Genomic DNA, 57,671 nt, shown 5'->3' on the forward strand with positions numbered 1-57,671 from the left:
ATTCTAAATTCTAAATTCTAAATTCTAAATTCTAAATTCTAAATTCTAAATTCTAAATTCTAAATTCTAAATTCTAAATTCTAAATTCTAAATTCTAAATTCTAAATTCTAAATTCTACTATTTTCTCAACTTACCCTTCTTCCTTTTAACCTCCACAGGTTTTTCAGCAGTGCGTTTTCCTGTTACACGCCTGTACACTAGCGTAAAAAAAAGAACTGTAGAAATCATCACTGCCCAATAACCATTGGCAAAACCAAAGCTCATGATCTGGTGTAGGCCCATAATAAAGAAAGCCACCGAAGCGGACAAGAGAATTGCATCAACTAATTTCATAAGCTCTTTTTAATCCTCTTTTACTTCAATTACTCCGGTAACACGCTTGATTTCAAAATCAGAAAGATCCTGATTAGCCTTCATACCTTCTCCATAAATTACGTTTCCCTGCTCGCGAATGGTCACAAACTTATCGGTGAATATTTTTTCATCAGCAGGTGTCCAGAACAACTCCTCTGTGTTTAGTTGCTCATGCTTTATTACATTCTTAACCACTACATCCCCCCTGCCACGCCATTTATTTTCAGCTTTAAAATAAAAGGCATGATTAGCCGTAAGAGTCGATTCAAGATTACCCATTACATCGTAAAACTCCAGATAAAGTCCTTTTGGAAATTCTTTATCATCATTTTTAAACTCATGTACCAAGGGGGTTTTCATTTTCACCTTTACTGAACTGTTCTGGCTATAAAACAATTCCATGTCCTCGATCTCGCGCAAAGGGCCTTCGTAAATAATTGGCTCCTTTACCTCTGTTTTTCCACAGGCTAAGAGTAAGAAAGAAAATAAAAGTATTGTTATTCGTTTCATTGGTGAAAATAAAAAAGCCATCCTGTTGTTGATCCAGGATGGCTCTTATCGTTTATGCGAAATTAATCACGTGTTCTTACTGTAGTATTCTCATTAATCCAGCAATCAACGCGAATGCTTTGTCCTTGAGAATAGTTTTTCAAGAAGATATCTTCTTTAGAGGGGAAGTTTGATTTGGCAGCACCCATTTTTTGTGAAGCACCAGCCTTTGCGTAATAATCGTAAGCGAGTAAGTAAACAGCACGGTCATCTGCCTGGCTATCCATTTTCTTACAATCGTTGAAGCTGTTAATGTATAAGTCTCCAATTTTTTCGTAAGCATCTTTATTAGATGGATCTGCTGCCGCAGCTTGTCTGAACAACTCTCTTGCTTCGCCTTTAGCGCCTTTCTTAGACGCTAACGATCCTTGAAGTATTAAGATTTCTGCCTTTGAAACGTTATCAGTTGCAAGTGTAAGTGCCTCATTGAAATAGAATTCCGCCTTTTCAAAATTGTCCATGGTGAAGTAACGCAGGCCAAGATTTTTTGCAAGACCAAAATCTTTCTGACCATCCGCTGCATTGTGGATAGCTTCTCCTGCTTCTAACCAAAGCGGATCATCAGTACACTTACCTTGTAACATGAATCCGAAGATTTTCTTTGCAAGGTTAATATCAGCAGGGTTCTGCTTGAACTTAGGCGCCAACGTTGATTTTACACGCTCACAGTCAAACTTAACTAAGGTCAATAATATCGCATCTATATCATCTTTAATTTTTTTCAGTTTGTCGATAGGTTTTGCTTCGCTCTGTGCTTTTTTAATTTTTGCATCTACTACAGCGCTTACCATATCATATTTTTCCAAAATCTGATCTTCAGTAAGGGCTTTAAATTTAACAGCCGAAACACGTACCGCCTGCATGTAAGGTAATAGTAAGCCATCCATAATGTTGTTTCCATTTAATTGGAAAGCCTTATCCATTACTGGCAACACCTCTGCTCCCTTTGTACCGTTGATATTGAATTTATAATAAGACAATGCTTTCCGTGCCATTACCGCAGCCTCTTCTCCACAGTTTTGTATACGCATGTCGTACACAATCATAAGTGAATCTACATATTTCTGTTTCTTTATCGGATCCTTCTCTGCATCGGCTAATTCATCAAATATCTCAGCTCCCAAAATGTAGATGCTGGTATTCAATTTTGGAACGTTTGTTAGCAGATACTGATGGGGAGCAATGGCTTGCTTGTAATGCTTATTTTTTACAGCATCACTGTATAGTACATTTTTTTCCTCTTCTGTAGCCTTGTCCGGTCCCCATGTCCAGTCTTTGCATTGTGCAAAGCCGCTCAGGCTACCAGCAGATAGAGTTACTACCAGAATCGCTTTAAGAACATTCATTTTCATCTTCTTTATATTAACTAGTCAAACTTCCTTTTAACAAACCATCTGTCATTGAGCGTGACTCCCAAATAAACTTTAAGATAATTTTCCTTAAGTCCATTTTCCCGAACACTACCTCTTTGACCTGCTTTAAAGGCCAAATCAATGCTTGATTGCCCCGTTGGTAAAGAGAGGCCAAAATTAATGCCAAAATCATTAACCTTCTTACCGTTCGCGAAAAAAGGCGCCTGGCTTATCCCAGCTCGGTAGGTTACACGCTTAAAATAGTTCAAAGCGCTATAATCAGGGGTGAATTCACCTCCTAATGACCAACGCCAGGTTTTGCCCAAATCATCATCCGAAACATTTAAAGAGCGAAAGGTGCTCCAATCCTGATAGTAATAATCGAAACCAAAGGACCATTTTGAGTCTTTTGCGAAAGAAATGCCTCCTCCAAATCCAGAAGGTAGCTCAAGCTTACCGGTACGGGTGGCCAGCACTTCGCTATCTAATGTGTCAAGGGTGCTTCCATTGAGACGGAAATACTCAACGTCTCTTTCAGCACCAATACGCCCATTTAAGTCATAGACGGCACCGAAATTTAGTCTGTAATCACTATTGAAAAGCGAATCAATGCTATAAGAAATTCCTCCTCCAACTAAAAAACCCTTTGAATAGGTGGATTCATCTACTCCTGCTATAAAGGGAACAGGTTGGTTTTCGAGTTGCAATTCGTTTAGGGTGAGGGTGTTTACCGAACCAAAAATATAGCTGGCTTTAACGCCCACAGAAAGACCTTTATAAATTCTGAAACCATTCGACCAATACAACTGTGTGAGTCCACCAGATCCTTGTTCTATAACCGTTGTTGTATCTATTAGTTGATTGTTATTGTCGAAAACCTGCAAATCATACTGAAGGCTATAATCAACATTGGTATAAGGCATTAAGCCAATGGAAGTAGTTATTTTTCTAAAAAGAACCGGAAAAGCGATAGCCAGGTAGTTTAAATTACCTGAACGCAAGCTTTGGTTATTTACACCATCTGTCAGATCGAGTTGCTCCGCTAACATACCAACCTGAAACACGGTTAAGGTGTTATAGACCAACAATGCTGGATTCTGGTTGTTCAGGTGCAGGAATTGCGGTTGGCTAAAGCCTAGACCACCCATCCCTTGATTTGGCGCCAGGGAATTTCCATAGCTTTCGCCAATACCAAAAGTGGAATATGGGCTCTTTGCTGCTTGCCCCAAAACATTACTGCCCGTCAATAAAACCAACGAAAAACAGAAAAAAACACTTCTACTGACTGACATTGTGTAATAAAATGCTGTTTAAACCCTTCAAAACAAGATTTTGGACCGCAAATATGGTCCCTTTCAAGCTGTTTTCAAAAAAATGCGTGTCTCCTCCGCATAATATCACCCTCATTTCAGGATAATGTTGCTTATAACGCTCAATTGTGCCCTCTATTTCAGAGAGCATGCCATTAAAAGCACCACTTTGCATACAGGATTGTGTGCTATTCCCAATCAAGGGGATATCTCCATCAATTGTAACCAAAGGAAGTCGGGCTGTAAATTCATGCATGGCGCGTAATCGCATGTGCAAGCCGGGTGAAATGGCGCCCCCCAGGTATTCAGCCTTTTCATTAATAAAATCGTATGTAATACAGGTTCCGCTATCAATCACCAGACAGGGTTGATCAGGAAACATTTGGTTGGCGCCACAAACACCCGCCAAACGATCAACGCCTAGTGTTTCAGGCGTGGCATATAAGTTTACAATGGGCAAAGGCAATGTATGTGTTAACAAGAGAACATGCGGAATATGCGCAGTGCTGGGTAAAATAGAGTCGTAGGTTTTGCTGACAGAGGCAATAATGGCTGCTTGCGTCTTTACACTGGCAACATATTCATTTAAAGTGGCAAGGTCTGCAAACACTCTTTCTTCCACTAAATTGTGCTGTTTGAAAATACCTACCTTGCTGCTTGTATTCCCAATATCCACCACCAGATTATCCATATCATATGAGCAATATCAAAAGTAAAGATTCTGTTGCCAAGTATAAAGTAATTGGACTTATGTCGGGCACCTCTTTAGATGGTCTGGACATTGCTCTTTGTACTTTTAGTAAGGACGAAACAGGTAAATGGTACTTCTCAATTGAAAAAGCAGAGACCATCCAATATTCAAAGAGTTGGCAAAAATTATTAGCTAGTGCCCATCAGGTGAAAGCGGAAGAGCTTTTGATTTTGAATACAGCGTATGGAAGGCTCTTGGGTGAAGAGGTCGCCAAGTTTATTCAAAAAAATAGCATCAGAGGCGTAGACTTTATTGCTTCACATGGTCACACCATTTTTCATCAGCCCCAAAAAGGATTCACTTTTCAATTAGGTAATGGAAATGCTTTGCATCAGGCCGCTAACCTGCCAACCGTATGGGATTTCAGAACACTGGATGTGGCCTTGGGCGGAGAAGGTGCACCATTGGTACCCATAGGGGATCAGTTACTTTTTGCTGATTTTGATGTATGCCTGAACCTTGGCGGTATTGCCAACCTCTCAACTGAGCTTAAAAACAAGCGCATCGCTTACGATATTTGCTATGCCAACATGGGGCTTAATTATCTGGCTCAAAAAAATAAAAAATCTTTTGATAAAGATGGGGGCATGGCTTCCGATGGTCAGGTACATGCAGGGCTGCTGAAGTCATTAACAAAAGTCTATACTATTTTAAGAAAGACAAGACCATCACTCAGTCGTGAGATTTTTGAAAAGCAAATCAAACCGCTGCTCGACAATGAGAAGATTTCTTTGAAGGACAGACTTCGCACCCTGACAGAAAGCATGGCCACAGAAATAGTTACTGCTATTGGTACAGAGAAAGAAAAAAGTGTTTTAATAACCGGAGGCGGTGCACACAATAGCTTTTTGCTTTACCGATTGGTTGAATTGGGTGGTGATCAACTGCGCATCATTAAACCTGATGATGAAATTGTGAATTTTAAGGAGGCACTTGTTTTTGCTTTTTTAGGCGTATTAAAAGTAAGAGGAGAAGAAAACGTACTGAAGTCTGTAACGAATGCTTTAAAAAATAGCAGCAGTGGTGTAATGACGGGTTTCTGAACAATCACCCATTTTATTATATCATAAAAAAACTTAAAAAACGTTTCGGGTTGTGAGGACACAGCCCGAGGAAAGTGGTGTGATGACAGGTTTTTAATAGCTTTGTGCTTTACTTTTTACTTCATGAAAGATTTACTTCAAAAATTTGAAAACAAAAGACCTGAAATAGTTTTCGAATGGAAAGATCCTGAAACCGAAGCTGTGGGCTGGGTTGTGATTAACTCCTTACGAGGTGGTGCTGCCGGTGGTGGTACACGCATGCGTGCCGGTTTGGATAAACGTGAGGTAGAATCGCTGGCCAAAACCATGGAAGTAAAATTTACGGTATCGGGCCCTCCTATTGGTGGTGCCAAATCAGGTATAAACTTCGATCCAGCAGATCCGCGCAAGCTAGGTGTATTGCAACGTTGGTATGCAGCGGTGATGCCTTTGTTAAAATATTATTACGGCACTGGTGGTGATTTAAATGTTGATGAAATTCATGAAGTAATTCCCATCACAGAAGACTCTGGTATCTGGCATCCACAAGAAGGTGTGTTTACAGGACACTACAAACCGAGTGAAGCACAAAAAGTAAATCGCATCGGACAACTACGTCAGGGTGTTGTTAAAGTTATTGAAGACGATGCTTTCGTACCCGATTTGGGGAAAAAATATACAATTGCCGATATGTGTACTGGCTATGGAGTGGCCGAAGCTGTGAAACATTACTATGAACTTTGGGGTGGCAAGGTGGAAGGCAAACGTGCCGTTGTACAAGGTTGGGGAAATGTTGGCGCAGCCGCAGGATTTTATTTAGCAAAGATGGGCGTAAAGGTTGTTGGCATTATCAGTCGCGAAGGTGGATTGATCAATAAAAATGGTTTTACCCAGGAAGAAATAAATAAACTCGTACTAGACAGACAAGGCAACAGAATTGTTTCTGATAAGCTTCTGCCATTTGACGAGATTAATTCAAAAATCTGGGATGAGGCATTTGAAATTTTTATTCCGGCAGCAGCTTCGCGTTTGGTTACACGCGATCAGATAGACCGCATGATTGCCTCTAAACTAGAAGTAATTTCTTCCGGAGCGAATGTGCCCTTTGCAGATCCGGAAATATTTTTTGGCTCAACCGGTTTACATGCCGATCAGCAAGTATCTGTTATCCCAGACTTTATTGCTAACTGTGGCATGGCGCGTGTCTTTGCTTATTTTATGGAGCGCGAAGTGAGTATGACCGATACGGCCATCTTCAACGATATATCTGCCACGATTAAAAAAGGCTTAGAGAAAACTTATAAAAAGAGCAACGCTAAAACTAACATTGCGCAACATTCATTTGAGATTGCGTTGAGGCAGTTGATTTAGTAGTGAGGGGACATTTTATTTAAGTTTGCGGATCTTGTGTCGGACCTATAAATAGATTACTGAGGAATTCGAGAATTTACAATTGCATGATCAGTTTACAAAATCAGGAAAATAATTTAATAAAGATTTTTCTTGTGCTCTTTTTGCTAAGCTGCCCTGAAGCTTTTGCTCAAAAATATGCTGAAAAATTGCATTTGAAAGCTGGAGAAATTTTTCAACTTAAGGGTAATAGTTTTGAAATTGATAGTTTAATACTTGAAGATGGTGCAGAACTACTTTTAGAAAAGAAGCATAAAGTGACTGAGATAATTGTAAACCATTTATATCTAGGGGTTGATTGCCTTATCACGGGAAATGGTGCAGATGGGGAACACGCAGGCACTATTTCCTTTGATCAAACTGTGAATCATTTTGGTACTGTCCGAAATTACAAAGCCGGCTACAATAATGGTTTACCTGGTCTTTCAGCCTGTGATCTAACTTTATTTGTTAAAAATTTAACTGTCAAGGGTCGGTTCGCAGTTAATCTGAAAGGTGGTGATGGAGGTAATGGGAATCGTAAAGCAGGTGTAGGGGGTGATGGAGGTAATTTTATCTTTAGCTTTCCAAGAAGTAGCAGGGGTATTATACTCGCTAATGCTGCTATATTTACGCAAGGAGGTCATGGTGGTGAAATTCTTGTCAATAGAAAAAATCTAACAAGTAATTTTGCACATGATGGCCGTCAAGGAACAATAGAATATATTGATCTGGCAGACCAATAGAAAAACGTAAGTGTTAACATATTAAATAATCACCTGATCCAGTATCCATCCTGTTAAACTTAAGCGCTGTCGTGTGGCTGGTAACACTTCATGTTCCAGCAAATCACTGCGAAAGCACACCAACCTCCCGGCTACTGGCAATACATCTAAAGATTCGTTCTCCGTATAAATTCTGAGTTGGCCCCCTTCATCTTCCCTCCAGTTCTTGTTTAAATAACAAATAACAGAAAGTTTACGATGATCATCTTTTTTAAACTGATCTAAATGTCTTTTATAATAGGTGCCCACCGGGTAAACGGTCATGTGCACTTCATGATCTTTCATGCTTAAAAATAAACTTCTGTTAAGGTGCTGCACCAATTCATGAAGTCGGTTTAAATAAACCATTGCTGCAGGCGGTGCTGTGTTTTTATCTAACCATAAAATATAATCTCCTCTTATTGCTTCATTTATCTGAAGGTCAGCGTTCTTACCAATACCTGCTTTTTTAAACATTTGTTCATGCTGACTAAAATGAGGCAAGGTCAGAATCTGGTCTACTTCGGCTGGTGTCAGGAAATTGTCGATAATTGCATAGCTTTTGTCGGCCAAACCATCAGCCACCAAATCAAAAAGTTCGTTCATGTAACAAAGTTACGCGATGTCTGTCTATACTAAAGCACTTCACTTAAAAACGATGAAAAACAGCACTAAACTTATTCTTTTCTTTTGTCTTGCATCCATTCTTACGGCTTGTGGAGATTACCAGGCAGTAGAGCTTCGTCATATTAAAAACGTGATCGCTGATGTAAGCGATGATCCAATGCTAAAAACGGAGGCCGTTTTCTATAACCCCAATGATAAAAATGGGAAACTAAAGGCAATCAATGTTGACGTTTTTGTGGAGGGGAAAAAAGCAGCCATTGTCAAACAAAAACTAAAGATTAAAGTGCCAGCTAAAGGAGAATTTACTGTGCCGTTAATGGTCAAAATAAATCTGAAAGAACAAGGCCTGATGAATACCCTCCTGGGTGTGCTTGGTGCAAAACGATTAAAAGTGCGTTACAAAGGACATGTACGTATTAGCTATCATGGACTGCCTATTATCGTACCCATCGATCATGAAGAAGAAATCAAAATCAGATTTTAAGGAATGCTTATAGAAACTTAAACCATCTCAAAGCCATTCATCATTGATTTGTTGCTCCTGATAAGATCACTGCTTATCTTCAACAATAAACCAATACTTATGAAAAGGCTTTTCTGCCTGTTTACGTTGAGTACTTTATTGCTTAGCTGTAACCTGGAACAAAAAAATAAAACAACTTTCAGTATAACATTTACTGACTCACTTAGTAAAGAAGCACAAGACGGTCGCCTGCTGTTATTACTTGCCAAAGATGATAAAACAGAGCCGCGTTTTCAAATAGGTGATGGCCTTACAACACAACTCGTTTTTGGTGTAGATGTAGAAGGTATGAAGCCTGGAGATGAGATTGTTATTGATGAAAATGCTTTCGGATTTCCCATTCGAAATATCAATGATTTACCTGCTGGCGATTATGTTGTTCAGGCACTCATAAACCGATACGAAACTTTCAATTTAAAAACAGGCCACACTGTAAAGCTACCACCCGATCAGGGCGAGGGTCAGCAATGGAACAGGAAGCCCGGTAATTTCTACAGTAAACCTATTAAGATCACACTGGGCGATACTAAAACACAACATGCCACAGTAACGCTCGATCAGATCATTCCGCCTGTTGAAGAACCTAAGGACACCAAATACATCAAGCATATAAAAATTCAAAGTAAACTCTTAACGGAGTTTTGGGGTCGCCCTATGTTTTTAGGTGCACACGTTTTACTTCCTGAAGATTTCGATGAACATCCCGAAGCACATTATCCTTTAATGGTATTTCATGGACACTTTCCTGATGACTTCGGAGGATTTAGTGAAACGCCTCCACCGGCAGATATGGATACGACTGATTTCAGCGAACGTTTTGGTATCTACGGTTATAAAAAATTTCAAGCGCAGGAGTCCTATAATTTTTACAAACAGTGGACGAGCAAAAATTTTCCTCGCTTCTTAATTATAGAAATTCAGCACGCCAATCCTTACTATGATGATTCTTACGCTGTAAACTCTGCAAACCTGGGCCCTTACGGTGATGCTATCATGCAGGAATTAATTCCTGAAATTGAAAAACAATTCCGTGGCATAGGGGAAGGCTGGGCCCGCTTTACCTATGGTGGTTCTACCGGTGGATGGGAAGCACTTGCGGTTCAAATGTTTTATCCAGATCAGTTTAATGGTTGCTTTGCTGCTTGCCCTGACCCTGTGGACTTTCGTGCCTATTGCTTAGTAGACATTTACAAAGATAAAAATGCATACTGGTACGAAAGTGATTTTAAGAAAGTAGCCATTCCGTCTCATCGCAACTATTTAGGGCAGATACAATCCACTATGCAGGAGAGTAACTATTATGAATTAGCGCTTGGCACTAAATCAAGGAGCGGACAGCAATGGGATATCTGGGAGGCTGTTTATTCACCACAAGGAGAAGATGGTTACCCGAAAAGAATTTTCGATAAGGAGAGCGGTGAGATTGATAAGGAAGTTGCCTCTTACTGGAAAGAGCATTACGACCTACGCCACATTTTAGAAAGAGATTGGGCAACACTTGGCCCTAAACTTCAGGGAAAGATTCATATCTATTGTGGTGATATGGACAATTACTATTTAAATAATGCCGTCTATTTGATGGAGGATTTCTTAAAGAAAACCAATAATCCGTTTTATGATGGCGAAGTAGCCTATGGCGATAGGGCTGAACATTGCTGGAATGGTGATGCTGTCAACCCCAACTATGTTTCAAGATTGCGTTATAACAGCATGTACCTGCCTAAAATTTTAAAACGTATACAGGAGAGTGCACCAAAAGGAGCGGATACAAAAAGCTGGAAGTATTAAAACAAAAAGCTGTTTCAACATACAGATGGTCGTTTAAAACATATGGCGATTTCTTAATTTTTCAATCAAGAATCACTTTATGTTTATTGGTGACTTAATCTGATTTTGAAACAGCTTTTAAAATTCTACTGACTATTTTTTTAGAAGTAGAACAATAAGTTGATTGAACCGCTCAGGTTATCTAAGCCAATGCCAACAGATGTTAAGCCGTTGCTGCCCAATTGGTCATTCTTGGTTGTTACTACTGAATCTGTATTGCCATCCCACTGTTCGGTTGTGAAATTAACCCTGCCTGTATTTCTGAAAGCAAGCATGTAACCAAACTCACCACCTACTGACATTTTTGGTGCAAAGAAATATTCTACACCAATAAAGCCACGAGCGCCTACTAAAAAGCTTGGTGCATTTTGTTGTTCAGTTTTGCGAACATCTGCTAAAAAGTTGTTGCTTCCAATAAAAGTTCCTGCCAGAACATTGTCACCAAAATTGGCTGTCTGAGGCCTGTTAAAATCCAGGTTTACAGAGTTACCGTATTGGTAAGTTTGCTTAGTCGATGAGTAACCAACAACCAACTCTCCACCATAAACACCTTGAAGTTTGGTAGTTCCTCTGCGCTTTTCGTATCCTGCAGCAAGCACAACAGTATTGAAGTTGGTTTTTCTCCAATCTTCAGTAAAGTTAGGATAGAGTGGATCCGGGGTCAGCTCATCCTGGCGAACAACACTCTTGTCAATACTTGTTCCGATGTTAATGTTGAAACGAACACGGTATTGTGTGTTGGCATCTACAACATATTTACCAAATAAGGCCACGTTGTTAGATGGATTTGTTGAATAAGTAAAAGCAGGTTCAGTATTAAATGTATTCCCATTCAATACATTTCCTAAGTAGCGAAAGAATGGGTTGGCAGAAACACCAAGGCCCCACTCACCTGCTTCAGGAAGAATGTTGTACCCTCTTTTTGATTTAAGCACAGCAGGCTGATCTGTATCTTGTGCTTGTGTTATACTTAGCGCCAAAGCGAAAGCAAATACACTTGCTAATATTTTTTTCATGTTATATTTCAGAATTTAGTGAGCTTATTAATCGAAACTGATTACTTCCGGTTGACTAATTTGAATGTTTTGAATGTAAGTAGCATCTTTTACCGCTCCGAAGATGTAAGCATTTTGTCTATCGTTATAAACTGCTGCTTTGCTTACATAATCATCTTCAATGAAATCATAAACATTGATTTGTGTTTCGAAGTCACCAACCGTGATACGGATATCACGTGAGCGGACACCAATCGCCAATTCGATTGTGTAAACACCTGAAGCATTCGTTGTAGTCTGGCCTAATAATGCATCTGTATCGTAGTTGTAGAAATAAACAGGAACGTTAGCCGGAGCTGCTTCGTAAACAAGATCACCAGCATCTTCTTCTTCATCAAAGTCAGCGAAAATGGTGCCTGTAATAGTTACATTTCCAATTGGCTGGGGGTTAACTGAATTTTCATTGTCACAGCTTACAAAAAGTAATGCTGCGGCTGCAAGAGTTAAAAAAGTTGTTTTCATTGTTTTGGTTGGTTAAAAATTTATATGCGAAGAAAATCTCTTTTCTGTAATTCATTTAAAGCATATAACCAACCAGAATTTTGTTTATCAATTCCTTGTAAGAATAAATAGATCACTAATTTCTACTAAACAATATTTTATTCTTACTTTCGGAAGGAGAACAAGGAAAACTTCCTCTCTTAAAAAATTCACGATTTCTTTTCTTCTAAATTGCAACCAAACACAATGAACACTCGTAGGGATTGCCCCGATAAACCTGAGTATGTATGAATATAAAATTGGAGAAAATTTACCTGGCTTTGGAAGCACAGAAGTCAGCCTTAATCACGTCATTACAAACTTATACAACCCAGCAGCTCCAAGCTAAACCCTCCGCTTCAGGCTGGTCGGTCATTCAGATACTTACCCATCTTTATACCTCAGAAAAATTATCATTTAGCTATATCAAAAAGAAATCCTTAGGCATTCAGGGGGTAGAAAATGCAGGGCTTCAGCAAGCTTTGCTCATGCCTGTTCTTAAAATATCGCAACGCCTGCCTTTTCGCTTTAAGGCACCGAAGGTAGTGGTAGAGAATACCCCAGAAGCGCTGCCGCTGGAGCAACTCATTGACCAATGGAATTTATTACGCCTTGAGCTTAAAACACACCTGGAGAATGTGCCTGACGGCCACATCAACAAACTTGTGTATAAGCACCCTATTGTGGGCCGCTTAAGTTTACCGCAAGCCATGCAGTTCTTTGCCGAACACATCAACCATCATAAGCCTCAAATAAAAAAGGCATTAAAATCCTGAAACAAATTGTAGTATTCAACTTTACAACCATCAACCAGTTATGAAAAAAATACTGATACTCTTATTCACCATTATAACAGGATTCACCCATGCACAATCATTAAAAAGCCCGGATGAGTTTTTAGGTTACACCCTGGGTGATCGCTACACACGACATCACGAGATGATTGACTATTTCCGTTATGTGGACGCACAACTTTCCAATGTACAAATCACACAATACGGTAAAACCTATGAGGACAGGCCACTTATTTACACGGTGATTACCTCTCAGGAAAATTTTACAAAATTGGAAGAGATCCGATTGGATAATCTGAAACGAACAGGTTTGGTTAGTGGTACCCCATCTGCCAATAAAATTGCCATTGTCTGGATGAGCTACAACGTGCATGGTAACGAGGCCAGTGGCATGGAGGCAGCCCTTAGAACTTTGCATGAACTAGTCAGTACAGCACGGGGTCAGGAATACTTAAAAAATACTGTGGTGATTATGGATCCTTGCATCAACCCCGATGGCAGAGATCGCTTCACCAATTTCAATAATCAATACATCAATGTTATTCCCAATTCAAATGGCGATGCAGCGGAAAACAACGAACCCTGGCCCAGGGGAAGGGCTAATCATTATCTTTTCGATTTAAACAGAGACTGGGCCTGGTTGCAGCAGACAGAATCTCAAGCGCGATTAAAAGCATACAATCAGTGGATGCCACACATTCATGTTGATTTTCATGAGCAGGGTTTTAACAGCCCCTACTACTTTGCCCCTGCTGCAGAACCCTTTCATGCAGTGATTACAAACTGGCAACGTGAGTTTCAAACTACCATCGGAAAAAATAATGCTAAGTACTTTGACGAAAAGGGCTGGTTGTTCTTTACAAAAGAAAACTTCGATTTGCTCTACCCAAGCTATGGTGATACTTACCCGACTTATAATGGTGCCATTGGTATGACGTACGAGCAAGGCGGACAACGGGGTGTGAGTATCATGACCAGAGAAGGTGTGCCGCTTACTTTAGAGCAACGCTTACTTCATCACCACACTACAGGCATGAGTACAGTAGAAGTGGCCTCAAAGAATGTTACCAAACTAGTGGATGAATTCGAAAAATACTTTAGGGAAAACCTAAGCAACCCATTTGGCACTTATAAAAGTTATGTAATCAAAGCAGATAATAATACCGACAAGATTGAAGAGCTAACCAGCTGGATGGATAAGCATGCCATCAGTTACGGAGTGGTGGGTAGTGCTAAGGCAGGTAAAGGCTTCGATTATCAAACACAAACACAAGGAACATTTACACTCAATGCTGAAGACATTGTTGTTAATACTTTTCAACCGAAGTCGCGTTTTATCACCACTGTATTCGAACCACAATCAAAATTGTCTGATTCAGTTACCTATGACATCACTGCCTGGAATCTGTTTTATGCCTACAATTTAAAGGGCTATGCGCTAACAGAACGTGTTAATACTGGAAAAGCTTACGAAAAGAAAAAATTAGAAGTGCCAGCTATCAACAATGCTTATGCCTATATTTTTAAATATGAATCTGTTAAAGATGCCGAGTTTTTGAGCGAACTGCTTAAGCGCAATTTCAGGGTGCGTATAGCACAACAAGCTTTTACTGTCAATGGCAACTCCTTCAATGCCGGAACAATCATTGTTACCAAGACTAACAATGAAGGCATTATCGATTTCGATAAAGTAGTACAAACACTTGCTGCCAACTACAAAAGAACACTGTACACAAGCACTACGGGTTTCGTTGATAAAGGAAAAGATTTTGGTTCATCAGAAGTTGCCTACCTGGAGGCCCCAAAAGTAGCCATGCTCATGGGTGATGGTAGTTCATCTTTATCTGCCGGAGAAGTATGGCACTATTTTGAACAACAACTGCACTACCCGCTTACGCAAATCAGAACAAACCAACTGAAAAGAACCGACCTGAATCAATACAATGTTTTGATAGTGCCAGAAGGTTATTATGACATTTTTGACGATGGCCAGCTTGACCGCATCAACACCTGGGTGAGTGCAGGCGGTAAACTTATTGTGATTGGCGATGCACTTGAATCATTCTCCGATAAAAAAGGATTTAGTCTGAAGCATTATAAAAATGATGATGCAAAGAAAGCAATTGAAAAACTGGACGAAGAGTGGAAGAAAAAAGATGGTTTAGTTCGTTATGAAGATGCTGAAAGAAAAAATATTTCCGAAAATATTTCAGGCGCTATTTACAAGACAGCGGTAGACAATTCTCATCCACTGGCTTTTGGACTAGGCAGCCATTACTTTACTTTAAAGACGAACACCATTCGTTACGACTTTATGGAAGATGCGTGGAACGTAGGCGTGTTAAAGGGTGCTGCCAAACCAGTTCAGGGTTTTGCAGGGTATAAGGCCAATAAAAAAATGGATAACACACTCTCCTTCGGTGTGCAACAAAAAGGCCGAGGTAATATTGTTTATTTCGTTGATAACCCGCTTTTCCGCTGCTTCTGGGAGCAGGGCAAGTTTGTATTCGGTAATGCGGTGTTTATGGTTCCTTGATTTTTAACTGACCTAGTTAAGACCCGTGAGTGACCTACTGACGGGTCTTTCTTTTTATAACTAATCCAAGGCTGCGCTGTTTTATTAGTATGGATCGTCTGCCCATACAAGTAGTTTGGTTTAAAAGAGATTTGCGCCTGGAGGATCACGCTCCTTTAGCATATGCTACACAATCCAATTTACCCACATTACTACTCTATTGCTTCGAGCCTTCACAAATGGTAGCTGCCGAAAGTGATGTTCGTCACTTGCGTTTTATTTACGGATCCATTGATGATCTCAACAGACAGCTACTTCCTTTTCAAACCAGTATTTATGTTTCAACAAAGGAGGTAAAGGATACCTTCATGGATCTTTTACAGAATTTCAATGTCATTCAAGTATTGAGTTATTGTGAAACAGGCCTACAGTTAAGTTATCAAAGAGATAAAACCATAAAACAATTTTTTAATCATGAAAAAATTAAGTGGCTTGAATTTCAATATGCAGGTGTAAAGCGAGGCCGTCAAAACAGAGGGAAATGGATTGAGCAATGGTATGAAAATATGGAGAGTACATGCGACAAAGCTGATCTCTCCAGGATACAGTTCATTACTCTTGAAACGAATAAGCTGCAGTTAGATCAAGGCATAACCACGCAAAACAAAAATTTTCAACCTGGTGGTGAGTTCTACGCAAAACACTATCTCCAAAGCTTTTTAAACGAACGATCAAAGCAATACAATAAGTCCATTTCAAAACCCCTGGCGAGCAGAACAGGATGCAGTCGCTTGTCGCCTTACTTGGCCTGGGGTAATATTTCCTTACGTCAGGTGTATCAACAGACACAGGCCGCCATACTTATTCAGGATCACCGCTGGCAGTTAAGTAGTTTTGCGGCACGTCTTCGATGGCATGATCACTTCATTCAAAAATTTGAAATGGAAGATCGCATGGAGTTTGAAAATATTAACAGAGGCTATGATGCTATTCGCACCGACTGGAACGAAACATACTTTCAGGCATGGTCATCCGGGCGTACAGGCTATCCCTTGGTTGATGCCTGCATGCGCTGTTTACACGCCACGGGTTATATCAACTTCAGAATGCGGTCTATGCTCATTTCCTTTCTTACGCATCACTTGTGGCTGGACTGGAAGCGTGGAGCTGTTCATTTAGCAAAGCTCTTCCTCGACTTTGAACCAGGTATTCACTATCCTCAAATTCAAATGCAAGCTGGCGTTACAGGCATCAATACCATTCGCATCTACAATCCTGTAAAGCAAAGTATAGAGAACGACATAGAAGGTTTATTTATCAAGCAGTGGATTCCTGAATTAAGCAGTCTGCCGCTATCCCTTTTGCATGAGCCCTGGAAAATGACTTCAATTGATCAACATTTCTATGGGTGCAAAATGGGGCTCGATTATCCCTTACCCCTTGTTGACGTTGCTAAAACTTACAAACATGCCTCCTCGGTTTTACATTGTTTTCGAAAAGACAAAATAGTAATACAAGAAGCAAAACGGATTATTTTAAAACACACTCATGAAGAGCGTATGGAATGATTGGCGGGAACCAAAAATGCTGTCAGAATTGCTGACTACAAGCTTCAGCTTTTTAATACTTATTTAACGCAAACGTTTAGAAACCTTATTAGTCGAAATAGCTCTCTGTCTCGTGCATTTAAAACGATCAATTTCTTCAATTCTTTGTGCAACATGTTTTGTTTTACGACCCTGAACGCGTTCACGCCAACGCTCCCAACTCTTGCGCTGCAAGTTATTCCGCATCAATTCAATCACTTCGCGTTCGCTTAAACCGAATTGAGCTTTAATCGCATCAAAAGGTGTACGATCTTCCCAGGCCATTTCTATAATACGATCTGTCTCCTCTGCTGAAAGCATAAGTTAAAAACAGCGAATTGAAAAATAAGTTTTGTCTTGTAAAACGATCTATTGCCCTTCGAGCGGATCTTTATTAAGTCTGAACAGATAACTTATACCAAAAACAATACCTCCCGGACGAAGTAGTTTTAGGACTTCAATACTTACAGGATCGAGTTGTGACCCATCCTTAACGGTGTAGAAAGTTGCACCACTTACATTGGCTGAGTATCCGAATTCCAAATTGAAAGCATCTCCGTTTTTAAATGTAAATTCTCTGATCGCTGTAAAATTAAACATGCCTTGTCTGTGAAGATCCATAAGCACGGTCTGCGAATTACCTCCGTTTACTTCAAACTCAGTTTCAAAATCCCGTATACCCGAAGCGGAACAATAGCCGAAACCAAATCGCCAATCCCCTGCCGGTCGTGGCTTAAATAAAAAACCAAGTCCAACTTTTGTCCCCCAACTGCCGATACCGGCACCTACACGCAAACCATATTGGTCATTAAATTTAAAATCACCGCTAAGTCCTATAAGGCCATTGTGTTGGTTAAGGCCTCCTCCAATTCCTAAATAATATTTCTGCGCAAAGCTTGTCGTAAACAAACATAAGAGGCACAACAAGACAATTAATTTTTTCATACCTAAGGATTCTACCCGTAAAAGTTAAGCATAAGTTATAAAAACAAAAAGCCCACCGATTTGGTGGGCTTTCAAATACTTGTTCTACTATAAATTAAGCAGACTTTAGTGCCTCAGCACCAGCCACAATTTCTAAAATCTCTTTGGTAATGGCTGCCTGACGTGTGCGGTTGTAAGTCAGTTTTAGTTCTTTTAATAATTCACCAGCATTCTCAGTTGCTTTATCCATCGCTGTCATACGGGCACCATTTTCAGAAGCGTTAGAATCTAACAGGCCTTTGAATAATTGTACCTTTAAAGACTTGGGAATTAAACCTGTAATAATTTCCTCGCGATCTGGTTGATAAATGTAATCTACCTCAGTCGTTTTCTTTCCCTCTTGTGCCGGAGGCATAACAGGTAAAAACTGCTCCGTGCGTAAAATTTGTGTAGCTACGTTTTTAAATTCGTTGTACACGATTTCAATTTTATCGTAACGGCCAGCCTGGAACTCTGTCATTAAGAAGTCAGCTACCTTAGCAGCCTGTTCGAAAGTAAGGTTAGAAAACAAAGTAGAGTACTCACCTATCAGATTTACTTTTCGTTTTCCGAAAAATTCAAAAGCTTTTCTACCAATCGGTAGGATAGTAACATTGCCTTTGTCGTATTGAGCCTGATACTTTTCGGCAATCAATCTTGCCACACCTTTAAAGATGTTACTGTTAAATGATCCGCAAAGACCGCGATCAGAGCTTATCGCCACAATCAAAATCTTTTTCTCTTCACGTACCTGACCGTACCAGGCATCGTTTGAGTTATCTCCTTGCGCGGAAGAAAGATTCTGAAGTATAGAAGAAAGCTTTTGAGCAAAAGGGCGCATTTGAGTAATGCGATCCTGTGATCTGCGCAACTTTGCTGCCGCAACCATTTTCATGGCCTTGGTAATCTGTTGCGTAGAAATCACAGAGATGATTCGTCCTTTTACTTCCTTTAAATTCGGCATATCTTCAATGAGTTGATTTGAAAATTTGACGACTTAAAGATGAACTCACCTTTAAATCGTCAAACTGAAATACATTCAAATTAATATTTAGACGCTAAGTCTGTAGCTACCTGCTTAATGATGGCCACGTCTGCATCTTCAAATTTACCAGCGCGTAAATTGTCAAGCACGTTACGGTGACTTGCATTCATCAGCTCAGCAAATTCTTTTTCAAACTGTCTTACTTTATTTACAGGTACTCTGTCAATAAATCCACGTGTTGAAGCGGTGATGATAGCAACCTGTTGCTCTACAGAAACTGGTGCGTATTGATCTTGCTTTAAGATCTCCTGGTTTCTTCTACCACGCTCGATTGTCAATTTAGTGGCCGCATCAAGGTCAGAACCGAACTTGGCAAAAGCTTCCAATTCGCGGAACTGCGCCTGGTCAAGTTTCAAGGTACCGGCTACTTTCTTCATGGATTTAATCTGAGCCGAACCACCCACACGTGATACTGAAATACCTACGTTAATCGCAGGACGAATACCTGAGTTGAATAAGTTCGTTTCCAAGAAGATCTGACCATCTGTAATTGAAATTACGTTAGTCGGAATGTACGCTGATACGTCACCAGCCTGTGTCTCAATAATTGGAAGGGCAGTTAATGATCCACCACCTTTAACCAAATGCTTGATAGAAGCAGGCAGGTCATTCATGTTCTTAGCGATCTCATCATTGTTAATGATCTTGGCAGCTCTTTCCAATAAACGAGAGTGTAGGTAGAACACATCACCTGGATAAGCTTCACGTCCCGGAGGTCTTCTTAATAACAAAGAAACTTCGCGGTAAGAAACAGCCTGCTTAGACAAGTCATCATAAATAACCAAGGCAGGACGTCCGGTGTCGCGGAAGAACTCACCAATGGCTGCACCTGTAAAAGGAGCAAAGAATTGCATAGGCGCAGGATCTGAAGCCGTTGCTGATACAATAACAGTATAAGGAAGGGCACCAGCCTTTTCAAGTTCTGCAGCAACAGAAGCTACAGTAGAACCTTTCTGACCTACGGCTACGTAGATACAGAATACTGGCTTGCCTTGTTCGTAAAATTCTTTCTGGTTGATGATCGTGTCAATCGCTACAGCAGTCTTACCTGTCTGGCGGTCACCAATGATCAATTCACGTTGACCACGACCGATCGGAATCATCGCATCAATTGCCTTGATACCTGTTTGAAGTGGCTCATTCACCGGCTGACGGAAAATTACGCCTGGTGCCTTACGCTCCAGTGGCATATCATATAAGTCGCCTGCAAGAGGACCTTTACCGTCAATAGGATTACCCAAAGTATCCACCACACGACCCAACATGCCATCGCCAACTTTTACAGAAGCGATTTGTTTAGTACGTTTTACAGTATCGCCTTCGTGGATGTCCTGAGAATCACCCAACAATACTGCACCTACGTTGTCTTCTTCAAGGTTCAATACTAGGGCTTTCAAGCCATTGTCGAATACTAAAAGTTCACCAGCCTGTGCTTGGGTTAAGCCGTAAATACGAGCCACACCATCACCCACTGTTAGTACAGTACCAACTTCTTCAAGTTGTGCCTCAGTGCGTGAGTTCGAGAGTTGCTCGCGCAATATTGCTGATACTTCTTCTGGTCTAATCTCTGCCATATGTCTTAATTCAAAATTTCAAGTTCAAAATTGTTTAGCTCTCCAAATCTCTTCCAAGAGGAAGGTTGAGGAGATGCCTAAAGTTCTTTTATGTATGGGTTGTAGCTAAATTTCACTTTCAAGGCTTTCAGTTTGTTTTTCATGCTGGCATCAATCTGACGATCACCAACATTTAATACAAAACCTCCTATCATTTCAGCGTCTACTTTCTCAATCAGCTCAATTTCTTTTTTGTCGCTGATTTTTTTCACTATTTCACCAAACTCAGCACGCAATGATGCATCAATAGGCACTGCAGTTGTAAGTGTAGCCTTACCAATACCTTTATAAACGTTATAAGCATTATGGAACTGCTTAGATATATCAATCAATATACCTTCACGGTTTTTACGCGTAATGATATCGAAAATGGCAAGAGTTAACGGATGCACCTTTCCTTTGAAAAGTTTATCAAGGATGTCGCGCTTCTTCTCGTGCCTGATAATTGGATTCTTAAGCATCAGTGCAAATGCACGGTTCTCGTCAGCTACTTTGGCGAACAACAACATATCGTTGTGCACAGCATCAACAGCTTTCTGCTCCACTGCTAATCCAAGCAGTGACTTTACATATCTGGAGGCAACACGGGTTTCGGCCATGTGCTTAGTTTAGTTTTAGTTCTTTAATATAACCGTCAACAAGATCCTTCTGCGCCTTATCACCGGCAAGGTTCTTCTTCATCAACTTCTCGGCAACTTCTAACGAGAACATCGCTACTTGTGTGCGAACGTCTTTCATAGCTGCCTGCTTCTCAATGTTAATGGCCTGACGTGCATCTTCAATGATTCTGTCAGCTGCCTTTTTAGCATCAGCGGCTGCTTCATCTTTCATGCGGTTGGCAGCATCTCTTGCATCTTTTAACATTTTATCACGCTCTTCACGTGCCAGTTTTAAAAGCTTTTCGTTGTCAGACTTTAGCGTAGCAATCTCTAAACGAGCTTGCTCTGCTGTATTCAATGCTTCAGTTATTGATGTTTCACGTTCTTTTAATGAAGCAAGAATAGGTTTCCAGGCTAAGAAGTATAGCAATACAACTAGTGGGAAGAATATAATGGCTTGCCAAATAATGAGGCCTGAGCCGGGGGTTAGTAATTCCATACGATTAGATCGTTACGTTGTTAAAGAAAACGAGTTCCGCCAAGTGCGGAACTCTGTTTTTTTCTTACTTCAAGAATGAGATAAGCAGGCAAATAACCAATCCGAAAAGGGCGGCTACTTCAATAAGCGCTGCAATAACAAGCATTGCTCCCTGAATTTTACCAGAAGCTTCTGGCTGACGAGCCATACCTTCCATGGCAGCTGCACCGATTTTACCAATGCCAAGGCCTGCGCCAATTGCTACAAGACCGGCACCGATTCCAGCGCCCATAATTGCAAGACTCATGTCTGCTAAAAGTGCTAACAACATAAACTATTTATTTAAAGTGAAACAAAAACAATTTTAATGGTGGTCATCGTGAGCATGCTCAGCGATGGCCATTCCTATATACAATGACGAGAATAACGTAAATACATACGCCTGAATACCCGCCACCAATAATTCAATTAAGTTAATGAACATCACAATAAGCGATGAACCAATGCCCACATAAGCACTACCAAATACGAATGCTAAACAAATCAAGCTTAACAACACGATGTGACCCGCAGTAATCGCAACAAACAAACGTATTGTTAATGAAATGGGCTTAGTGATAATACCCAAAATTTCTACTGGTAGGATAACCAATCTTAAAGGAAGTGGTACACCAGGGGTCCAGAAAATATGTCCCCAGTATCCTTTGTTTCCGCTTACGTTGGTGATAACGAAGGTACCGATTGCCAACACCGCTGTTACAGCGATATTTCCTGTAAGGTTAGCTGCACCAGGCAGCAGACCCAATAGGTTACCAAATAAGATAAAGAAGAAAAGTGTTAACAAATAAGGAAGGTACTTCTCGTACTTAGGACCAATGTTTGGTTTCACCACTTCATCGCGCACAAATACAATGATGGGCTCAATAAATGCCTGAATACCTTTAGGTGCCTTGCCTGCATTTTTCTTATAGCCACGGGCCACTGCAGTTAGGATTAAGATCATGAGTGTAGCGTTGATGAACAACATGGCCACGTTCTTGGTGATAGACAGGTCTAAAACAGCTTTTCCTGAATCTGACAAATAAATATGATTGTGGTCAAGCTTGTAGCCATTGTATTCTACAATGTTATGGTGCTCATCATAAAAGTTGTGTGATGAAAAAGATTCCAGGCCACGCTCCGCTGAGTAAACAATGACAGGCAAATAAAGCGTACCATAATGGCCATCAAAGAAGTGCCAGATATGGTCGTCCAAAACGTGGTGTAAAATAACCTCGCTGGCATTAAAAGCCTTGGTAGAATCGTTCGATTCAGCAGCAAAAGAAGCCTGCGATACGCCTACGAAAAGCACCACCAGCAAAAGCTTCGAAAACACCTTTATTTTATCGAAAAAAACGCTCATTTTGGCCTAAAGGGGGTTAAAAACGACCGCAAAGGTATGAATTAAAGCATGCTGAAAAAATGTTTTAAAAAATATTTGGGTGCCGGCTTATCGACCCCTTTTAAGGAAGAGAAATGAAACCTGTATGGTTATGAAAATCAGGCAGTTAATAAGGAAATAAACCGCATTTGCCTTGATCCCCTCCTGGTCTGCATAGAATACAAAAGCCAGATAGCCTAACCACACCAAAAGCTGCAGTATTATGCTCACTAAATAGATGGTGGTAAATGTGTCAGGCGCTTGTATGGCCAAGAGCTTTCTAACCGATACCCATATACTGATGGACAGCAATAAAGTTGTTTGTAAATAATAGGAAGGTCTCCAGTCATCTGGAATAACAAAGGTGCTAACCGCTAGAATAAGGCCAGTGACAAAAACCAGCAAGAGGATAAATCTAAGCACTTCAGTCCTTATTTAGGGATCGGTAAATTTGGTAAAGCATGCCACCAAAGGCCAAAAAACCAAAGGTGAGCATGAATGCCGGAAAAGTGATGGATAAGTATTGATCTAATTTGTGCCCTAACCAGCCTGCAAGGCCAATACCCAGCAATAGCTGTAAGGCCAGGTTACTGTATTTTAAGTAATTAGATGGATTTGGCTTGTTGGCTGAACCCATTATCGGCCGTTATCTTAATTTCCTTAATGGTGGCGCCCATTTTACATGTGCCATTAAACACTGCTCCTGGCTCAACTATTAATTTGCCAGTGCTGATGTCGCCATGAACTACGGCAGTGGCTTTAAGCACTAAAACTTCTGAAATCTCTAACCTGCCTTTTACCTCTCCCTCTATATCTGCGTTTTGTGCTACAATATTGCCTTCTACATGCGAAAGATTGCCCAATGCTACTTTCGATTTTGACTTCACATCACCTTTTATCTTACCCTCAATACGGATGTTTCCGTAAGTCTCAATATTACCTTCCAGGTAAGTACCCTTACCAATAGTGTTGCTGGAACTGCTTAGTTCTTCAGCTGCGCGTTTTTGTTCTTTTGTGTTTAGCATGGCTTTGCAAATAGGGTTTGTTAGTTTAAAAAGTAACGAAATCCTCCGGGTTAAGGGAGTTTCCATTGTACCATAATTCAAAGTGCAGGTGCGGACCGTTTGTCAGTTCACCGCTGTTGCCAACGATAGCGATGATTTCACCAGCATTAACAAATGTACCAACTTTTTTATATAGATGAGAATTGTGCTTATAAACCGAGATCAGGTTGCCTTTATGCTGGAGCATAATTACATGCCCGCTGTCTTGTGTCCATGACGAAAAGATTACCATGCCATCAGCCACATTTTTAACAGGTTCGTTCACTTTGGCTACTATATCCACACCCAAATGTCCTTTTTTAGCATCGTATTTATCTGATATAAATCCGGTAATGGGGGTGAAAAAAAACATCGATTGAAGCTCCTCATTTTTAACCGATGTATTTGTGATCAGCGACAGTTCTGACTGCTCAAAGTTTCTTCTAAAACTCGAATCCGTTGCATTTATTGCCAGCGTAGAGGGTCTTTCCAATGGTTTATTTTCGTTTCTGAGAGCTTCAGCCGGATCATTAAAAGTACTGGTGTCTCCGCTTAGTACACGCTGAAAATTAGCGATGAATTGATCTTTTCTATCCACCTCAAGTGCAAGCGAATCTACCTTCATGGCAAGAGAAACCAGCTCCCTGTTGGCTTGTGCCTGTGCAAACTCCGGATCAAACCACTTGGCCAAAATGGTTTTGCTTAGAAAAAGGCAAAGTGCCAGTAATAGCACAAAAAGTATGACTGAAAAAAGAATAACTTTAGAGCCCGTTATCCCAATGGCATGGCGCTCAGCAAAGTTTTCCTCATTGCGAAGAATTAGCTGATAACGTGTTGCCAGTCGGCTGGATAAGGTTTTACGTGCTTTCACTATGCTCAATTTTTTGACAAAATTAGTTATTCCTGCTTATTAACATACTCATCTCTTCGTCCAATGCGTTTTGTACCCAATAAACGACTTCTTGTGAAGATAAATATAGCCTCCCTTTTCATCGCTATTGGTATGCTTTTATCAGGCTGTTCTGCGGAGAAAAATACCCTAACCAGCAAAGCCTTTCACAACCTGGCTTCGCACTACAATGGTTATTTCTACGCGGAAGAAGAAATGACAAAAGTGGAGCAAGCTTATGCCAAGAGCATGACTGACGACTACAACCGAATTTTACGTTTATATCCCAAGCTAGACTCTACTCAATCTGCATCTTACGAGAAAGAATTAAAAGAAGTTGTGAAGATGGCCTCACTGGCTATTCAACATCATAAAAACAGCAAATGGGTTGATGATAGTTATATACTGGTGGGCAAAGCAAGGCTTTACGCATTGGATTGGGGTAATGCTATACAGACTTTTAAATTTGTAAACACCAATAGCAAGAATAAAGATGCTCGTCATCAGGCCATCATAAATCTGATAAGGGCCTTTACAGAACATGGTGAATATAATAATGCTAAAGCTGCATCTGATTTTTTGCAGAAGGAGTTGCTTAACCCTGAAAATCAAAAGCAATTATTTTTAGAACGCGCTTACCTCGCACAAACCCAAAATGATTTAGACAAAATGGTGTTTAACCTCACACTGGCAGCTCCCTTGCTTAGAAAGAAAGCTGACCGTCCGGGGAGAATCTATTTTATTATAGGCCAGGTCTATCAGAAACTTGGCTTTGAAGCCCAAGCCTACAACTACTATAGAAAGTGTTTGAGCACACATCCTGAATATGAAGTAGATTTTTATGCTCGCCTTTATTCAGCGCAGGTAACAGAAATTTCCAGAAGCAGAGACATCAATACAGCCAGAAAATCTTTTAAGCGCTTGTTGAAGGATAGTAAAAACAGAGACTTCAAAGACAAGATATATTACGAAATGGGGCTCTTCGAGCGAAAGCAAGGCAACATAGATCAGGGTGTACTATATTTAAATCAGGCTATCAGAATTGGCAACAATAAAAGAGTAGACGGGGAAGCCTACCTGCGTTTAGGCGAAATGAATTATGACAAAAAGAAATATGAATTATCGCAAGCTTATTATGACAGTGCCGTTAAAACCCTGCCAACAGATTATGAAGGTATTGCCGGCATCAAGAAGCGGCAGGAGATTCTGAATGAGTTTGTTCAGCACCTCACCACCATTCGTTGGCAGGACAGCTTGCTGGTAATGTCGCAAATGGATACAGCTGCCCTTCGCTTACATATCGAAACATCTGTAAAGGCCAGCTTAAAACCTGAGATACAGGGCAAGAAAAAGAAGAAGACTAACAGAATTAATATTGAACAAGCATCAACATCCATTTTTGCTTCAGATCCCAACGATCCGGCAAATGAGGGCAGCGCCTGGTATTTCGCTAATGCAAGCGCTGTAGCACTAGGGCAAACTGAATTTACACGAGTTTGGGGCAACATAGCACTGGAAGATAATTGGAGGATTTCACAACGTGCTACTAGCCGACCACAAGCCGCTGCCAATGATGCAGAAGCAGCTGATGTGAATGATGATGCAAATGAATCCGGCAATAGTCTCGCCAATACAGTAGCCGCAACACTCTCAAAAATTAAAGAACAGCTCTTGGACACAGATGAAAAAAGAGCTGAGTCTCTCAAAAAAATTGAAGATGCTTACTATATGTTGGGCGATATCTATTCACTTAAACTGGAAGAGCCTCGCAATGCCATTGAAACATATAATGTTTTGTTGAAACGATTCCCCGATACAGATTACAGAGCAGAGGTGCTTTATCGATTGTATATCCTTAACAAAGAAAGCAGTCCGGAAGAAGCGAATGTCTTTGCCAGCATACTTAAAAAAGATTTTCCTGAGTCATCATGGACTAAGATATTGCTCAATCCTGATTACCTGACTGAAGCAGGGAAAGTGGCTGTACGACAAAAAGCACTCTATGCACAGGCTTATGAATTCTACACACGCAATAATTACGACTCTGCCAACGCCACACTACAACATGCCATCGGACTTGGGTTGAGTAGCTTTACCCCTAACCTTGAGTTGCTTGAAGCGCTACTTACCGCTAAAACAGCAGGTACAACAGTCTTTAAACAAAAACTGCAAACTTTTATTGAAACCTATCCTGAGCACGAGCTGAATGCTTATGCTAAAAAACTTTTAGAAGCTGCCGAAAGAAAATCGATTGCTGAAACCCCGGCTACTGCTACTGCCTTTGATAATACGTTACAAGGTCAACATGTTTTTATAGTTACTTACAATCCACAAGAAGGGCTTGAGAATGCGCTGCAAAATGCCTTGCAAGCTTTTAATAAAAAGCATTATCCTCAGCAGAACTTCAGTACGAGCAACACCAAACTTACAGAAGACAAATTTATGTTCATCATATCCGGTATTTCTGACCATTTGGCGGCAAAAGCGTATATCAGCTTGTTTAATGAGAAGTTAGCCGCCATGAATGCACTTAAAAGTTATAATTTCAATAATTTTGTAATCTCTGAAGAAAATCTTCAAGAACTAAAGCGAACCCAGGCACTGCATGAGTACCTCATCTTCTATAAGCAATACTATCAAACAGAAAATCAATAGTTTTTTACTTATTGAAAAAAGCTGGCTGAAGAAACTCTTTCTATGGTTCTGGATATTATTTCTGGCCGTGTTGATAGGGTTTCCAATCTACATCTATTCTGTAAGCATAGATCTGTTCGGGCTTTTTGGAGGGATGCCTAGTCTTAAGGCCATTGAGAATCCTGAAAATGATCTTTCATCAGAGATCATCTCTGCAGATGGCACTTCTTTAGGAAGATACTTCCGTTACAACAGAAGTCAGGTTAGTTATTATGATTTGTCACCAGAGTTGGTAAACACATTGATTTTATCAGAAGATCACCGTTTTTACCAGCACAGCGGTATGGACTTCGTGGCCTACTTGCGTGTTATGTCAGGTATTCTTACACTTAATCCTAAAGGTGGAGGAAGTACAATAACACAGCAGCTTGCTAAAAATTTATATACTCAGAATCCAGATATGGGTCTGGATGGCACTTTCTCTAAATTGGGTAAGTACCCGCGAAGAGTTATTCAAAAAACAAAGGAGTGGATTATCTCCGTTTATCTGGAACGCAATTTTACCAAGGAAGAAATTCTTGCCATGTATTTAAACACAACCACTTTTGGCAACAATACCTACGGCATTAAGGTGGCAGCAGAGACTTATTTTAATAAGGCACCTGATAGTTTAAACATTCAGGAATCTGCTGTGCTTGTTGGTATGTTGCAGGCTGTAACGCGTTTTAATCCTGTTTCAAACCCTGAGAATTCATTTAAGAAGAGGAATGAAGTATTGGGCAAGCTTTTCAGGTATGGTTATATTAAAACAAGAGAAGAATACGATTCTATTAAAGCATTGCCGATTGAACTGAACTACAAAGTTCAAAATCAAAACGAAGGCTTAGCACCTTACTTCCGCACTGTTATACAAAACGATTTAATGAAGTGGTGTAAAGAAAACGGATATGATCTATGGGATTCGGGGTTAAAAATTTACACTACTATCGATAGTCGTATGCAGCGTTACGCAGAAGAATCTTTGCGTGAACACATGACGGCTTTGCAAAAAGATTTTGCGCAAAGCTGGGAAGGCAGAGACCCATGGATAGACGATAATTATCAACCCATTAAAGGATTTCTGGATTCCCGCATTAAACAAACTGACACTTACAAAAATCTGGTGGCACGCTATGGCGAAAATTCAGACTCAGTAAAAATTATGCTGAAGCTGAAAAAACCGATGCGTGTTTTTTCATGGAACGGTGAACGAGACACCTTGTTCAGCTCCATGGATTCGCTCAATCATTATAAAAGGTTTTTACAAGCTGGTTTTATGTCAATGGATGCGCACACCGGTGCCATCAAAGCATGGGTAGGTGGGATCGATCACAAATACTTTAAGTATGACCACGTAAAACAAGGTAAGCGTCAACCTGGCTCAACTTTTAAAGCTTTCGTTTATGGTACAGCCATTGAAACTGGTTATACACCTTGCCAACGCCTTCCCGATATTTCTCCAAGCTTTGATTTGCCCAGCGGCACATGGAGACCACTGAATGCTGAAGGTGGCTATGGCGATGGAACACGCTATACCTTGCGCCAGGCGATGGCTCGTTCTATTAACTCAATCTCTGCACAGCTTATTCAAAAAGTAGACCCTGCCAATGTGGTTGACTTTGCCAAGCGCACCGGTATTACGAGTCCATTAGAGGCAGTGCCTTCGCTATGCCTCGGTGTTAATGATGTTTCTCTTTATGAATTGGTAGGTGCCTACTCGGCATTTGTTAACCAAGGCATTTATACAATACCCTACTACATCACACGAATTGAAGACAAGCATGGCAATGTTATTGAAGCATTTACGCCAAAAACACGCCAGGCTATGAATGAGCAAACCGCTTATAAAATGGTGTACATGTTACAAGGAGGTGTACAAGAAGAAGGAGGTACTTCACGCGGATTACCAAAAGAGCTGAGAATCGACAACGAAATTGGCGGCAAGACTGGCACTACAGATAATGCATCTGACGGTTGGTACATGGGCATTACAAAAGACCTGGTGTCTGGAGCCTGGGTGGGTGGTGATGAGCGCAGTATTCACTATCGCTCATGGGCCAGTGGTCAGGGTGGTAAAACAGCAAGGCCGATCTGGTCTAACTTCATGACTAAGGTTTACGCTGACGAATCGCTTCCCTATAAAAAAGGAAAGTTCAAAACACCTGATTCAGGCATAGATATTACGTTGGATTGTGAACAATATGAAGTAGTTGAAGATCCTGAGAATACAGAGAGCTGGTCTCAAGATGATATTCGTTAACAATGAATGAAGAAAGTGCAAAAGCGCTGATCAGTATATTGCCTGAATCACCAGGCGTATACAGATATTATAATGATGCAGATACACTTATCTATGTTGGTAAGGCAAAAAATATTCGCAAGCGGGTAAGCAGCTATTTTTCCAAAACAGCAGGCATCAGCAGAAAAACACTAAAACTGGTTTCTGAGATTGAGCGCATTGAGTATACTGTTTCAAATAATGAGTTTGATGCTCTCTTGCTGGAGAATAATCTCATCAAACAAAACCAACCGAAGTATAACATATTATTAAAAGACGATAAGACCTTTCCTTATCTCTGCATACTTAAAGAACGCTTCCCAAGAATTATTTATACCCGAAAGTACATACCACAACAAGGAGAGTATTTTGGCCCCTTCTCCAGTGTTGTGGCCATGAAGAGTGTGCTGGAATTAGTTCAGAAACTTTACGCTATCCGCACCTGTTCACTTTTACTCAGTGAACAAAATATTAAGGCTGATAAATTTAAAGTATGCCTTGAATTTCATTTGGGTAATTGTAGAGGCCCTTGTGTCGGAAATCAGCAGGAGCAAGAATACCTGGAAGACATTGCACAAGCCAGACATATTTTAAAGGGCAATCTGAGCATTGTTGCAAACTATTTCCAGGAACAAATGGAAGCCTTTGCTGCTTCTATGAATTTTGAACGGGCACAATTTTTCAAAGAGAAGATTTTATTACTTGAAAAATACCAAAGTAAATCATTGGTAGTTAACCGATCCATTACAGATGTAGACGTTATCACACTCTTATCCAACGAGAATACGCTATACATTAACTACCTCTTATTAAAAGAAGGCGCTATCATATTTTCCAAAACTGTATTTGCACAAAAGCGTGTTGATGAGGCTGATGAAGAAGTATTAAGTACTGTGGCGCAAGAGCTGAGAGAGCAGGCGAATAGTCAGAGTAAAGTTATTCTCAGCAATATTCCCTTAAGCTTTGTAGAAGAGGGTGTTGAGAATACTATTCCACAAATCGGAGATAAAAAGAAACTGATTACCCTATCGCTAAAAAATGCTTTAGAGCTAAAGCGTGAAAAAGAAATTTCGAAAGAGGGACGAAAGAGCAAAAACAGAGAGGTGCTCGAGATTTTACAAAGTGATTTACAACTCAGAACGCTGCCAATCGTAATAGAGTGTTTTGATAACTCAAACTTTCAGGGAACATCACCAGTAGCCTCAATGGTTCGTTTTGTAGATGGCAAACCAGACAAAAAAGGATACAGGCATTTTAATATTAAAACAGTAGAAGGCCCCAACGATTTTGCATCGATGAAAGAAATTGTGGGCAGACGATATAAGCGGTTAATTGAAGAGCAAACACCACTTCCTGATTTAATTATTGTTGATGGTGGTAAAGGCCAACTCAGCAGTGCTGTTGAAGCACTTAAGGAGCTAAGTGTTTATGGTCGTGTACCGATTGCGGGTATCGCCAAAAGACTGGAGGAAATCTATTTACCCGAAGACACATTGCCTTTGCTGATCAATAAGAAATCACCCGGGCTTAGGCTCATTCAGCAAATGCGCGATGAAGCACACAGGTTTGCCATTACTTTTCATCGATTAAAAAGATCTAAAGTAAATAGCAGCTCATCGTTGGAGGAAATTGAAGGTCTTGGTAAAAAGACTGCTGAAAAACTACTGAAGCATTTTAAATCACTTAAGAAAGTGAAGGCTGCAAGCCTGGAAGAACTTAGTGCCTTGGTTGGAAATAGTCTGGCAGAAAAAATAAAACAAGCACAATAAAAAAGGGAGTGAAATCACTCCCTTTTTCTTTATGCCTGTTTGGAGATTAATACTCCCACAGATTATGTTCTTTTTCCATCAGAAGGTGTTCCTGACGATATACTTCATATACACCTTCAAATCTGTTTCCACCACTTGCCTGAATCATACCGATAATATCAATATCATCAGGGTTTTCAACTTTAGTAATGTAGCCATGGAATAATCTTAATAAGATAGCATCAGCGAAATTCTTATTCTGAGCAGTGTTTTGACGGTTAAACCAAACTGCCTTCTCAGGATATTGACGGAACTTCGCTTCCAGGTCTTTGTAACGGATAATTCCCACTTGCTTGTAGAATCCTGCTACGTCATCAAACACCTGCATAGCGATACACTGTATATCAAAGTATAATCTTGATCTTCTTTTATCGAAAATTAAATCTTCGTTTACAACCAAGCGTGTTACGTCTCTGGCTTCAAAAGTCAAGGCCATACCTTGTTGTGTAACAGCCCACTCACCATTTGGTGACTCTTCAGGATTTACACCTGTGTTATCTACCTGTGCTTCGTAGTTCTTGCCGTTAAACTTTCTGATATCACCCTGATAAGTTGCTTCAGAAGGATTCCATTCCGGGTAATCTACTGCCTGATTTCTTACCAGATTGGCAACTGCCTCCTCTTTTGTAAACTTAGTCTTGAGAGAATCATCTTTATAAAGCTCTAATTCCCCACTCTTTACTAAGTCAAGCATTAGTTTGGTTACTTCACCATTTCTGGCGAAAAAACCCTTGTTCTGCTTTTCTAATAGGTCAACCTGTCTCCACACCTTTACCTTGTAATGTTGCTCATAAAGCGCAATCGGGTCAAGGGAATTAGGATTATACTGTACTTCCTCAGGCTGCGCTAAAGCAGCACCCGAAGTAAGGGCTAACACAGCGACAGCAAGAATTCTCTTATTCATAATTAATTATTTAACCAATATCTGCACCATGTCAGACGTATTTGTAGGAACTGTTTCGTCACCACCCTTGAAAGTTTTGCGTACAATAGTTTTAGGTTCTATTGAGATAACATCACCAGGACGTAGTGCGCCAAGACCTTTCAAGTCAATGATTTCACTTGTATAATTAGAGAGTGTTCCTACTGCAGTACCACCTCTTACCAAGTAAACATTCATCTGACGGATTCTGAAGTTAGCATCCTTAGGAACTTCTTCCTTAAAGTTTGCCTCAGCTTCAGCATTTACTTTAATCTGTGGTGAGTTAGCGCGGATACCTTGCTTAGGATCAATATCACGGCCGGATGCATCTTTTGCAATAACGCGTGGACGTGGAATTGGCTTCGCTTCAAAGTTAACTGCTCCTAAACCAGCACCACCGTTAGCCACATTTACCGCGAACTTACGTTGTGAAGGGATGATGGTTACCACACCTGGCTTATCACCTTTCTGAATTTCAGAACCTGTACTGTTAAAAGTAGGGTTGAAGGCAGGGCCAAGGCCGCTCACTTCAAACGTTACAGCATTACCACAGTTCATGTAAAGACGAGGTGCGTTACCAGTAGTTACTTTAATAATAGGTTCTGCCACAAAGTATTCGATTGTACTAGAGAACGTTGTGTCAGCCAATTTAATATCAGCTTTAAAAGATTTCTTAGCCAAGCCTGTTGCTTTATCATAAGCACCACCGCTTGCTACGAATTCTACTTTACCAATAGGAATACCTGAAGTAGAAGTAGCATTCACTAACTTCTGACCATCGCGGTAAAACTCTGGTGTCACTGCTGAAGCCGCACCCGTAATAAACATTTCTGCTTCGTACTTAGTACCTGCTACAACTGTAGAAGACTTAGGCAACACCATGGGTACGAACTTATCGAAACGGATAGTACCTACGTTAGCATCTTCCGCCAATTTGGCTAATGCCTTGCTTTCATACTCCAGCAATTCAGTTTGTATCTGCGTTACAGAAGCTAGTGCTGCAATAGGAGGAGTGTTTTCGAACATGAAAGTTCTGAAGTCCTTGTTCGCATGTTTTTCATTGTCCTTAAACATGTCAATTTCTTCAGGGGACTTTGTTAATTTTTCAAACTTTTCTGTAGGGCACAAGGCACTTATTTGCGCCACATAGTCGTTGAGAAGCTTTTCAAAACCAATACCGTGCGGAGAACGAGGGTCAATCATCATGGTGGCTACTTTCGAGCCGTGGTCATTGATGAATTTGTCATCGATCTTATCTGTTCCTGAAGCTTTCAGCATTTCTGCTTTTAGGTTATCAATGCCGGCAAGTGTTGTTTTTGTCAACTCTCTCACCTTACCTGCATTTTCCTTCGCTTTTAGAACTTTAGGATTTTGATTTTTTCCTGCCTCCTCAATAATATGATCAAGCGTAGCTTGATTCTTAATATTACCATCAGCAATGAGTTCGTCAAGTGTTGCGTGGATGATGGCAAATTTCTCTAAGATGGCACTACTAACCTGGAGAGCCAAAAGGGCTGTCAGTACCAGGTACATCATACCAATTAGTTTTTGCCTCGGGGTTTCCTTACCACCTGCCATAATTAATTGAGTTTAAATCTTGTTACTAAAAATATAAGACAATGAGCAATGAAATATTACTGGCCACTACCTTTCATGGCAGTAAGCATGCTGCCGTACACTTTGTTAAGTGAAGTCAGGTTGTCAGTTAATTTTCCTAATTCGTTGGTGAACTTGGCGGTGTTATCACCCACTTTAGAAAGACCATTCATAGCACCTGTTAAGCTTTCATAGAACTTATTCATGTTCTTAACATGGCTATCTGCATCTTTCAGCTCCATCTCATATACTGAGTTAAGTGCCGCAAGATTTTTAGTTACTTTCTGAACCTGAGCGTGGTATTCGCCAGTGTCTTTTGAAGCATCCGCCATGGCAGAAACTGCTTTCATCGCTGTTCCGTATGACGTGTTCATATCTGCTAATGACTTAGAAGCTGATTGTACGTTTTTAGCGTAATCGTTAGTCGCAACAGCGGCATTAGCAAGGTTTGACATCTGCGAAGCAGAAGTAGCCAAGTTTGTCAAACCTTTTCCAAGGTTATCCAACAGGTTTTGGTCAACTTTTGCATTCTTCAGCATATCATCTATTCTTAATAGAGCAGAATCACCAGCTGCAGGAGCACCTGCTTTACGCACGGTTGGTGTTGCAGGGGCACCCTCGAAGTCCTCAGACAATTCAGGGTAAACTTTTGACCAATCTGGTTCTTTGTGAGGCGGTTCAAAGGCACTCAGGAAGAAGATCGCAGCTTCAACAAGTAGACCAACCATTAACATTTGGTCAGCACCTGTTAGGTGAAGAATTTTAAATAAAGCTCCGACAATTACCACGGCTGCACCAATACCGTAAACTTTGGGCATAATGGTTTTAAAGAGAAGCTCAACAAATCCGCCTTTTTTCTTGCTCATTGTAGTATGGGTTTAAATCTGATGTTTAACGTTTTTTAAATATAGAGAGACTTTTTAAATATTAAAATTCTTGTCCGGAAGAGCGGCCCAGGTGAGTCATTGCGCAACGGAATCCTATGTACGCACGGGTAGAATCTTTGAATTCATACGTACGTGTACCTGTTTCAAGGTAGTAAGCCACATCCTTCCACGAACCTCCACGAATAACCTTTTTAGGAGCAATTTTCTCGTTGTATTTTTTGCTGTTCGGATTGGTCCGCTCATCAATGTACTGAGGGTTCAAATCCCACACAGTAGGCACTGAAGCTGCATAGAAATCATCCAGACACCATTCGGAGGCATTACCAGCCATGTCGAATAATCCGTAATCATTAGGGAAGTAAGCCGCAACCGGTGCTGAGTAGGCAAAACCATCATCGAAGAAGTTACCACGGCCTGGCTTGAAGTTGGCTAACATACAGCCTTTTGAGTTACGGATATAAGGGTTACCCCAAGGATATTTCGCTAAATCACGACCACCTCTGGCCGCATATTCCCACTCTGCTTCTGAAGGCAGGCGGAAAGCAGGCATTGGAGGCTCACCGTTTGTTTTACGGAATTCATTCCAATAAGCCGTTCTCCATTCGCTGAAGTAAGTTGCTGACTCCCAATCGATACCCACTACCGGATAATCATCGTACGCAGGATGCCAGAAATAATAATCCTGAATTGGATCACCCATGTGGTGTGCAAAATCCTTCACCCATACGGTTGTGTCAGGATAGAAATTTTGTCTGAAGTCTTCTGTAGAAGGTGATTCAAAGCCTTCAATAGCTCCATTTTCGTATAAATGCCAATTTACAAACTGACGGTACTCATTATTAGTGATCTCGGTATCATCCATAAAGAAAGGACCGATGGTTACTTGCTTGTTGTAGTTGATCTGAGTTGAAGCGGGATCTTCGTCAGCCTGACCCATGTGGAAAGTACCGGCAGGGATTGGTACCATACCCAATGGTATGACCATTGCCCAACCTTCTCGGCCAGCCACGCCAATTACCTGGCCTTCATCTCCTCCACTTTGCCCCAAGCCCAGCAGGCCGCAAGCTCCTGCCACGAATCCAGCAAGAATTAAAAAAATCCTTCCGAGGGTTGTCTTATTCATAGTACGCAATTTGATAGTCGAAATAAGTTGTTTCTAAATAGGTTCACAAATTCTACAAAATTGAACGAAATCCAAAATTAAAAAAAAGCACTTAGTGCCTATACCTTGGCGTTCGAACGATTTTTTTACTTGTACCGGGGCTTACAGGTAAGTCGTAGCTAAGCATAACTTCGTGAGATGTAGGCTGTTTAGCAGCCTGATCTTTAACCACATAGTCCATTGAGTAGCCTAATCTTAATGATTTATCTTTTAATAAACTGTACCCCAATAAAATGGATACTGCCTCTGATTGCCTGAACGACAGACCGCCCCACATCGTATTTTTATAGTATGCCAATCCCGATAAATCAACAGATGTCTCGTTAAGATCTGTTTTTACCCAGGTGGTAAACAGAAAGGTCAAGTCGAAACTCATGTCGTAGTAATAGCCTCCGGTAAAGTTTACATGGTTCTCTAAAGCGGCTCTGGTTGCGTCTGCTCCAAAATCAAATTCAGATTTAAGCAGGTGGTTAAAACCTACGCCAGCATAATATTTTTCAGATCTATAGAATAAACCAAAGCCCAAATCTGGCTTTATCTGCGATTCTTTGCCTTCAGTTATGTTCGGGTCTCCACCATCTACATAGCGATATATTCTGCCATTAACTGTTTGCGAAAACATTCCGACCTTAATACCGATACTTAATTTATTGTCTTTAATCCCCAAATGGTAGGCATAATTAACCTGAGCTTCGAGGCTATTAAGTGGCCCGGTAATATCATTCATGATATAGGTACCAAAGCCGCTGTGTAATTTAAATATAGGTGTGTTGAAGCTAACCAATTGAGATACAGGGGCGTTTCCTTCGCCAAAGCTGGGTTGATATCCAAGCCACTGACTTCTGTGCACAGCAGAAAAACGCGTAACACCATCAACCCCTGCAAAAGCAGGCGTTAAGTACATGTTGTTAAACATGTAGTGCGTAAACAGTGCGTCTTGCTGAGCTTGAACACTGAAAGCCGCAAAAAATGTTATCGCGAGAGCGGTATAAAACGACTTCTTTGACATGTATTACTAAAAGAGATGCTAAAGTAAATGTTTTTTATCGATACAATCAACACCGGGGTATTAAAGTATTTTAAAAAACAACTAAATCTAAAACACCGATAATGAATGAGTTATCGAATTCCGTTTGCCTTCTTTATATACAATTCCAAGGCTCCTGTCATGCTTGGGGCATTCGGAAGCGGGGCTTCAATATCTAAAATCAGACCTGCATCACGTGCTGCCTGAGCCGTTGTAGGACCAAACGCTGCAATTCGTGTGTTATTTTGTTTAAAATCAGGGAAGTTCTGAAATAATGAAGTAATGCCTGAAGGGCTGAAAAAAGCCACTATGTCATAAAAAACTTCTTTGAGATCCGACAAGTCAGCTGCCACCGTGTTATAAATGATTGCCTCTGTAAAAGTATAGCCGTTTTGCCTTAAAAAATCAGGAATATCATTTTTACGAATATCAGAGCAGGGGAAGAGGTACTTCTCATTTTTATGCTTTTTCAGCAATTCGAGCAAATCCAACGCGGTTTTAAGGCCTGTGAAAATTTTGCGCTTTCTGATAACGATGTATTTCTGCAGGTAGTTGGAGGTTTGGTCCGATACACAGAAATACTTCATATCGGCAGGCATTTCGATCTTTAACTCACCACAGATAGTAAAAAAGTGATCTACCGCATTTCTGCTTGTAAAAATGATCGCTGTATGCTGTAGTATGTCTATTTTCTGTTTCCTAAATTCTTTAACAGGAACCGGTTCAACCTGAATGAAGGGTCGAAAATCTATTTTAAGATTAAATTTTTCAGCTAACTTAAGGTAAGGAGAATTTGTATCTGCTGGAGCCTCTTGTGTAACCAAAATGCTTTTCACTTTTCGCATTCTGTCCGTAGCAATTTCACTCATATCAACACCTGGGTAGTACTAGTAATACAGAATTTTTAAAATAATCAGAGAAGGTATTATTTCTGTGGCACAAAGGTACGAAAATAAATGGAATGGACTGATGCGGGCTTTGGCTGCGATTTTGAAAAAAGCCAAAACGATCCACATAACGAGGATAGTGCCTGCCGCCATGTAAAAGAAATTTATCCAGCCTGCCCCTGCACTGCGGGTAAGTATGCTAATTGCCAGCAGGGATACTGAAAAGCCTACAAACAAGAAAAATAATCGTGTCCAGTTAAAAAACTGCATCCCTGCCACATCGCGCAATTGGAAAAGTGTTGCAAACAGGTAGATGGTCAGCATTTTAAGACTAAAAACTAAAATTACCAGCAAGCTTAGCAGCAACCACTCCCGCATAAGATCAGACAAGGAGTCAGGTTTTATTAAAAGTTTATCTGGAAGATGTACAAATAGAAGCAGTAAAAAGAAGGCAATGGTGAGACTGCTGAATCCGTAGAACAAAAAATTACCACTGCTGGTAATTCTTGTGTAGACGATGCTGTCTTCACTTTCACGCATGGAAAATATTTTGCTAACAGAAAAATAATCTGATGCCAGCTTAGGATTTAGCTTAATAATGAGAATCAGCAGCATTAAAATGATGCCTGCGCCAATAAGCACGAAATTGGTAAGAAAAGCCGATGGCCGCTTTTCATAAATAGATTTTGATTCTACCAGTTGGTGCCTGACTAATTGGGTAAGCAATGAACCGGTCTCTATGTTATCCTTGCTGTATATGCTAATGGTGAAGTCCGTTTTTGCCAGGCGCTGGCGCAAACTGTCCACCGGAATCAGCAGGTTTTTTTGATCCGTCCAGAGCAGTTGTTGGTCGATAAATACAGAAAAAGGCTTGATTGACCTCAACTTCAGGTAGTCTCCATGCCCTAAGGAGCCTTTTATTTGAAAATGGATGGCTTTTGTTTGCTGCGCTGCATCAAATTTTTTGTAGCCTGCATCGGTATACGTAAACCAATCTTGTTGCAAGTCGCGGCTAACCTGTTCGTTTTGGGCAAACAGGTTTACTGACAGAAGAAGTGTTAAAAACAATAAGGGTTGCTTCATGGAATGACCGCAAAAATAGGACACTTTCGGCAGCCACAAAATGCATGTAGCTTTGTTGCATGGCAGGCGTTTACTTTCACATTCCTTTTTGCAGGCAAGCATGCCACTATTGCGACTTCCATTTCTCTACCAATCATGAGCTTAAGGCTGATATGGTTGAGGGTTTACTTAGGGAAATGGCACTCAGGTATGATTACCTGGCCGGAGAAAGCATTGACACGATCTATTTTGGCGGGGGCACACCCTCGCTGCTTGCTGCAGACGAAATTAAAAAACTGTTAACGGGACTTGAAAAACAATTTACAGTATTACCCACTGCTGAAATTACCCTGGAGGCAAACCCTGATGATTTAGATTTTCAAACGCTCGTAGCTTTAAGAAGTGCCGGTATCAGCAGACTAAGTATTGGCATACAGTCTTTTCACAACCACCATTTACAGTTTTTGCATCGTGTGCATAATGCAGATCAAGCTAAAGTTTGTATTGAAGATGCGCGAAAGGCGGGCTTCAATAATATCAGCATTGATCTGATTTATGCACTTACGCAGGAAACCGATGAAGAGTGGCGTGAAGATATACGGCAGGCCTTGCTTTTAAAACCAGAACACATTTCAAGTTATTCGCTCACCATAGAACCTCAAACTGTTTTCGGGAAGTGGGCCAAGACAGGGAAACTGCATGTTACGGATGATGATGTGGCCGCACGACACCTGGAAATACTGGTTGATCAGCTGGAGGCTAGTGGTTATGAACATTACGAGGTTTCTAATTTTGCTAAACCCGGCTTTCAATCGAAGCACAACAGCAGTTATTGGAAAGGTGCACAATACCTGGGGCTTGGCCCGAGTGCGCATTCCTATAATAAAGGGAGTCGTCAGTTTAACGTTGCCAACAATCACGTCTACTTGCGTTCGATAAAAAATGGAGAGGTGCCTTTTGAAAAAGAAATTTTAAGTCGAGCCGATAAGGTGAACGAATATATACTGACCAGTCTGCGCACCAGTTGGGGTTGTGATAATCTCTATCTTAAGAATGAACTAGGTTATGATTTACTTAATGAGCAATCTGCTTATCTTCAGGATATAATTAAAAGTGAATACGCCCGACTTGATAATACAGTATTGTTATTGACGAAGAAGGGAAAATTACTGGCTGATAAAATTGCTTCCGACCTGTTTATAAGTTTATGATCATTTCGTTTTCATTTAACAACAAAAACTATCGTGCTGACTTGCAACAGGGGATTGATATCTCCATTCCATTAAAAAACGGAAATGAAAACCCGAGTTGCTATTATGCGGAAGCACCCAACTTTGAGGTAATCAAAGCAGGAAGTTTTATCGGTAGCGTAAAGGAAGGTGGTGTAGTTAACCACCGAAAAATAACTTTTACACCGCATGGCAACGGTACCCATACTGAATGCTATGGTCATATTGCTGCTGACGAAACAGCAACAATTAATAAAAGACTTAAAAATTCTCATGCATTGGCTGCTGTAATTAGTCTAATGCCAGAGGCATTAACCAACGGTGATCGCCTGATCACCCTGGATAGTTATAAAGAAAAGGCAAGGCATGAGGATGTGTCGGCCATCATTATCCGGAGTTTGCCTAACGAGGTAACAAAACAAACAAGGCAATACTCTGGCACAAACCCACCATTTATGGAGGCAGCACTTGCTGCTTACTTTGCCGAAAAAGGTGTTGAGCACTTATTGCTGGATTTACCAAGTGTAGATAAAGAAGTGGATGAAGGCAGGCTGGCTGCTCACAAGGCTTTCTGGAAAGCTGGAGATGAGAGCCGTAAGCATTGCACCATCACTGAAATGGTGTACGTGCCCAACCATGTACAGGATGGACTGTACTTTTTGAATTTGCAGATTGCCCCTTTCGAAAATGATGCAAGTCCGAGCAGACCAGTTTTGTATAAAGTAACAGAATTTCTACCTTGAGGATTACTGAGTGCCCTATGGAAAAATCATCAGAAGAGAAGCGAGTTTATTTATTATTGAAGGCTGTTATTTTTCATTATCACGGGCTTGATGAGACTGAAAAGCATGACCTTGATAGAACTGCTGAAGATTTACAGGCACCGGAAGAATATAAGTGGGCCCTGGATTTTGTGGCCGAAGATTACATTACGGCTTTCGATCGCGCACGTGATTATTTGAATTTAATTATCAGCGATTACACCAAGGATAAACGCGTTGAACTTATCAACATGGTATGGCAGGCCAATAATTTAAAAGGCTATGTAACCGAAATGGAAGCAACCGCTATGCTGAAGCTTGCCAAGGATTGGAATGTGCAGAAAGAGTTGGTTGATCTTGTGTTGAAATAATACTTACAAACTCATCATATCCTTAAACTTGGCTGCTTGTCTACGGCTCACTTCGACTTTATCGCCACCACGCAAACGCACCATCAGGCCTCCGTTGAACCAGGGCTCTATGCCTTCTACCCAACTTAAGTTTACAATGTGCTTGCGGCTGGCGCGGAAGAATGCTCTCTCATCCAGTTTTTCATCCAAAGCATTCAGCGATTTATGGATCATGGGTTTATTTGTATCAAAATAAACCTTGATGTAGTTGCCATCCGACTCGAACATGCGCACATTAGATAAGCTCACAAACCAGCAACGATCGCCATCTTTCACAAATACCTGATCGTTAAGGCCCAGTTTTTTATCACCATTGGCAATGATCTCCTTCTTCTCTTTTTCTTTCTGCAATATCTTTTGAATGGTCTCTGATAAACGTTCCGGCTGGATCGGTTTCAGCAAATAATCTAATGCACTGACATCAAAAGCTTTTAGGGCATATTCATCATAAGCAGTTGTAAACACTACTAATGGCACTGAGTCCAGCATTTCCAGTAATTGAAAGCCGGTTTTGCCAGGCATTTGTATATCCAGAAAAAGAAGATCCGGATTTAGGGTTTCGATCATTTCGAATGCCTCATCAGCATTTTGCGCCTCTCCTACTACCTCAATGGCCGAGTGGTCCTCCAGCAATTTCATCAACTCTTTGCGGGCTAGGCGTTCATCATCTACGATCAGGGCTCTCATGCGAATGCGGGATTATAATTTCAGTAAGTACAAAAGTATCGTTTTCGTTCTCTATTTTAAAAGATGCATTTTCACCATAGAGCAATTTAAGGCGTTGAGCGGTATTTTTAAGGCCTAAGCCCCCTTTTCTCTTGATACCGTTTACATGATATTCGTGATATTGGCCACTGTTGCGAATCTGTACATGAAGTTTATCTTTCTCCACAAAGGTTTTCACAGCAACAATTCCACCTTCAGTAAGTTTGGAAATACCGTGTTTGATTCCATTTTCCACCAGGGTTTGGATCATGAGCGGTGGCACCAAAAAGTCATTAGAATCAGGATGTATATCGAATTCTGTTTTGAGGCGTTCTTCAAAGCGAATAGTTTCCAGGCTTAAATAATCCTTCACGATTTTCAATTCATCATCAAACTTGGTAAGTCCGATCCTGTCGACTGCCAGCGAATTGCGTAAAATATTGGAGAGGTGGTTAATGGCTTGTTTTGATTTTTTGGGATTCTCATCCACTAAGGCCCTGATACTATTCAATGCATTGAAGATAAAGTGCGGATTGAGTTGTGATTTCAGATTCTGCAACTCAATCTCTATGCGCGATGTTTCGTACTTGAGTGATTTATTGTATTGTTCTACAAAATAGTAGGCAAAATAAAATACAGACCACAAAAAGAAAAAGATGGTGAAGGATGACCAACCATAGATAATCTGAGATGGATCCAGTGTTAGTTCAGGATTAAACTCGCGCCCTGAAAGAAAAAAGGCTAAGGGTTGCAAAGCATAAGCCATTAATGCCATTACAACAACAATCAACAACACGCGAGGGATTAGTGAGGGCAAGGGTAGTCTCATTAAGCGAAAGCGCGAAACTAAAAGGTAGCGCAGCAGGTGCGTAAGCAACAAACAGATGAGGGCTTCCAGTAAAAAGAAGGTAATGCGCCTGCTGTTAATTGCCCCTGTTGAAATAGCAAAGAAGATTATCTGAAGAATAGCGTATAGGATCCATCCTCCAATCTGTAAAGTCCAGTATAGTCTATGCTTGTTCACCATAACAACAGGCTAAAGTTAGTAAGGTGCCGCAAGAAGAGCGATATTTTATACAGGTGGATTTTATCAAAGATAGTTGAACTGTAAAAGATAAAGGAAGGTTATGCCTGTGGCAATAATCAATACCCAGGTAGTAATCACCAGCGACTTTTTATTGTTTGCCAATTTCGGTTCGCTGGCCAATTGGTTAAAGATGAAGGATAATCCCGCTAAAGAGTATAGGGTAAACTCCAGTGTTCGCTGCTGGTATAATTGGTAGATACCAAAGGCTAAGAAAATGGCTCCGAAGATGTATTGTCTTTGTTGTGCGTTCATGTTACAAAAGTACTGGTTATTTCAGATTACTTCACTTTAAGTAATAGCCTGTTTTTACTTTTTGCCTCAATAGCAGGTCTGTTCATGAGCATGGTTCTGAATTTTCCTGTGGCAAACATCAAGGCCTGATCATCGTAATGAGGGCTCATCACATTTCCTGATTGCCCAGTGGGTGATACAGTTTCGCCACTTTCAATTGTAGAAAAATCTGTGATTTTACGCAAAGCCGGACCGACACTTACCGGGAAATAACCCGTTGTATCCAAAGAGAACGTAAGGTTATTAATTACCTCCTGTCCTCCATCAACTTGGAAGGGGCCTACGCTAAAAATTTTATCCAAAGGCTTAACACTTCCCAGTGGGTGGTTGTGTGTAAGTGTGTGAATCTTACCCCATGCCAGGAAAAAATCCTCAGTTGCTCCCGCTTGGGTTAAGGCGGAAAGTGTTTTAATGGCAGCTTGCTCAAAAATATTGGCGCGTGTCTCCGTAACTTCTTTTGTCAATACATTATCCCACCATGGTGAGTTTTCATTGCTGATTAAGCTCAAGTAGGAATTTTTAGGAACCGATGTTTCCATGAGTGTTTTAAAAGCTGTTTCTCCCAATTCATCCTTCATAGAGAGAAAGATGACTTGCGAAAGTAAATTGTAATAAACAGATGGAGAGCTGTTATTGCTTTCGTGGTTGCCATTCCAAGTTTCCAACTGCAAAAATAAAACATCAAATTCCGGTTTATCGAGCCCTCTGAGAATAGTGGCCATTGTTTTTGCAACTTCTACCTGTGGTTTACCCACTACGTCCAGGTTTACTTTCTTCATGTCTTCTGTCGTCCACTTTTTGTTCTCCGCCAACAATTCATTCACTCTACCCGCTCGTGATTTGGGATAGTAATATCCAGGATACAAAACTCCATCTACTGAATCGGGTTGATTGTTGCACGAATACACATAACCCCAGGGTGGATTAATGGATTGTGGATTTTTTTCGAAGGGATAAAAGCCTAAGTACTCATCTTCACCACTGGCACCGTCTAAAAACAATTTAGTGTTTACATGTGCCGGACGTATGGGTAATTTTGCGGCAGCCCACCAGGCAATGTTTCCATCGACATCACCATACATGATGTTTAGGCCGGGCGCGGAAAAGAGAGAAACAGCTTTGCGAACTTCTTCAAAATTATCAGCGTGGTTTAAACGGTATGCTGCTTCTAATGCTTCATTAGGCTGCTGCGTTAACATCCACCACATGGCTATTGGTTTACCATCGGCAGGTACATTATCAAGGCCACCATTTACGATCGGCCCGTGGCGCGATGATTTTATTTCCAATACAATATCTTCCTTACCTTTTACTTTAATAATTTCATTTCTGATTGATAGATTCTCCCATTGATCTTTAAACTTCACCTGATTTGCATTTTCAGGATTTGGTTCTTCAACAAAAAAATCCATGTCATCATTTTCAAACATGGTTAAACCCCAGCCGATCTTATCATTATTCCCCAACAGGGCAAAAGGAATGCCTGCCAAATGGTGTCCATAAAAACGAAAGCCAGGGTATTCAATATGTGCCTCATACCAAACAGCGGGTTGACCGAAACCAATATGGGTATCGTTGGCCAGTATAGGAAATGATGAGGCAGTTCGCGAACCAGCAACGACCCAACCATTACTACCTTGTAATCTTGGAACAGGCAAATATTGTAAAGCTTCGTGAACGGCTGTGATTAAAGAATCCATGCCTGGTGATTTTACATCGCCTTTAAAATTTTTTATAAGTTCAGCATTGGCAGGTGTTTGCACAGCAAGGTCTTGTAAATAAGCCAGGCCCAATTCGTTTTTGATTTTTTCTAACACAGGGTCTACTTGTAGGGCTTCTGCAAAACCAAAGGACATAAAGCCAATAGCCAGGTAAATATCTTCTGGTTTAAATTCTGTTTTCGGTATGCCCATGATCAGAAATTCGATGGGGGTATCTCCGGTTTTTATAAATTCGTTAACACCTTTTTGATAAGCGAGGGTTGCTTTTTGATAAGCGCTTGTATCACTGCTCAGGAATTGTGCAGCACTCTCGCTGGCAAACTTATTAATACCCAATGTTCTGAATAATTTATCGACCTTGATAAGATCAGGCCCCAGCACTTCTGACAGTCTGCCGCCTGCTGCCCTGCGCAACATTTCCATCTGAAAAAGTCTGTCTTGTGCATGTACATACCCTAAAGCATAGTAGGCATCTTGTTCATTGGCAGCATAAATATGTGGAACGCCATAATCATCATATATTACTTCAACATCTTCCTGCAAACCACTTAATACCTGCTCTCCGTTTAATGTGGGCTTTGATGATTGTAAAAAGGCAAATACACCGACAAAAATCAGGGCTAATGCAATAAGAATACCGATAAAAATACGTTTCAGAATTTTCATATGAATGTAAAAATGAAAGATAGGAAAATTAGTGGTTCAGTAGGATGTACGTTGTAAAGATGTGTTGAACAGCTATTGATATTCCTGAGCATTTTTCATCGGAATCGTAGGGGATACAAATGAAAAACGTCCTCCCCCTTCCTCCTCCAGGGAAGGGGGATAAAGTAAGCGTAACTCAACAAACAAATTTGTTTTAAAAATCTAGTTGAGCTCCATCTTCAAAAACTTACCTGTATAACTAGTTGTGCTTTTAGCCACTTGCTCAGGTGTGCCTTGCGCAATTATTTGTCCACCCTTTCCACCACCCTCTGGCCCCAAATCAACAATGTAATCGGCCGATTTGATTACATCCATGTTGTGTTCAATTACCAACACTGTATTTCCTTTATCCACTAATTTTTGTAAAACATCCAGGAGATGTGAGATGTCCTGAAAATGTAAACCTGTGGTTGGCTCATCCAGGATATAAAATGTTTTACCTGTGTCGCGCTTGGATAATTCTGTAGCTAATTTAACACGTTGTGCTTCACCTCCTGAAAGTGTAGTGGCGTGCTGACCTAAAGAAATGTATCCCAGTCCTACCTCGTTCAATGTTTCTATTTTTCTTAAAATTTTTGGCTGATTCTCAAAGAAGTTTACAGCCTCTTCCACTGTCATATCCAATACATCTGAAATGGATTTGCCTTTAAATCTGACTTCAAGTGTTTCTCTATTATAGCGTTTACCCTTACACGTTTCACAATGCACATATACATCTGGTAAAAATTCCATTTCAATGAGGCGTAAACCGGCACCCTCGCAAGTTTCGCAACGGCCACCTTTTACATTAAATGAAAAACGGCCAGGCTTGTATCCACGAATTTTTGACTCCTGCAATTGGGAGAACAAATCACGGATATCAGAAAAGACACCTGTATACGTAGCAGGATTTGATCTGGGCGTGCGACCAATCGGTGACTGATCAACTTCTATCACTTTGTCTAACTCCTCTAAGCCATCAACCTTTTTATAAGGCATGGGCTCTGTTCTGGAATGATAGAAATGTCGGTTCAGGATCGGGAAGAGTGTTTCGTAAATCAGCGTTGATTTACCACTGCCTGAAACGCCTGTGATACAGGTAAAGGTACCCAGTGGCACATGCAGATCAACATTTTTTAAGTTGTTACCGTGTGCGCCTGTTATGCTAAGTTTCTTACCAGAGCCTTTACGCTTTTCTTTTTTAACATTTATACCAAGTTTACCCGATAGGTATTTTGCTGTTGTACTGTTGTTCTTTAAAAAAGTTTTGGGATCACCTTCTGAAACTACCTGACCGCCATGTCTGCCTGCACCCGGACCAATGTCGATAACGTAGTCGCTCTCTAACATCATGTCTTTGTCGTGCTCAACCACCACAACTGAGTTGCCCAGATCCCGCAAATCTTTTAAGGCTTTAATCAACTTAACATTATCGCGGGCATGCAAACCAATACTTGGCTCATCCAGAATGTATAATACACCAACCAGCTGTGTACCTATTTGCGTTGCCAGGCGAATACGCTGAGCTTCTCCACCACTTAATGTTTTCAGTGGTCTGTCCAGACTTAAATAATCCAAGCCTACATCCAACAAAAAGCCGATGCGCTTACGGATTTCTTTTAGTACTTCCGTTGCAATTACATTTTGTTTATCTGTAAGTCTGTTTTCAAGTTTATCAAACCATTTATTGAGTTGTTGAATGTCGAGGTGCGAAAGCTCTGAAATATTTTTGTCTGCAATTTTAAAATGAAGTGACTCTTTCTTTAAGCGTGCTCCATTACACTCTGGGCAGGTTCTTACAATCATGAATTCCTCCAACCATTTACGAATGCTTTCAGAACCTTCTTCTTTTTGCTTTTCTAAAAAATTAATGATGCCTTCAAACTTTGTATTCCATTCTGTGCCGGGATATTTAACTGAGGCCACTGCTACTGGCTCATCATCGCCATATAATAAAGTTTTAATAGCCTCTTTGGGCACTTTATTTAAAGGAGTGCTCAAGGTGAGTTTGTAACGTTTCAGAATGGCTTCAATTTTTTTGAAGATCCAGATATCGCGATACTCACCGAGGGGTAAAATACCACCACGACTAATACTCAAAGTTTTATCTGGAATAACTGACTCTTCTGTGATCTCTTCTATTTGTCCGAGGCCATTACACACCGGACAAGCTCCATAAGGAGAATTAAATGAAAATGTATTGGGAGCAGGTTCATCATAAGATAAACCTGTGGTCGGATCCATCAGAAATTTAGAAAAGTGATGAAGCTTACCATTTTCTTCCAAAGCCATGATGACGCCCTTACCTTCTTTCAATGCTTTATTTACAGACTGTGCAATGCGAACTCTGTCTTTTACATCTGCTACAATGCGATCAATCACTATTTCAATATCGTGTATCTTAAAGCGATCTACCTGCATTTTAGCAGCAATCTCCTGCACGTCACCATCTACACGAACTTTCGTATAACCTTGCTTGCGTATTTGCACAAAGAGTTCGCGGTAATGTCCTTTGCGTCCTTTTATGATGGGTGCCAACAGCGTAAGTTTCTTTCCTTTAAAATTTTGAAGCAAGGCATCTACAATCTGATCTTCTGACTGTCGCACCATTCTTTCGCCTGACAAATATGAATATGCTTCGCCAGCCCTCGCATAGAGCAAGCGCATGAAGTCATAGATTTCTGTTACAGTACCAACCGTAGAGCGTGGGTTGCGGGAGGTTGTCTTTTGCTCAATGGAAATAACAGGGCTGAGTCCGTTAATTTTATCAACATCAGGTCTTTCCAAATTACCCAAAAAGCTTCTGGCATAAGCTGAGAAACTTTCCATGTATCTTCGCTGGCCTTCGGCATAGATGGTATCAAAAGCCAAAGATGATTTACCACTGCCGCTGATGCCGGTAATGACCACGAGTTTATTGCGGGGAAAAGAAACAGAAACGTTTTTAAGGTTGTGTTCCCGGGCTCCGATTACCTCAATATTATCGTAACCGGTGGCATCGGTCTTTTTTTGTGCAGAAGTGGCTTTGGCCATTACTTAAGGAGTTAAAGAAAGAATACAAAAATGAGTGGCTGATTGTTTCAGAACAAATCAAAATTGTAACAAAAAGCTGAGAATAACGACTTAGTCTATATGTTTAGAATCATCGATTGGCTAAAAAAACAGTTCCTGGTAAAATTATTTGTTATTTACCTACGCTACCTGACGGGCTTTGCCTTTGTGTTTGCTTCTATTGTTAAAATTAAGGGTGAGCGCTTTACCCTGATTCCACCCACGGAACCTGTAGGCTATTTTTTCGAGGCTATGTATCAGAGTGGTTTTTACTGGAATTTCTTAGGCTGGGTGCAATTGATTTCCGGTGCATTGCTGATGTCGCAGCGTTTTTCTACCGTTGGAGCCCTCGTTTTTCTGCCGGTCATTACTAATGTCTGCCTGATTACTCATTCTGTGAACTTCGGTTCAGGAACACCGACCATAACAACCTTAATGCTGTTGGGTACAATCTTTCTGGTGCTTTGGGATTATAAAAAGTGGATAATCCTTTTCCAGAAAGACCACACTATTTATGTCGACCTACGCAATGAGCCGGAAGACAGGTTCATGAATGACCCTGCATGGGTGGTTGCAAGCATTCTGTTTGTATTCTTTACGGTGGCCTTTCACTTATTAGGCGGCACTTATGTGTTGACCTGGGTAATTGCTATGTTAGCAACAGGCATTAGTGCTTTTATTTGGGTAATGTTAAAACACAAATGAAGATTGGCCAACTAGTACGAACCATAATACTTGCGCAGAAACCATTCACCACTTATTAGTAGTAAGAGTAAAAAGAATATCCACTTCAAGTTAATCAGGTTATCGTACTTTTCTTCGGATTGAATTAAGGCGGTGGCTTTTTGCTGGGTTAGTGATGTATTCAGGGTTTCAATATTTTCGGCTTTCACAAATAATCCTCCTGTTTGTAGAGATAGTTTTCTTAGTAAATCATAATCGGCAGTGAGGTTTTGCATTTCAATTTGCTGACGACTTACTAAAAACTCACCGCTCACTTCTTCTTTTTCCTTTAAGGTAGTAGAGGCTCTATATCGGTATACACCTTCTGACAAACCACCAATGGTATAGCGTGTGTTGCCTTCACTGGTTGTATAACGGTACGAATTGCGCTGCCCGGCTTCATTGATTAATTCTATCTCAATAGTTTTACCGTAGACTGGTTCAAAAATATCGTTATACACCTGCGATTCAAATTGTACAGATTCAGTATCCAGAAATTCCTGTTTTACAGGGTAGCTTCTGAATTTTCTACGGTCATCTGTGGTAGATAGGTATTGAATCAGTTTACCAAACAATTCATCAAAACTTTCTGTGTTTTCATTACGGCTAAATTCCTGTAATCGCCAGCGCCATAAACCTTCACCCAGCATAAAGGCAATTTTTCTTTCTTCTAATTGATCAATGTATAATAGTGGCTTGTCTGTTATCAAACTCCCTACCTTTTGAAAAAGCAAGGGGGTGGCTGAGGGTGGTATTTGCATTTTTACAAAGGGGACAGAGGCAGGCGGAAAAGATTGAAAAACACCTGCAAGATTTGTTTCAGCCGTAAACACTGAAAAATCAGTATTAAAAGCAGGCACTACATCATCAAACTGGCGAATACTGCCTTCTATTTTTACAATTCCATCTTTACTTAGCTCCTGCCAATTGGTTTGTTCACCTAACACAAAAAATAAGGAAGCTTTTGTAGCTTGTGCCTGCTGTAGTAATTGCCTTGTTCGTCCTTTAAGATCTGGTACCTGAAAGAGTATTATTAGATCGGCTTCAGTACTCAGTTTGCCGAAATCATTTTGTGTTGTGCCCGGTATGTGCAAGTGGAAATCATAATTTTCATTTTGTTCAACCACTGCCCTCAGTGCCTTAATGTCCGGATGAGGTGCAGCAGCGAGGGCCAGTATTTTCTTTTTACCCGAAACCACTTCAACAAAAACAGTTGTTCGGTTATTCGTTGTATTCCACTCTTCTGCTTGTGGTGTAATGAGGATCTCGTAACGCTGTAAGCCTTGTTCTGCTGCCAGTGGCAAAAATTCAACCCGCGTCAGGGCTTCGTTAGTGATAGTCACAACTTTCTTCTCCAGTAATTTGCCTTTACTCAACAGACTAACTTCCACATTTTTTCCTAAGAATCCTTTTGCACTCAATTCTATTCTTACCGGGAAGCGATTGCCCTGGTAGGCAATTTTGTTAAAAACTGTATTTTTGATAACAAGGTCTACACGTTTACTGGTGTCGCCTATGCCCACAGTGTGAATGGGGAAATTAAATGTTGAATATAAAGGTGAAATACCTGCATTGTAAATACCATCAGAGACAAAGACAAGGCCAGCTACATTTTGCCCTTCATAATCATTGCTGATTTTTTTCATAGCCGATGTAAAATCGGATGTTCCGTTAGGATCCTGCAGCGTTCGCAACTCAACTGTATAGTCTTGGTCTTGCAATGACTTTTGCAATTGATTCAGTTGCTGATTAATTGCCTGTTGTTTTACAGAGTCGATTACTCGCTTCACCGATCCACTATCGTCTTGCAATACAACAATGACTGGTTTAATAAAGAAATTATTTACCTGCTTAAGAATAGGTTCCAATAAAAGCAATGCCAGTAGAAAAATGAGGATTGCCCTGGTGATAAAAAGTATTTGATTGACTCTTTTGGTCCAGGGGTACTTTGCTTTGTACAGCAGATAAGATGCACCCAAACCAAGTGCAACACATACTATTAAATACAAGGGTGAGGACTCAAAAATTATTCTACTCATTAAACATTATTTCAAATTCACTTTATAAAATTTCAAGAAACCTCAATACCCATATTTTTCTTTCCACAATGCACGGAGGTGTTTACGCATTTCCTCTTCTCGTGCATTTTTGCCCGGCTCATAAAATTTCATACCCTTAATAGCGTCTGGCAAAAATTCCATATTCACGAAACTATTTTCATAACTATGTGCATACTGGTAATCTTTTCCGTAACCCAAATTTTTCATCAGTTTGGTTGGTGCATTTCTTACTGATAAAGGTATGGGTAAATCACCTGTTTCATTTACCTTCTGTAAAGCATTTTCAATAGCCATATAACTGGCATTACTCTTGGGTGAACTAGCCAAATATACCGCACATTGGGCGAGAATAATACGCGCTTCCGGATAACCAATCACATTAACAGCCTGAAAGGTATTGGTAGCCATGATTAAGGCAGTAGGGTTAGCGTTGCCTATGTCTTCAGAGGCGAGTATGACCATTCTTCTGGCAATGAAACTTACATCTTCACCACCTTCTACCATGCGTGCCAGATAATAAATGGCTGCGTTCGGGTCGCTGCCGCGAATGGATTTGATGAAGGCGGAAATTATGTCATAGTGCTGTTCCCCACTTTTATCATATATCGCAATTTTCTTTTGTGCCACGCGCATTACTACTGCATCGGTAATTACTACCTCATCTTTCTCAATAGATTCAACCACCAATTCCAGTAGGTTCAATACCTTACGCGCATCGCCACCCGACAATTGAAAGAGTGCCGCATGCTCTTGTACAATAATCTTTTTCTTTTTCAGCACTTCATCTTTCGCAATAGCCTGATGTATTAATTGCAGCAATTCATTTTCTTCTAATGCCTTCAGCACATATACCTGACATCGTGAAAGCAAAGCTGCATTTACTTCAAAGGATGGATTCTCTGTGGTAGCACCAATCAAGGTGATAATTCCTTTTTCTACAGCACCTAATAAAGCGTCTTGCTGTCCTTTATTAAAACGATGAATCTCATCAATAAATAAAATGGAGCGCGAAGAAGCCTTTGCCTTTTCAATGACCTCTCGGATATCTTTTACACCGGCACTGATGGCACTCAAAATGTAGAAAGGTTTCTTTGCTTCGTTGGCGATAATATTAGCGAGCGTTGTTTTTCCAACACCGGGTGGTCCCCAGAAAATCATGGATGGAATGGTGCCTGACCGCAAGACTGTACGCAGCATTCCTTTCTCACCAACCAAATGCTGCTGACCGACCACATCATTTAATGTGATGGGACGAAGACGTTCAGCTAAAGGGGCAGATGATTCTGATAACATGATTACAACCTGATAAAGGCGATTAGTGCCAAACCAGCTATACCGAAAGCAACAAAGAAAAGGAACAAGAAATTCAAAAGTAAAAACTTGAGAACCGTTTTAGCTCTGCGTTGTTGATATACTTTACGCATGGCTTTGTATAAGTAAATAAAAATCCACAGATACAAACCCAACTCCAGCCACCAAAGCCACTCGACTTTACTTACCAGAATAATCAAAGACCCAATCAAATAAATAAAATCATAAAAAAATATGGTGAAGATAAGATGCTCAGAATAATAGAAATCCCGCCTGATATAAAAGAGTTTAAGTAATAATGCGAATAAAGGCATCAGGATAAAGATCATTCTGGGTGTATTCTCCATCATGTCATTGATAAAGGTTTTCACCATCTCTCCCTGGCTAGCACCCTCGCGTGACTCAATTTCTCTACCCTTTCGTTCAAAATACCGTTCAATATATCCGTCTCTTTTCTCTGGAGGTAAAGCATTCTGCATTGAATCGTATTGAGCAAGTGTTTTTGCTTCTTTGCTATTGGTTCCTTCACCTACTGGCTGGTATCCAATTTTTAATCCTCCTGTATTCTGCCTGACTAAGGAGTCCACATTGACAGAATCTTTTACTGCGTTAAAATCTCCCTTCTCATCAAGATCCATATCATCGGTTGAGAAAACTGTAGAGAAAAGCAGGAAGAAAATAAAGCTCAGAAACACATACATCCGGGCTGGATGATAAAAACTTTCGCGTTTACCCGCATTGTATTCCGCTACGATTTTCCCGGGGCGGAATAAGAGGTATTGAAAAGTTTTAAAAAACTTAGATTCGAAACTATAGAATGAGCTGATGAAGTTAATCAATAAATCACCAAGATCCTGACGGGCCGGCAAATCACGCTGCCCACAGTTGCCACAATACTTGCCTGTTAATGGTGAGCCGCAGTTAAGACAATGTTTTTCACCTCCGCTTTTACCTGCTTGTTCAGCGTCAATAAAACCTTCTGCGAGTGGTAAGGATTTTCCCAAATCTTCCATGATGATGTTTCTAATTGCTAAAGATATGATGAAAGCGGTAAATTGCAGAAGCAGTCAAAATTAAATCTCTTATCATGTCTGTTCCAATTAGTGTTTCTCATTTATTCAGGCCTCTGGATGCAAGTCTTATTGATTTATTGAAGTCATTAACCCCTGAAGAATGGCAGGCACAAACCGTAGCAAAGCTTTGGAAGGTGAAAGATGTTGCAGCACACTTACTGGATGGGAATATCCGAACCTTGTCAATACAAAGGGATGGGTTTTTTGGAGAGCAGCCTGGTAATCTGCAATCTTACCAGGATCTTGTTGCCTGGCTTAATCAGTTAAATGCTGATTGGGTAAAGTCCAGTAAGCGTATAAGTCCGAAGGTGATGATCTTGCTGCATGAAGCAACAAGCCACCAAACCTGTACTTACTATGAGTCGGTTGACTTAAATAAAAAAGCTATTTTCTCCGTTGCGTGGGCAGGCGAAAACGAATCTCAAAACTGGTTCCATATTGCCCGCGAGTACACTGAGAAATGGTTACATCAACAACAGATCAGGGATGCGGTTAACAAGCCAGGCATATTAACTCAAAAATACTATAGCCCTTTTCTGGAAACTGTTATGCGTGCATTACCTTTTACTTTTAAAAGTGTAGAGGCGCCTATTGATACTGCTGTTCAACTGGACGTTGCGCATGAGGTTGTGGACAGTTGGTATTTGGTGAAGCGTGAGTCTGGATGGGAATTGTTTAAAGAAAAACCAGCGCTTGTTATGGCTCATGTACACCTTGAGAGCCATGCTGCATGGAAGTTATTTTCCAAAAGCTGGCGCGCTGAAGATGTGCGCACTTATGTAAGGATAACAGGTGATCAACGCTTAGGTGAACAGGTATTGCAACTTGTATCTTTTATGGCATGAATTTCCTCGGGCTATGTCTTCACAGCCCGAAACAGGTGAAGTGACTATTTGAGATTTGATGCATAAACTTATTTTATAATGCTGGTCTGTGAGGATACATCTCAAGGAGAAGGAAATTATTAATCCTCAGAGTCCTTATGCTCATGCCTACTCACTTCCCAAGAGACTCTGAGGAGAAATAAATTGCGTTTTGATGCTGATCTGTGGGGACACAGACCAGGGGCGAACAAAAAAAGACCGCCTCAACAAGTTGAGGCGGTCTCATTCACATTTAAATACCAATAAGCTTACTTACCTTTTCTCAAGTAGCTATGAGATTTTCCATAACCAAAATACAAGATCAAACCAAAGGCCATCCAGCCGAAGGCAATCAATAATGTATTTTGATCAAGAGAGGCGATAAGTCCACCGCACACCAACATACCCAAAATCGGAACAAGGGGAACAAGTGGTGTAGCAAAAGGACGTACGAGCTCAGGATTCTTAACACGCATTACCCAAATGCCCGCGCACACTAACACAAAAGCGAAGAGTGTACCAAAGCTTGTTAGGTCACCTGCCACATTGCCCGGAACAAATGCCGCAAATAATCCAACAAAAACGAAGAGAATCAGATTTGATTTATAAGGTGTACGGAATTTCGGATGCAACTCAGAGAAAACTTTCGGCACTAAACCGTCATTCGACATGGAGTAAAATACGCGAGACTGTCCCATAAGCATTACCAGGATTACAGAAGAGAAACCTGCAAGAATGGCTACAGAGATCAACGTTGCTAACCAACCATAACCTTCCATATAGGTATTGATCGCGTAAGCAACAGAAGCTTCTTTTCCGGCAGTTTTAAATTCTGTCCAGTTAGCCATACCTGTTAATACATAAGAGAACAATACGTAAAGAATTGTACAAACTAACAATGAACCCAAGATACCGATCGGCATATCGCGCTTAGGATTTTTAGCTTCCTGCGCAGCCGTGGATACAGCATCAAAACCAATAAAGGCAAAGAATACAATGGCAGCACCACCGAATACACCACCCCATCCCCATTCATTCCAGCCTTCGTGGCCAGGAGTTCCTTCAGGAATAAAGAAAGGTGTATAGTTTGATGGATTAATAAAACTCCAACCAAGTCCAATGAACAGCAACACGATAGCCACCTTCACAAATACGATAACCGCATTTACAGTAGCTGATTCCTGAGTACCCTTAATAAGAATGAGTGTTAGAATTAGAAGGATGAATAAAGCAGGTAAATTCATGACACCACTTACGCCATCCAATGAAGTTTCGAATGGTGAGTGACACCATTCATAGGGTATACTCCCCCCCAGCAAATTATTGAGGTATTCACTCCAGGCTATGGATACCGTTGCTGAAGCAAGTGCGTATTCCAGCACCAAAGCCCATCCGATAATCCAGGCAACAAATTCGCCCATCGTTGCATAAGCATAGGTATAAGCACTACCCGCAATAGGTATCATTGATGCAAACTCTGCATAGCAAAGACCGGCAAAAGCACAGCCAATAGCAGCAACAACAAATGACAATACAACAGCTGGCCCGGCAGCTTCACCGGCAGCAGCGGCAGTGCGCACAAACAAACCGGCACCGATAATGGCACCCACGCCCAAGGCAATGAGGTTTCCGGCTCCCAGTGTGCGTTTGAGCCCCTTATCACCATCTGCGGCCTGAGCCATAAGTTGCGCAAGAGGCTTTCTAATAAACAAACTCATTATTAAATAAGGTTAGGTGGACAAATTTTATAAGCCCCAAAACTAACAAGAATAATGTATTTGTCTACTGCAAAGGTCTAATACCCAATAAGATTTGTTTAGACGGCTGTGTCAGATTTTTCAGTGGAAGGTGGTTCCGCATCGGCTATACCCTCAGCGGATTGCATTGCGGGTGTTTCAGCAGGTTCAACCGGAGTTATTGTCTGCTCTTCTTTAAAGAATTTTTTCTGCATCAACAGGATTATCAAAACCCCGATGAAAATAGAAGAATCAGCAATATTGAAGACCGGACTAAAAAACAGGAAGTTTCCTCCTCCTAAATAGGGTATCCATTCTGGCCAGTGTATGCTGAACAATGGGAAAAATAGCATATCAATTACCTGACCATGAAACCAGGGTGTTGGTGATCCATAAGGTGCATTTTCTAAAAACACACCATAAAAAGTGCTGTCAATAACATTCCCTACGGCACCGCCTAAAATGAGTGCCATACAAATTAAAAAACCGTTGTGTGCACCTTGCTTTGCTAAACGCACTAAATAAAACGAAATGCCCAGCATCGCAAAAATGCGGAAGACGGTAAGAGCCAATTTCCCAAATTCATTATCCCATTTTAAACCAAAGGCCATACCCGGGTTCAGGAGATAATGGAGTTTGAAACCATACTCTTCGCTCCCGATTACATCTATGGTTTCACCCAAGTACATGTATTTATGCACCAATAACTTAGATG

General features: G+C 40.7%; 53 protein-coding genes (1 of these 53 running past the window's edge). 16 read left to right on the plus strand and 37 right to left on the minus strand.

All coding sequences use genetic code 11. The features are described from left to right. Window positions 1-118 precede the first annotated feature (118 nt). The 5 genes from ACO1XM_RS19310 to ACO1XM_RS19330 all read right to left on the minus strand — a co-directional run bounded on the left by ACO1XM_RS19310 (window position 119) and on the right by ACO1XM_RS19330 (window position 4,257). On the minus strand, window positions 119-334 hold the full coding sequence (locus ACO1XM_RS19310) for a hypothetical protein (RefSeq protein WP_486232070.1): 216 nt from the start codon (window positions 332-334) through the stop codon (window positions 119-121). A 9-nt stretch (window positions 335-343) separates the two neighbouring features. Beyond that, on the minus strand, window positions 344-865 hold the full coding sequence (lptC, locus tag ACO1XM_RS19315) for an LPS export ABC transporter periplasmic protein LptC (protein WP_486232072.1): 522 nt from the start codon (window positions 863-865) through the stop codon (window positions 344-346). Window positions 866-927: 62 nt separating this feature from the next. Further along, the gene (locus ACO1XM_RS19320) at window positions 928-2,250 is read right to left on the minus strand and encodes a tetratricopeptide repeat protein (protein ID WP_486232074.1); all 1,323 of its coding nucleotides are present in this window, start codon (window positions 2,248-2,250) and stop codon (window positions 928-930) included. A 20-nt stretch (window positions 2,251-2,270) separates the two neighbouring features. Further along, on the minus strand, window positions 2,271-3,548 hold the full coding sequence (gene bamG, locus ACO1XM_RS19325; protein ID WP_486232076.1) for a BamG family beta-barrel-assembly machinery protein: 1,278 nt from the start codon (window positions 3,546-3,548) through the stop codon (window positions 2,271-2,273). After that, window positions 3,535-4,257, minus strand: coding sequence for a type III pantothenate kinase (locus tag ACO1XM_RS19330; protein WP_486232078.1), 723 nt, complete (start codon window positions 4,255-4,257; stop codon window positions 3,535-3,537). The genes bamG and ACO1XM_RS19330 overlap by 14 nt, the downstream gene beginning before the upstream one ends. 5 nt (window positions 4,258-4,262) lie before the next feature. Here ACO1XM_RS19330 and ACO1XM_RS19335 point away from each other — a divergent pair, with 5 nt between their 5' ends. The 3 genes from ACO1XM_RS19335 (at window position 4,263) to ACO1XM_RS19345 (ending at window position 7,474) form a co-directional block, all read left to right on the plus strand. After that, window positions 4,263-5,360 carry an anhydro-N-acetylmuramic acid kinase gene (locus ACO1XM_RS19335; RefSeq protein ID WP_486232080.1) on the plus strand — a complete coding sequence of 366 codons (1,098 nt, stop codon included), beginning with the start codon at window positions 4,263-4,265 and terminating at the stop codon, window positions 5,358-5,360. 123 nt (window positions 5,361-5,483) lie between these two features. Further along, window positions 5,484-6,710 carry a Glu/Leu/Phe/Val dehydrogenase dimerization domain-containing protein gene (locus tag ACO1XM_RS19340; protein ID WP_486232082.1) on the plus strand — a complete coding sequence of 409 codons (1,227 nt, stop codon included), beginning with the start codon at window positions 5,484-5,486 and terminating at the stop codon, window positions 6,708-6,710. Window positions 6,711-6,796: 86 nt separating this feature from the next. Beyond that, on the plus strand, window positions 6,797-7,474 hold the full coding sequence (locus tag ACO1XM_RS19345; RefSeq protein WP_486232084.1) for a hypothetical protein: 678 nt from the start codon (window positions 6,797-6,799) through the stop codon (window positions 7,472-7,474). 21 nt (window positions 7,475-7,495) lie between these two features. On the opposite strand, the gene ACO1XM_RS19350 is transcribed toward ACO1XM_RS19345, so the two are convergent. Next, complete coding sequence (locus ACO1XM_RS19350) at window positions 7,496-8,098, minus strand: 2OG-Fe(II) oxygenase (protein WP_486232086.1); 603 nt, start codon at window positions 8,096-8,098, stop codon at window positions 7,496-7,498. Between the two features lie 52 nt (window positions 8,099-8,150). Between ACO1XM_RS19350 and ACO1XM_RS19355 the strand changes: the two genes are divergently transcribed. Next, window positions 8,151-8,603 carry a hypothetical protein gene (locus tag ACO1XM_RS19355; protein ID WP_486232088.1) on the plus strand — a complete coding sequence of 151 codons (453 nt, stop codon included), beginning with the start codon at window positions 8,151-8,153 and terminating at the stop codon, window positions 8,601-8,603. A 99-nt stretch (window positions 8,604-8,702) separates the two neighbouring features. Then, window positions 8,703-10,430 (plus strand): hypothetical protein, encoded by a 1,728-nt coding sequence (locus ACO1XM_RS19360; RefSeq protein WP_486232090.1) that lies wholly within the window; start codon window positions 8,703-8,705, stop codon window positions 10,428-10,430. A 140-nt stretch (window positions 10,431-10,570) separates the two neighbouring features. Here ACO1XM_RS19360 and ACO1XM_RS19365 read toward each other — a convergent pair whose 3' ends face one another. Then, window positions 10,571-11,485, minus strand: coding sequence for a hypothetical protein (locus ACO1XM_RS19365; protein WP_486232092.1), 915 nt, complete (start codon window positions 11,483-11,485; stop codon window positions 10,571-10,573). Between the two features lie 27 nt (window positions 11,486-11,512). Beyond that, the gene (locus ACO1XM_RS19370) at window positions 11,513-11,986 is read right to left on the minus strand and encodes a hypothetical protein (protein WP_486232094.1); all 474 of its coding nucleotides are present in this window, start codon (window positions 11,984-11,986) and stop codon (window positions 11,513-11,515) included. Window positions 11,987-12,252: 266 nt separating this feature from the next. Here ACO1XM_RS19370 and ACO1XM_RS19375 point away from each other — a divergent pair, with 266 nt between their 5' ends. The 3 genes from ACO1XM_RS19375 (at window position 12,253) to ACO1XM_RS19385 (ending at window position 16,881) form a co-directional block, all read left to right on the plus strand. Then, window positions 12,253-12,780: a DinB family protein gene (locus ACO1XM_RS19375; RefSeq protein ID WP_486232096.1), complete on the plus strand. Its 528-nt coding sequence runs from the start codon at window positions 12,253-12,255 to the stop codon at window positions 12,778-12,780. Window positions 12,781-12,820: 40 nt separating this feature from the next. Further along, entirely contained in the window at window positions 12,821-15,334 is a 2,514-nt protein-coding gene (locus ACO1XM_RS19380; protein ID WP_486232098.1) for a M14 family metallopeptidase, read from the plus strand. A gap of 89 nt (window positions 15,335-15,423) precedes the next feature. Then, on the plus strand, window positions 15,424-16,881 hold the full coding sequence (locus ACO1XM_RS19385) for a cryptochrome/deoxyribodipyrimidine photo-lyase family protein (RefSeq protein ID WP_486232100.1): 1,458 nt from the start codon (window positions 15,424-15,426) through the stop codon (window positions 16,879-16,881). A gap of 63 nt (window positions 16,882-16,944) precedes the next feature. Here the strand turns inward: ACO1XM_RS19385 and ACO1XM_RS19390 are convergent, their stop codons facing one another. The 12 genes from ACO1XM_RS19390 to ACO1XM_RS19445 form a co-directional block, all read right to left on the minus strand. Next, a complete protein-coding gene (locus ACO1XM_RS19390) occupies window positions 16,945-17,220 on the minus strand; it encodes a TIGR03643 family protein (protein WP_486232102.1) in 276 nt (91 codons plus the stop codon). Between the two features lie 48 nt (window positions 17,221-17,268). Beyond that, a complete protein-coding gene (locus ACO1XM_RS19395) occupies window positions 17,269-17,844 on the minus strand; it encodes a hypothetical protein (RefSeq protein WP_486232104.1) in 576 nt (191 codons plus the stop codon). Window positions 17,845-17,938: 94 nt separating this feature from the next. Further along, window positions 17,939-18,826 (minus strand): ATP synthase F1 subunit gamma, encoded by an 888-nt coding sequence (atpG, locus tag ACO1XM_RS19400; RefSeq protein ID WP_486232106.1) that lies wholly within the window; start codon window positions 18,824-18,826, stop codon window positions 17,939-17,941. Between the two features lie 80 nt (window positions 18,827-18,906). Then, entirely contained in the window at window positions 18,907-20,481 is a 1,575-nt protein-coding gene (gene atpA, locus ACO1XM_RS19405) for a F0F1 ATP synthase subunit alpha (protein WP_486232108.1), read from the minus strand. 77 nt (window positions 20,482-20,558) lie between these two features. Next, complete coding sequence (atpH, locus tag ACO1XM_RS19410; RefSeq protein ID WP_486232110.1) at window positions 20,559-21,119, minus strand: ATP synthase F1 subunit delta; 561 nt, start codon at window positions 21,117-21,119, stop codon at window positions 20,559-20,561. A gap of 4 nt (window positions 21,120-21,123) precedes the next feature. Next, window positions 21,124-21,618, minus strand: coding sequence for a F0F1 ATP synthase subunit B (gene atpF, locus ACO1XM_RS19415; protein ID WP_486232112.1), 495 nt, complete (start codon window positions 21,616-21,618; stop codon window positions 21,124-21,126). A gap of 64 nt (window positions 21,619-21,682) precedes the next feature. Beyond that, window positions 21,683-21,928, minus strand: coding sequence for an ATP synthase F0 subunit C (gene atpE / locus ACO1XM_RS19420; protein ID WP_127121428.1), 246 nt, complete (start codon window positions 21,926-21,928; stop codon window positions 21,683-21,685). A gap of 33 nt (window positions 21,929-21,961) precedes the next feature. After that, on the minus strand, window positions 21,962-22,999 hold the full coding sequence (gene atpB / locus ACO1XM_RS19425) for a F0F1 ATP synthase subunit A (protein ID WP_486232115.1): 1,038 nt from the start codon (window positions 22,997-22,999) through the stop codon (window positions 21,962-21,964). A gap of 87 nt (window positions 23,000-23,086) precedes the next feature. After that, on the minus strand, window positions 23,087-23,440 hold the full coding sequence (locus tag ACO1XM_RS19430; protein WP_486232117.1) for a hypothetical protein: 354 nt from the start codon (window positions 23,438-23,440) through the stop codon (window positions 23,087-23,089). Between the two features lies 1 nt (window position 23,441). Continuing rightward, window positions 23,442-23,654: an AtpZ/AtpI family protein gene (locus ACO1XM_RS19435; protein WP_486232120.1), complete on the minus strand. Its 213-nt coding sequence runs from the start codon at window positions 23,652-23,654 to the stop codon at window positions 23,442-23,444. Then, entirely contained in the window at window positions 23,623-24,042 is a 420-nt protein-coding gene (locus ACO1XM_RS19440; protein WP_486232122.1) for a bactofilin family protein, read from the minus strand. Before ACO1XM_RS19440 ends, ACO1XM_RS19435 begins: the two co-directional genes overlap by 32 nt. 25 nt (window positions 24,043-24,067) lie before the next feature. After that, window positions 24,068-24,931 carry a M23 family metallopeptidase gene (locus ACO1XM_RS19445; protein ID WP_486232124.1) on the minus strand — a complete coding sequence of 288 codons (864 nt, stop codon included), beginning with the start codon at window positions 24,929-24,931 and terminating at the stop codon, window positions 24,068-24,070. A 93-nt stretch (window positions 24,932-25,024) separates the two neighbouring features. Here ACO1XM_RS19445 and porW point away from each other — a divergent pair, with 93 nt between their 5' ends. Genes porW through uvrC form a run of 3 tightly spaced genes read left to right on the plus strand, consistent with a single transcriptional unit; the run spans window position 25,025 to window position 31,669 of the window. After that, window positions 25,025-27,604 carry a type IX secretion system periplasmic lipoprotein PorW/SprE gene (gene porW, locus ACO1XM_RS19450; RefSeq protein ID WP_486232126.1) on the plus strand — a complete coding sequence of 860 codons (2,580 nt, stop codon included), beginning with the start codon at window positions 25,025-25,027 and terminating at the stop codon, window positions 27,602-27,604. Continuing rightward, window positions 27,555-29,882, plus strand: coding sequence for a penicillin-binding protein 1A (locus ACO1XM_RS19455; RefSeq protein WP_486232128.1), 2,328 nt, complete (start codon window positions 27,555-27,557; stop codon window positions 29,880-29,882). The genes porW and ACO1XM_RS19455 overlap by 50 nt, the downstream gene beginning before the upstream one ends. 2 nt (window positions 29,883-29,884) lie before the next feature. Next, on the plus strand, window positions 29,885-31,669 hold the full coding sequence (gene uvrC, locus ACO1XM_RS19460; RefSeq protein WP_486232130.1) for an excinuclease ABC subunit UvrC: 1,785 nt from the start codon (window positions 29,885-29,887) through the stop codon (window positions 31,667-31,669). Between the two features lie 46 nt (window positions 31,670-31,715). Here uvrC and porN read toward each other — a convergent pair whose 3' ends face one another. From porN to ACO1XM_RS19495, 7 genes are all read right to left on the minus strand, one after another. Then, window positions 31,716-32,612, minus strand: a complete 897-nt coding sequence (porN, locus tag ACO1XM_RS19465) for a type IX secretion system ring subunit PorN/GldN (protein ID WP_486232132.1) — start codon at window positions 32,610-32,612, stop codon at window positions 31,716-31,718. A gap of 6 nt (window positions 32,613-32,618) precedes the next feature. Then, window positions 32,619-34,208 carry a type IX secretion system motor protein PorM/GldM gene (porM, locus tag ACO1XM_RS19470; protein ID WP_486232134.1) on the minus strand — a complete coding sequence of 530 codons (1,590 nt, stop codon included), beginning with the start codon at window positions 34,206-34,208 and terminating at the stop codon, window positions 32,619-32,621. Between the two features lie 56 nt (window positions 34,209-34,264). Continuing rightward, complete coding sequence (gene porL, locus ACO1XM_RS19475) at window positions 34,265-35,092, minus strand: type IX secretion system motor protein PorL/GldL (protein WP_486232136.1); 828 nt, start codon at window positions 35,090-35,092, stop codon at window positions 34,265-34,267. 61 nt (window positions 35,093-35,153) lie between these two features. Further along, a complete protein-coding gene (gene porK / locus ACO1XM_RS19480; protein WP_486232138.1) occupies window positions 35,154-36,236 on the minus strand; it encodes a T9SS ring complex lipoprotein PorK/GldK in 1,083 nt (360 codons plus the stop codon). 91 nt (window positions 36,237-36,327) lie between these two features. Beyond that, window positions 36,328-37,284, minus strand: coding sequence for a PorP/SprF family type IX secretion system membrane protein (locus tag ACO1XM_RS19485; protein ID WP_486232140.1), 957 nt, complete (start codon window positions 37,282-37,284; stop codon window positions 36,328-36,330). A 110-nt stretch (window positions 37,285-37,394) separates the two neighbouring features. Further along, window positions 37,395-38,171 (minus strand): uroporphyrinogen-III synthase, encoded by a 777-nt coding sequence (locus tag ACO1XM_RS19490; protein WP_486232142.1) that lies wholly within the window; start codon window positions 38,169-38,171, stop codon window positions 37,395-37,397. Between the two features lie 18 nt (window positions 38,172-38,189). Further along, entirely contained in the window at window positions 38,190-39,272 is a 1,083-nt protein-coding gene (locus tag ACO1XM_RS19495) for a DUF4271 domain-containing protein (RefSeq protein ID WP_486232145.1), read from the minus strand. Window positions 39,273-39,331: 59 nt separating this feature from the next. Here ACO1XM_RS19495 and hemW point away from each other — a divergent pair, with 59 nt between their 5' ends. The 3 genes from hemW to ACO1XM_RS19510 are packed head-to-tail and all read left to right on the plus strand — an operon-like array spanning window position 39,332 to window position 41,612. Beyond that, window positions 39,332-40,462: a radical SAM family heme chaperone HemW gene (gene hemW / locus ACO1XM_RS19500; RefSeq protein WP_486232147.1), complete on the plus strand. Its 1,131-nt coding sequence runs from the start codon at window positions 39,332-39,334 to the stop codon at window positions 40,460-40,462. Beyond that, the gene (locus ACO1XM_RS19505; protein ID WP_486232149.1) at window positions 40,459-41,223 is read left to right on the plus strand and encodes a cyclase family protein; all 765 of its coding nucleotides are present in this window, start codon (window positions 40,459-40,461) and stop codon (window positions 41,221-41,223) included. Before hemW ends, ACO1XM_RS19505 begins: the two co-directional genes overlap by 4 nt. A gap of 17 nt (window positions 41,224-41,240) precedes the next feature. Beyond that, on the plus strand, window positions 41,241-41,612 hold the full coding sequence (locus ACO1XM_RS19510; RefSeq protein WP_486232151.1) for a hypothetical protein: 372 nt from the start codon (window positions 41,241-41,243) through the stop codon (window positions 41,610-41,612). A gap of 3 nt (window positions 41,613-41,615) precedes the next feature. Here ACO1XM_RS19510 and ACO1XM_RS19515 read toward each other — a convergent pair whose 3' ends face one another. The 5 genes from ACO1XM_RS19515 to uvrA form a co-directional block, all read right to left on the minus strand. Next, the gene (locus tag ACO1XM_RS19515; RefSeq protein ID WP_127121446.1) at window positions 41,616-42,338 is read right to left on the minus strand and encodes a LytR/AlgR family response regulator transcription factor; all 723 of its coding nucleotides are present in this window, start codon (window positions 42,336-42,338) and stop codon (window positions 41,616-41,618) included. After that, window positions 42,316-43,383 (minus strand): sensor histidine kinase, encoded by a 1,068-nt coding sequence (locus ACO1XM_RS19520; RefSeq protein ID WP_486232153.1) that lies wholly within the window; start codon window positions 43,381-43,383, stop codon window positions 42,316-42,318. Before ACO1XM_RS19520 ends, ACO1XM_RS19515 begins: the two co-directional genes overlap by 23 nt. Before the next feature lie 63 nt (window positions 43,384-43,446). Further along, window positions 43,447-43,695, minus strand: coding sequence for a hypothetical protein (locus ACO1XM_RS19525; RefSeq protein ID WP_486232155.1), 249 nt, complete (start codon window positions 43,693-43,695; stop codon window positions 43,447-43,449). A gap of 26 nt (window positions 43,696-43,721) precedes the next feature. Continuing rightward, window positions 43,722-46,121, minus strand: coding sequence for a penicillin acylase family protein (locus tag ACO1XM_RS19530; RefSeq protein ID WP_486232157.1), 2,400 nt, complete (start codon window positions 46,119-46,121; stop codon window positions 43,722-43,724). Between the two features lie 201 nt (window positions 46,122-46,322). Next, window positions 46,323-49,172: an excinuclease ABC subunit UvrA gene (gene uvrA / locus ACO1XM_RS19535; RefSeq protein WP_486232159.1), complete on the minus strand. Its 2,850-nt coding sequence runs from the start codon at window positions 49,170-49,172 to the stop codon at window positions 46,323-46,325. A gap of 99 nt (window positions 49,173-49,271) precedes the next feature. On the opposite strand from uvrA, the gene ACO1XM_RS19540 reads away from it, so the two are divergent. Continuing rightward, on the plus strand, window positions 49,272-49,895 hold the full coding sequence (locus ACO1XM_RS19540; RefSeq protein ID WP_486232161.1) for a hypothetical protein: 624 nt from the start codon (window positions 49,272-49,274) through the stop codon (window positions 49,893-49,895). An 11-nt stretch (window positions 49,896-49,906) separates the two neighbouring features. Here ACO1XM_RS19540 and ACO1XM_RS19545 read toward each other — a convergent pair whose 3' ends face one another. Genes ACO1XM_RS19545 through ACO1XM_RS19555 form a run of 3 tightly spaced genes read right to left on the minus strand, consistent with a single transcriptional unit; the run spans window position 49,907 to window position 54,297 of the window. Beyond that, window positions 49,907-51,952: a vWA domain-containing protein gene (locus ACO1XM_RS19545; RefSeq protein WP_486232163.1), complete on the minus strand. Its 2,046-nt coding sequence runs from the start codon at window positions 51,950-51,952 to the stop codon at window positions 49,907-49,909. A gap of 42 nt (window positions 51,953-51,994) precedes the next feature. Beyond that, window positions 51,995-53,266, minus strand: coding sequence for a replication-associated recombination protein A (locus tag ACO1XM_RS19550; RefSeq protein ID WP_486232165.1), 1,272 nt, complete (start codon window positions 53,264-53,266; stop codon window positions 51,995-51,997). Between the two features lie 2 nt (window positions 53,267-53,268). After that, window positions 53,269-54,297, minus strand: coding sequence for a DUF3667 domain-containing protein (locus ACO1XM_RS19555; RefSeq protein ID WP_486232167.1), 1,029 nt, complete (start codon window positions 54,295-54,297; stop codon window positions 53,269-53,271). A 74-nt stretch (window positions 54,298-54,371) separates the two neighbouring features. Between ACO1XM_RS19555 and ACO1XM_RS19560 the strand changes: the two genes are divergently transcribed. Further along, complete coding sequence (locus ACO1XM_RS19560) at window positions 54,372-55,202, plus strand: maleylpyruvate isomerase N-terminal domain-containing protein (protein WP_486232169.1); 831 nt, start codon at window positions 54,372-54,374, stop codon at window positions 55,200-55,202. 287 nt (window positions 55,203-55,489) lie between these two features. Here the strand turns inward: ACO1XM_RS19560 and ACO1XM_RS19565 are convergent, their stop codons facing one another. Beyond that, window positions 55,490-56,938, minus strand: coding sequence for an amino acid permease (locus tag ACO1XM_RS19565; protein ID WP_486232171.1), 1,449 nt, complete (start codon window positions 56,936-56,938; stop codon window positions 55,490-55,492). 98 nt (window positions 56,939-57,036) lie between these two features. Further along, window positions 57,037-57,671 carry the 3' portion of a lipoprotein signal peptidase gene (locus tag ACO1XM_RS19570; protein WP_486232173.1) on the minus strand. The gene runs 55 nt beyond the window's last position, so the window shows 635 of its 690 coding nt (coding positions 56-690); its start codon lies off the right edge, out of view; it ends in the stop codon at window positions 57,037-57,039.

Source organism: Chryseotalea sp. (genome assembly GCF_057350905.1).

What these genes read in the sequence shown, in the direction of transcription:
- ACO1XM_RS19390 (WP_486232102.1), bottom strand. Translation starts at nt 17,220, where the DNA reads ATGCTTTCAGCAGAGGAGACAGATCGTATTATAGAAATGGCCTGGGAA.
- ACO1XM_RS19345 (WP_486232084.1), top strand. Translation starts at nt 6,797, where the DNA reads ATGATCAGTTTACAAAATCAGGAAAATAATTTAATAAAGATTTTTCTT.
- ACO1XM_RS19515 (WP_127121446.1), bottom strand. Translation starts at nt 42,338, where the DNA reads ATGAGAGCCCTGATCGTAGATGATGAACGCCTAGCCCGCAAAGAGTTG.
- porN (WP_486232132.1), bottom strand. Translation starts at nt 32,612, where the DNA reads ATGAATAAGAGAATTCTTGCTGTCGCTGTGTTAGCCCTTACTTCGGGT.
- uvrA (WP_486232159.1), bottom strand. Translation starts at nt 49,172, where the DNA reads ATGGCCAAAGCCACTTCTGCACAAAAAAAGACCGATGCCACCGGTTAC.
- ACO1XM_RS19525 (WP_486232155.1), bottom strand. Translation starts at nt 43,695, where the DNA reads ATGAACGCACAACAAAGACAATACATCTTCGGAGCCATTTTCTTAGCC.
- ACO1XM_RS19330 (WP_486232078.1), bottom strand. Translation starts at nt 4,257, where the DNA reads ATGGATAATCTGGTGGTGGATATTGGGAATACAAGCAGCAAGGTAGGT.
- ACO1XM_RS19510 (WP_486232151.1), top strand. Translation starts at nt 41,241, where the DNA reads ATGGAAAAATCATCAGAAGAGAAGCGAGTTTATTTATTATTGAAGGCT.
- ACO1XM_RS19365 (WP_486232092.1), bottom strand. Translation starts at nt 11,485, where the DNA reads ATGAAAAAAATATTAGCAAGTGTATTTGCTTTCGCTTTGGCGCTAAGT.
- ACO1XM_RS19385 (WP_486232100.1), top strand. Translation starts at nt 15,424, where the DNA reads ATGGATCGTCTGCCCATACAAGTAGTTTGGTTTAAAAGAGATTTGCGC.
- porK (WP_486232138.1), bottom strand. Translation starts at nt 36,236, where the DNA reads ATGAATAAGACAACCCTCGGAAGGATTTTTTTAATTCTTGCTGGATTC.
- ACO1XM_RS19310 (WP_486232070.1), bottom strand. Translation starts at nt 334, where the DNA reads ATGAAATTAGTTGATGCAATTCTCTTGTCCGCTTCGGTGGCTTTCTTT.
- atpA (WP_486232108.1), bottom strand. Translation starts at nt 20,481, where the DNA reads ATGGCAGAGATTAGACCAGAAGAAGTATCAGCAATATTGCGCGAGCAA.
- ACO1XM_RS19490 (WP_486232142.1), bottom strand. Translation starts at nt 38,171, where the DNA reads ATGAGTGAAATTGCTACGGACAGAATGCGAAAAGTGAAAAGCATTTTG.
- ACO1XM_RS19355 (WP_486232088.1), top strand. Translation starts at nt 8,151, where the DNA reads ATGAAAAACAGCACTAAACTTATTCTTTTCTTTTGTCTTGCATCCATT.
- ACO1XM_RS19335 (WP_486232080.1), top strand. Translation starts at nt 4,263, where the DNA reads ATGAGCAATATCAAAAGTAAAGATTCTGTTGCCAAGTATAAAGTAATT.
- uvrC (WP_486232130.1), top strand. Translation starts at nt 29,885, where the DNA reads ATGAATGAAGAAAGTGCAAAAGCGCTGATCAGTATATTGCCTGAATCA.
- ACO1XM_RS19505 (WP_486232149.1), top strand. Translation starts at nt 40,459, where the DNA reads ATGATCATTTCGTTTTCATTTAACAACAAAAACTATCGTGCTGACTTG.
- ACO1XM_RS19395 (WP_486232104.1), bottom strand. Translation starts at nt 17,844, where the DNA reads ATGAAAAAATTAATTGTCTTGTTGTGCCTCTTATGTTTGTTTACGACA.
- atpG (WP_486232106.1), bottom strand. Translation starts at nt 18,826, where the DNA reads ATGCCGAATTTAAAGGAAGTAAAAGGACGAATCATCTCTGTGATTTCT.
- ACO1XM_RS19455 (WP_486232128.1), top strand. Translation starts at nt 27,555, where the DNA reads ATGAGTACCTCATCTTCTATAAGCAATACTATCAAACAGAAAATCAAT.
- ACO1XM_RS19320 (WP_486232074.1), bottom strand. Translation starts at nt 2,250, where the DNA reads ATGAATGTTCTTAAAGCGATTCTGGTAGTAACTCTATCTGCTGGTAGC.
- ACO1XM_RS19540 (WP_486232161.1), top strand. Translation starts at nt 49,272, where the DNA reads ATGTTTAGAATCATCGATTGGCTAAAAAAACAGTTCCTGGTAAAATTA.
- ACO1XM_RS19340 (WP_486232082.1), top strand. Translation starts at nt 5,484, where the DNA reads ATGAAAGATTTACTTCAAAAATTTGAAAACAAAAGACCTGAAATAGTT.
- ACO1XM_RS19485 (WP_486232140.1), bottom strand. Translation starts at nt 37,284, where the DNA reads ATGTCAAAGAAGTCGTTTTATACCGCTCTCGCGATAACATTTTTTGCG.
- ACO1XM_RS19370 (WP_486232094.1), bottom strand. Translation starts at nt 11,986, where the DNA reads ATGAAAACAACTTTTTTAACTCTTGCAGCCGCAGCATTACTTTTTGTA.
- ACO1XM_RS19375 (WP_486232096.1), top strand. Translation starts at nt 12,253, where the DNA reads ATGAATATAAAATTGGAGAAAATTTACCTGGCTTTGGAAGCACAGAAG.
- ACO1XM_RS19495 (WP_486232145.1), bottom strand. Translation starts at nt 39,272, where the DNA reads ATGAAGCAACCCTTATTGTTTTTAACACTTCTTCTGTCAGTAAACCTG.
- lptC (WP_486232072.1), bottom strand. Translation starts at nt 865, where the DNA reads ATGAAACGAATAACAATACTTTTATTTTCTTTCTTACTCTTAGCCTGT.
- ACO1XM_RS19565 (WP_486232171.1), bottom strand. Translation starts at nt 56,938, where the DNA reads ATGAGTTTGTTTATTAGAAAGCCTCTTGCGCAACTTATGGCTCAGGCC.
- ACO1XM_RS19380 (WP_486232098.1), top strand. Translation starts at nt 12,821, where the DNA reads ATGAAAAAAATACTGATACTCTTATTCACCATTATAACAGGATTCACC.
- atpF (WP_486232112.1), bottom strand. Translation starts at nt 21,618, where the DNA reads ATGGAATTACTAACCCCCGGCTCAGGCCTCATTATTTGGCAAGCCATT.
- ACO1XM_RS19545 (WP_486232163.1), bottom strand. Translation starts at nt 51,952, where the DNA reads ATGAGTAGAATAATTTTTGAGTCCTCACCCTTGTATTTAATAGTATGT.
- porL (WP_486232136.1), bottom strand. Translation starts at nt 35,092, where the DNA reads ATGAGCAAGAAAAAAGGCGGATTTGTTGAGCTTCTCTTTAAAACCATT.
- ACO1XM_RS19360 (WP_486232090.1), top strand. Translation starts at nt 8,703, where the DNA reads ATGAAAAGGCTTTTCTGCCTGTTTACGTTGAGTACTTTATTGCTTAGC.
- atpE (WP_127121428.1), bottom strand. Translation starts at nt 21,928, where the DNA reads ATGTTGTTAGCACTTTTAGCAGACATGAGTCTTGCAATTATGGGCGCT.
- ACO1XM_RS19440 (WP_486232122.1), bottom strand. Translation starts at nt 24,042, where the DNA reads ATGCTAAACACAAAAGAACAAAAACGCGCAGCTGAAGAACTAAGCAGT.
- atpH (WP_486232110.1), bottom strand. Translation starts at nt 21,119, where the DNA reads ATGGCCGAAACCCGTGTTGCCTCCAGATATGTAAAGTCACTGCTTGGA.
- ACO1XM_RS19550 (WP_486232165.1), bottom strand. Translation starts at nt 53,266, where the DNA reads ATGTTATCAGAATCATCTGCCCCTTTAGCTGAACGTCTTCGTCCCATC.
- hemW (WP_486232147.1), top strand. Translation starts at nt 39,332, where the DNA reads ATGGCAGGCGTTTACTTTCACATTCCTTTTTGCAGGCAAGCATGCCAC.
- porM (WP_486232134.1), bottom strand. Translation starts at nt 34,208, where the DNA reads ATGGCAGGTGGTAAGGAAACCCCGAGGCAAAAACTAATTGGTATGATG.
- ACO1XM_RS19560 (WP_486232169.1), top strand. Translation starts at nt 54,372, where the DNA reads ATGTCTGTTCCAATTAGTGTTTCTCATTTATTCAGGCCTCTGGATGCA.
- atpB (WP_486232115.1), bottom strand. Translation starts at nt 22,999, where the DNA reads ATGAGCGTTTTTTTCGATAAAATAAAGGTGTTTTCGAAGCTTTTGCTG.
- ACO1XM_RS19555 (WP_486232167.1), bottom strand. Translation starts at nt 54,297, where the DNA reads ATGGAAGATTTGGGAAAATCCTTACCACTCGCAGAAGGTTTTATTGAC.
- ACO1XM_RS19530 (WP_486232157.1), bottom strand. Translation starts at nt 46,121, where the DNA reads ATGAAAATTCTGAAACGTATTTTTATCGGTATTCTTATTGCATTAGCC.
- ACO1XM_RS19350 (WP_486232086.1), bottom strand. Translation starts at nt 8,098, where the DNA reads ATGAACGAACTTTTTGATTTGGTGGCTGATGGTTTGGCCGACAAAAGC.
- ACO1XM_RS19520 (WP_486232153.1), bottom strand. Translation starts at nt 43,383, where the DNA reads ATGGTGAACAAGCATAGACTATACTGGACTTTACAGATTGGAGGATGG.
- bamG (WP_486232076.1), bottom strand. Translation starts at nt 3,548, where the DNA reads ATGTCAGTCAGTAGAAGTGTTTTTTTCTGTTTTTCGTTGGTTTTATTG.
- ACO1XM_RS19435 (WP_486232120.1), bottom strand. Translation starts at nt 23,654, where the DNA reads ATGGGTTCAGCCAACAAGCCAAATCCATCTAATTACTTAAAATACAGT.